The sequence below is a fragment of the Kribbella kalugense genome, from assembly GCF_004365875.1.
Lineage (GTDB): Bacteria > Actinomycetota > Actinomycetes > Propionibacteriales > Kribbellaceae > Kribbella > Kribbella kalugense.
Map to the genome: position 1 here is coordinate 854,765 of NZ_SODF01000001.1, position 56,245 is coordinate 911,009.

Here is a 56,245-nt window from a genome sequence, read left to right on the forward strand (position 1 = left end):
GAGTCCTACTTCGAGAAGGCGCTGGCCGATCCCGCGGGGGAGCAGTGGCCGTTCGAGCGGGCCCTGTTGCGGCTCGACTACGGCGGCTGGTTGCGCCGGCAGCGACGGATCAACGACGCCAAGCCGATCCTCGCGGCGGCCCTCGACACCTTTCGCCGCCTGGGTACGACGCCGTGGACCAAACGGGCCGAGTCCGAACTGCGGGCCAGCGGCGTACTCGATGCGCCAACGGCACCCAACGCCCTGGCCGAACTCACCGCACAACAACGCGAAATCATCCTCCTCGCCGCCCGCGGCCTGACCAACGCCGAGATCGGCGACCGCCTGTTCCTCTCACCCCGCACGGTCGCCTCTCACCTCTACCGCGCGTACCCCAAACTCGGCATCGCCGGCCGCCACCAACTCCACGACCTTCTCTAGCCCTGCAATGCCGCGAGTACGGCGAGAACGCGGCGGTGATCGTCCTGCGCGCCATGTAGCCCGAGCTTGCTGAAGATGTTCGCGATGTGACTCTCGACCGTCTTGAGGCTGACCGTCAACCGGTTCGCGATCGCCGAGTTGGACCGGCCTTCGGCCATCAGCGCCAGTACGTCGCGTTCCCGTTCCGTCAACGCTGCAAGGGGATCGGTGGCCGAGTCCGCACGCATCAGGTGCCGCACGATCTCCGGGTCAAGCGCCGTACCGCCGGCCGCAATCGTGCGCAGTGCGCCCATCAGCGTCTCGACGTCGACGACCCGGTCCTTGAGCAGGTAGCCGAACCGCGCGGCGTGATGCTGAAGCAGCTGGGAGGCGAAGTGGGTCTCGACCGCCTGGGACAGCAGGAGTACGCCGAGACCAGGCATCCGGCCGCGGAGCTCGATCGCCGCTGCCGCGCCTTCGTGCGTGTACGTCGGCGGCATCCGGATGTCGACGATCGCGATGTCGGGCAGGTGCCGATCGACGGCCGCGATCAATCCGGTGCCGTCGGCAACGGTTTCGCAGACCTCGACGCCGGACTCGGCCAACAGCCGAGCCAAACCCTCCCGGAGCAGGGCGGAGTCGTCCGCGATCACTACCCGCATGGCAGCACCGCTTCGACTCGAGTCCCGCCGCCGGGCTGGCTACACGCAGACAGCACTCCGCCGAGGGCCGCGACTCGGTCGGCAAGACCTTGCAGTCCGCGACCGCGGGGATCCACTCCACCCAGCCCTTCATCGAGTACGGCGACGTGCAGCTCGGCCTGGTCAGCTGAGACGCGGATCGTCACCTCGTCCACCCCGGCGTGCTTGACGGCATTCGAGACCGCCTCCGCGATCACGAACCAGGCTGCGCTCTCCACTGATGCCGAGAACCGCTGATCGATCACGTCGAGCTTCATCCGCACCGGGATCCGACTGGCCAACTCATCGGTCGCCGCTCGCAGACCACCTCCGGCTAACGCGGCCGGTTGCAACCCGCTGGCCAGGTCGCGGAGTTCCTGCATCGTCAGAGCGAGATCCGTGATGGCCTGATCGACCTCAGCCCGCAGTACCGCTTCAGCGCCGTTGACCCGAGCCGAACGGAGCTGAAGTGCGATCGCGAGGATCCGCTGCTGCGCGCCGTCGTGGAGGTCGCGCTCCATCCGGCGGCGTTCCTCCAGATGCGCACCGGCGAGCCGGGCCCGCGACTCGGTGATCTGCTCGACCTGCTTGGCGAGTTCCGCCCGCAGACCCAGGTTGTCGATCTCCGCGGCCGCCTCCTGAACAAGGGCTTCCACAACCGTCCGCTCAGAGCGCGCCGGGTCGAACTCGACGAGTGCACTCACCTGCCCCCGGCGTACGACATCAACTACGTCCGAGCTGGGCACTGCGGCGCGCCCGTCCGCGGTGACCCAGCCGCCGTCGGAACGGAAGAGAGCGCGCACCCGCGGATCTCCGGTCGCCTCGATCAGCAATGCCCCGAGCTCGGGCGCCGGCGACTGCGCGAGCCCGGCCCGCACCACCTGAACGGCGTCGAACCGACGGCGGTTGAAGCGCCGGTCGACCACTCGACGCGCCCACAGGTACGCCGGCCGCGCGACCCCGATCGCCGCCAGCGTGGCAAGGATCGTCAGCAGTTGCGAGTCAGCTCGCACGGGCAGGCTCTTGGTGATCACGACGACCACGAGGGCGAAGACAGCGAGGACCGCGCCGGTCGAGATCGCGTACGCCGTGGAGTCGATGACGATCCGCTCCACGTCGTACAAGCGGTACTTCGCCACCGACAAAGCGGCACCAAGCGCAAGGGTGATGACGCAGATACTCAGCACCCAACCGGCCAGGTCGTCGAACCCGGCGTACGACGCAACGAACGACGCGATCACGATCGGCGCGATCGGCGTTGCTCCGGCGACCAGCCAGAGCAACTGCTGGCGAGCCTCACCTCTGGCCCGACGGAAGGCGGCCGCGAGGACGTAGACCGAGGCAAGGAGGCAGAGGCCGAGCACGATCACCGCAATGAACGCGAGCACTTTCATCAGACTGCCTGCGATTGCCCAGGGGCTGACAATGCCGTCGTACGGCGGTTCGAGTGGCGTGGAGCGAAGCAGGGCGGCGATTTGGAAGACCACGCCGGAGACGACCGTGAGGATCGGGAGTGCGCGCGACGAGGGGCGGACGGCGGGGGTGAACTGGAGGCCTAGCGCGAGGAAGACGAACCACCAGACGAAGCTGCTGTCGCTGAAGGTGGCGATCAGCGCGGCGTGGTCCGGTCCGGGCGTGGAGGCCACGTACACGTCGGTGAACCCGCTCCAGGTCAGGGCCGTGCCGAGCCCGAGGAACGCCCAGCCGGCGGGCTGGTCGACGACGCTCCAGGTGAGGAAGACGCCGACCGCCCAGCAGACCAGCATGGCGACGAGGTAGAGGACGTCCGACGGGCCGGCGATGAGGCGGCCGTGGTGGACCGCGAGCTGGGCGACGCAGAGTACGGGTGCGAGCGGCCAGGTGACCGCTCGCACCAGTACCCTCCCGGTCCTCCCCATCTCGTCATAGTGGCAGCAAAATCGCCCGGTGTACTCAGGGACAGCCCTGATCCGAAGACCGGTGCCCACTCCGTCGTACCTGCGGCGCGAAAGTTCGACGCTGGACGGACTCACTCGAACCTAGGAGTCTTGTCATGGCAACCATCACCCGTACCTCAACCGCCAGGACCTCAGCAGCGAAGGTCGCGTCCGCCGCGTCGGTTCTCTTCGCGATCGCCCTCTTCTGGACGGTCGCCAGCGTCGATGTTCCGCACAAGGCGAACGACGCGAAGCTGCTCGATTGGTGGCAGCAGAGCAGCAACCAGCTGTCCGGCATCGTTTCGCAGTACTGCGCGATCGCGGCGGCCCTGTTGTTCGTCGTACTCATCAACTACGTCAGGACGCTCACCGCGAAGACCGACGCCGTGCAGTGGTCGGCGTTCGCGCGCTCGATGGGCCTGATCTTCAGTACGACGCTGCTTGTGTCCGCGGCGCTGCGCGGAGTGATCGGGCACATGATGAAGATCGACGGCGAGCCGTTGCCGGGCCTCGACGTACTGCGGTACTCGACGGCACTCAACTACGACCTGATCGGCAGCGTCACGATGACGGCTCTGGGGCTGACGATTCTCGCCGTGTCTGTTGTCGTCGTACGGACGGTGGTTCTGGCCAAGTGGTTCGGGTACGTCGGGCTGGTGTGCTCGGTGATCATCCTGGTCGCGAGCGCGGCGATGATCGGCCAGTACACGATCATCCTGTCGCTGATCTGGTCCCTCTGCCTCAGCGTCGCGATCTGGCGCCGGCCGGCCACCAGCTGACACCCCGCGTTCTGGCCGCGGCCAGCTGACCCGCGTGTCCTGCAATCTTCTCTGGGTGGGCGAGGCAGGCAGTCCGGCACTGGCAGGCGATCGGCGGTCGCGTGACTGTCCCTGATCGAACTGTCCCGCCGCAAAATCCGCACCATCCGCGACCTACCCCATGCACCGCCGACCTGCCAATGCGCCGCACCCCCACCGACCGTGACAGCAGCCGCCCTCGCCGCTGTCGCGACCCGGCGCCACCGCCCGCTGCAGCCCGCCCCGCTCGCCGTCGCCCTCCCCACCGCGCCACGAGCGGCCCTCCCCGGCGCGACTGCCCGGATCTGGGCCACTTTGTGCACCGGAGCCGTACGCTCAGCGCCCGGCGGTACGGCTCTGGTGCACAAAGTGAGCCCGCGCGGCCGAGTGGCCGGGTTGGAGGCGGTCGTGAGTCACTGACCAAGTGGCCGTTGTGCTGGGTGGGCACGCTCGGGGGCGGGGCGGGGAGGACGTGAGGCCGGGGTTGGTGAGTGACGCAGATCCGCGGCGCTCCATACCGGTCGGCGAAGTCCTGGCGTGGCGCGTCGTACGGTAGCGGCATGGGGCGGCGGAGTTGGGTTGAGCAGGTTATGGGGCTGCCGGTCAGCGTGCTTGCTCGCGGGGAACGGGCCGAGTCTGAGCGGGCGGACGCGGCGGTACGGGCGGTGTTCGCCGAGTTGGTTGAGGTCGATCGGGTGTTTTCGCCGTACAAGCCTGATAGCGCCGTGAGTCGGCTGGCGCGGGGTGAGGTGGGATGGGATGAGGTGGATCCCGTCGTTCGGGAGGTGGCTGAGCGGTGTGTGCGGGCGCGTGATCTGACCGGTGGGCTGTTCGACGCGCAGCTGCCCGATGCTCAGCTGCCTGACGGCGGCTGGGATCCGTCGGGGCTGGTGAAGGGCTGGGCAGTCGAGCGTGCGGGTGCGCAGCTGCGAGCAGTTGCCGACCTCGACTGGTGCCTGAATGCGGGTGGTGATGTCCTCGTGGTCTGCCCGAGCGGTCGCCCGTTCACGGTCGGGATCCAGGACCCGCGCGATCCTGGTCGAGTGCTCGCCAGTGTCGCCCGGACCGAGGGCGCGGTCGCGACGAGCGGTACGGCGGCACGAGGTGCGCACCTGTATGACCCGCGGACCGGCGGTCCGGCCGTGACCCGGTGGGCGTCGGTGTCGGTGAGTGGTCCGTCGCTGGAGTACGCCGACATCCTGGCGACGGCCGCGTTCGTCGCGGGGGAGGACTGGCCGGCGGTACTCGCGGCCCTGCCCGGTTACGAAGGCTTGGGGATCCTTGCTGACGGCAACCTGTTCGCGACGGCGGGCTGGCCCTCAAGCGAAGCGGTGGCAGGATGAAACGGATCCTGCTGATCGAGGACGACGCCGACCTCGCCAGCCTTCTCGACAGAGTGCTCACCGACGAGGGGTACGCCGTGACCCGCGCCGGCGACGGTCATACCGGACTGCACCTCGCGCTGACCCAGCCGGTCGAGGCGATGATCGTCGACCGCGGCCTGCCCGCCGTCGAAGGGCTGGACCTGATCGCGCGATTGCGCAGCCGGGGTGTCAGTACGCCGATCCTGGTGCTCTCAGCTCGCAACAGCACCGAGGACCGAGTCGACGGCCTCGACGCCGGTGCTGAGGACTATCTAGCGAAGCCGTTCGAGCTGACCGAGTTGCTCGCCCGCCTGAGGGCGTTGCTGCGAAGGCACCTCGACCACGCCGGCCATCTGACCGTCCCCGGCGGTTCGCTCGATCTCGCAACGCGCACAGTACGACGTACCGACGGTTCGAGTGTGGAATTGTCCGAGCGCGAGGCCACCTTGCTCGGCCTGCTGGCCGCACGGCCCGGCGCAGTGTTCAGCCGTGGCGATCTTCTGGACCGGGTGTTCGACGAGGCGGAGTCCGAGACCGTCGTCGATACCTACGTGCACTACTGCCGGCGCAAGCTCGGGCGCGGCGTGATCAGTACCGTCCGCGGTCTCGGCTACCGGCTGGGCAGTTCGTGACCGGACGGCCGATCGGTGACGAGGTCCTGGTCCGCCGGGCCGCCCGCGGCGTAGCCGTCCAGGTCGCGGCTCTGGTCGCGGTGGCAATGCTGGTCCTGATCGCTCTGGTCACCATCGTCGTGGTCCGCGGTCAAACCGGCGCCGCCGACGATCTCCTCAGGACCGCGATCGCGACAGCCGACGACGTCGGCGACCCACCGGCCGGCACCTGGCTGGTCATGAACGGCTCAGTGACGCCCGGCCTGCCGAATGACCTCCTCCCGGAGCTGGCCGCGATGCGAAACAGCGCCACCGAACAGGTCCGGCTGACCACGATCGAGAACGACGAAGGCGAGTACCGCATCGCCACCGGGATGCCCAAAGGCAAGCTCGTGCAGGCGGTACTCAATCTGGCGACCGCACACCGAGAGCGCGCCCGCCTGTTCCAGGCCATGGGTTTCGCAGCCGCCCTCGGCCTGTTGTTCGCCGCGCTCCTAGGCATCCTGATCGGACGTCGCGCCGTCCGGCCGTTGGCGCAGGCGCTCACCTTGCAGCGGGCGTTCGTGGCAGATGCCGGCCATGAGCTGCGTACGCCGCTCACCTTGCTGAGCACCCGAGCCCAGGTCCTCGGCCGTGCCCTGCGGCGCAGCGGTTCGACCGACGAGATCCTGCGCGACTCCGACGGCGTCGTACAAGACACGAAGCGCCTCGGCGAGGTGGTTGACGATCTGCTCGCGGCCGCCGCCGACCCGCGTGGCGTCGAGGGTCATGAACCGGTCGATCTCGCCCGGATCGCCGAAGCGGTCGCGGAGAGTGCCGGCGCACACGCGGAACAGGCCGACGTACGGCTGCGCTGGCATGCGGACGGCGACAGCCTGCTCGTGCTCGGTTCGGCGAGTGCGATCCGGCGGGCGACGATCGCGCTGGTCGACAACGCGATCGACCACACGCCGGCGGACGGCGAGGTGCGGATCGCCGTACGGCGGCATCGGAGGGACGTGATCCTCGCCGTCAGCGACACCGGTCCCGGGATCGCGCCGGAGGCCGCGCAGCGAATCCTGCGCCGGTTCGACTCAGCCGGTCATCGCGCCGGCCGCGCGCATTATGGTCTCGGTCTGGCTCTCACCCACGACGTCGCGAACCGGCACGGCGGTCAGCTGCGGTTGGTTCCGGGCGACGTCGGTGCGACCTTCGAGTTGGTCTTACCGGGCATCGAGGATCCTGGTCAAAGGAACAACTAAGAATCCGCGGTCATCGTCGGAGTATGACGGGCGGTGGTGGGGTGACGGCGACGACGCGTCGACAACGGATCGCGCACGCCCGGTCACGCCGTACGCCGGTCTGGTGGCGCGACGCGATCGGCGTTCTGTGCTGGATCAACGTGTTGATCGTGATCGTGCTGTGGGTGTCCGGACGGGGACTGCAGTCACTCGGATCCGGGCCGGCGGATCTGTTCACATCGCTTGGCCGGCTGTCCGGGTTGGTGGCCGCGATCCTGTTGCTGGTGCAGGTGTTCCTGATGGCCCGGGTACCGATGATCGAGCGGACCTTCGGGCAGGACGAGTTAGCGCGTCGGCACCGGTTGGTGGGCTTCTGGTCGTTCAACCTGCTGATGGTCCACATCGGGCTGATCCTCGTCGGCTACACCCTGCGCGATCACAACAACCTGCTCCGCGAGACGTGGAACGTCACCACGACGTACGGCGGAATGCTGCTAGCGGTCGTCGGAAGTCTGGCGCTGACGGTTGTCGCCGTCACGTCGGTCCGGGTCGCCCGCAAGGCGTTGCGGTACGAGTCGTGGCACCTACTCCATCTCTACGCGTACGTCGGTGTTGGACTGTCTGTGCCGCACGAGATCTGGACCGGAGCGGACTTCACGACCTCGCACGTGGCGCGGGTGTATTGGTGGTCGGCGTACGCCGTCGCTCTGGTCGCGATCCTGCTGTACCGGGTCGCTCTGCCGCTGTGGCGGACGCTTCGACATGGGCTCACCGTCCGCGAGGTCGTTCGCGAAGGTCCGGGCGTGGTGACGGTGGTGCTGGCCGGTCGCGGTCTGCATCGGATGGCAGTCCAGGCCGGTCAGTACTTCGTGTTCCGGTTCCTCGACGGTCCGGGCTGGTCACGGGGCAATCCGTACTCGTTGTCTGCCTCGCCCGCGCCCGATCGCCTGCGAGTCACAGCCAAGGCGTCCGGTGACGGCAGTAGGCGGCTGGCCGGGCTGCGGCCCGGTACGAAGGTCGTCATCGAAGGTCCGTACGGTCGGCTGACCGGTGAGGGACGGGTCACCGAGAAGCTCGCGATGTTCGCGTGCGGTATCGGGATCACGCCGCTGCGGGCCTTGCTCGAGGACCTGCCGTACGAGCCGGGCAACGCCGTACTGGTCTATCGAGCTCACGATGCCGACGACCTCGTGTTCCGTGACGAACTCGACCAACTGGCTCGCCTCCGCGGGATCACCGTGCACTACGTCCTCGGCCCGCGGATCCGGAAACGGCAGTCATGGCTGCCGGCGGACGCTGCGACCTGGACCGACGAGGACGCGATGCGCCATCTCGTCCCCGACATCAAGCGGTACGACGTTTACGTGTGCGGACCCGATCAGTGGATGGACGCCGTGTGTGCGGCTGCCACCGGACTCGGGCTGCCGTCGAACCAGCTGCATCAGGAACGGTTCTCGTGGTGAGAGGAGTACGTGCGTGAGGCGCGGGATTAAGTTGGTCATGTCGGTCGCGAGCGTGGTGGTCGTCGGCCTCGGCCTGCGGGCGAGCGTCCAACTGGCAACTCATGCGGTCTCGGCCCAAGCCGGGCAACCGACGAAGCAGCCCGCCCGCACGAGACCGCGGACCCCCAGTCGATCCACAGCCCGGACGACGCCGACTCCATCGGCGCGCCCTTCGAAGTTGGTGACCGTCGCCGGTGACGTGGTGCAGACGCAGTACGGGCCGGTGCAGGTCGAGATCAGCGTGCGGAGCGGGAAGATCACGCAGGTCCACGCACTCCAGCAGCCGAGCGGAGACGGGCAGACCGACTCGATCAACAGTTACGCCGTACCGCAGCTGAATCAGGAAGCCCTCGCCGCCCAAAGCGCACAGATCGACACCGTATCCGGCGCCAGCTTCACCTCCGACGGCTACCAACGATCGCTGCAATCGGCCCTCGACGCAGCCCATCGAGCCGGCGCGCGATGACCAACCACACGGCGCGCCTACGACGCAACGCGGCGGTCATCGGAGCAACCGGAGTACTGCTCGGCCTGCTGTTCATCTACCCGACGAGCACCAACCGGACCGACTCACCGACGACCAGCGCGGCCAAGCCCGGCGTCGTCAGCACCGCACCAGCGAACGGCGGCCTGACGGCGAACGGCACCTCAGCCGACACCCGATTCGGCCCGGTCCAGGTCAGCGTGACGATCCGCGCGAACCGCCTCGTCGCCGTGAACGCTCTCGTCTACCCGGACTCGGGAGGACGCGATCGGGAGATCAGCTCGTTCGCCCTCCCACAGCTGGAACAGGAGGCGATCGCCGCCCAGAGCGCACAGATCGACACCGTCTCAGGCGCAACGTTCACCTCAGACGGCTACCGCCGCTCACTCCAGTCCGCCCTCGACGCAGCCCACCTCAAGGGCTGATCCACTCCAAGAAATCCCCAAGAGCTGTACGCCGACCAAGCGGGCCTGCGAAGGCGAGTTGGAGCGGCTGGGCGCACGGAGAGTGACCGTTGACAAGGGGTGGTCGCGCGAGGATGGTGAGCGGCACAAGGCGCATACGGGTGGAGGTCTCAGGCGTGTACGCCGGAGATGACTAAGAGTGGCCGGGGGGCTGCTGTAAGGGGCCACGTCGTATGGCGAACATGAGTCCTATCAGGCGTCGCGCGATGATCGCGGGCATCTTCTTCCTGGGGACCGAGATCACGTCGATCCCAGCCTTGCTGCTCTACCAACCCGTTCTGCGGGACGGCAACTACCTTGTTGGAGCTGACTCCGACAACCGCGTGCTGCTCGGCGGGCTGCTCGAGTTGTTGCTGGTTGTCACGGTCATCGGGACGGCGGTCACGCTGTATCCGGTGGTGAAGCGGCAGAACCACAGCATCGCGCTCGGGTACGTCTGCGGCCGGCTGCTCGAGGCTGCGATCATCGTCGTCGGTGCCGTCAGCGTCCTCACCGCAGTGACACTCAGGCAGGACCTGACAGGTCTGGCCGGCAGCGACTCCGCCGGCGCCGCTGTCGTGGAGAGGTCACTGGTCGCGATCCACGACTGGACCTTCCTGATCGGCCCGAGCTGGGTGCTGGGCATCAACAGCTTCCTGTTGGCGTACCTGCTGTATCGAGCCGGCCTGGTCCCGCGCGCGATCACGATGCTCGGCATGGTCGGCGGCGGCCTGGCCACGGTCTCCGCAACCGCAATGCTGTTCGGCGCCTACGGCCAGAGCGTTCACACAGTCCTCGCACTGCCGGTCTTCGCGTGGGAGGTCAGCGTCGCGATCTGGATGATCGCCAAGGGCTTCAAGCCCTCCCCGCTCACCACCACACCCTCCCGCGAACTCGGCGGCAACGCACCATTGCCGCTCGGTTGAGAGTCGGACCGCCAGGCATGCAGAACCCGGTTGTGAACGCTCACAAGTACTACGTCGGCGGGGTTGTGCATGCGTGGCGGTCCGCCGGACAGTTCTAGCGGGTGACGTGGGCGACGTTTTGGCGGTCTTCTTCCTCGGGGCTTGGTTCGGTGCTGAACCAGGCTTCGAGGATTTCGGTGAGGAGCGGCTCGGAGGTCAGGCGGAGGCTGAGCGCCAGGACGTTCGCGTCGTTCCAGCGGCGGGCGCCCTCGGCTGTGTAGGCGTCGGTGCAGAGAGCTGCCCGGACACCTGGCACCTTGTTGGCGGCGATGGACGCGCCGGTGCCGGTCCAGCAGCAGACGACGGCTCGGTCCGCAGTACCGGCGGCCACCTCGCTGGCGGCGGCTTGGGAACAGACGGCCCATTGCGGGTCGTCGCCTGGGCTGAGCGCGCCGTACGTGATGACCTCGTGGCCGCGGCCGCGCAGGTTCGCGACGAGTGCGCGCGCCACCGGTTGGTCCATGTCCGACGAGACGGAGATCCGCATACCGCTGAGCCTAGCGTGGACGTTGCGTTGTGCATTGATGCGCGGATCTGCATCATAGGATCCACAATCACGCAGCGAGAAGGAGTGGTCCGGAGTGACTGCGAAGTGGACGTTCGTGCTCTGCGATGCGCTCGCGAAGGTGCACCCGGTGAGGGATCCGCGGCCCTCGGCCGTGACCCGGTTCCAGGCGTTCCTCGGTGAGCCGGCGTCCTTCCAGCTTGCGTACCGCCCTCCGCTCGACCCGACGTTCCGCAACCCGAGCCCACTCCAGGTGCGGGTCGAAGGCGCGGCCGCTGACCTGGTCACGGTGTCGAGTGTCGACCTCGTGCCGTGTACTTTCGTCGCGCTCCCAGGACATGACGACGGCTACGAGTACGACGAACCTGGGTTGTATCCAGACCTGTTGCGACCCATCCCGAACGGCGAGGTTCCCGTACGGTTCGGCAGTTGGGGAGCGCTGTGGTTCGACGTGACAACGTCCGATCCCAAGCAGGCCGGCGTACACGAACTCACGATCGTGATCACCGCGCCCGACGGTTCCGAACTCCATCGAGAGCCGGTCTCCGTCGAGCTCACCGGTATCGAGCTGCCACCACTCGACATCGTGTCGGGTCACTGGATGCACCTCGACTCGTTGGCGGATCACTACCGCGTTGAGGTATTCAGCGAAGAGCATTGGGCGCTGGTCGACCGCTTCATCGCAGCGGCGGCGGAGATGGGTGCGACGTCGCTGCTCGCGCCGGTGTGGACGCCGCCGCTCGACACCGCGGTCGGTTCGTACCGCACCGTCGTACAGCTCATCGAGATCACGGCGACCGGCGACGGGTACCGGTTCGGCTTTGATCGGCTTCGGCGCTGGCTCGACCTGTGCCGGCGCAACGGGATCACCGGGATCGAGGTCGCGCATCTCTTTACCCAGTGGGGCGCAGAGGCCACGCCTGGCATCGTGGTGAGCGAGGAGCGAGCCTTCGGTTGGGACGTCCCCGCGACCGACGCGCGGTACCGGACCTTGATGGAAGCGCTCCTGCCGGCGCTGCAGGCCGTGCTCGACGAAGAGTGGGACCGCGACCACGTGGTCTTCCACATCTCGGACGAGCCTTCAGGTGAGAAGGGGCTCGCGAGCTACCTCGCCGCGAAGGCCGTCGTCGCCGACCTCCTGAAAGGCTGGACAGTCGTCGATGCCCTCAGCGAGCACTCCTTCTACACCTCGGGCGCCGTTGCCGTGCCGGTCGTCGCGACCGATCACGTCGAACCGTTCCTAGCCGAGCGGCCGGAACGGATGTGGGTCTACTACTGCGTCAGCCAGGATCGCGACGTCGCGAACCGCTTCATCGGGATGCCCTCGTCACGCAACCGCGCGATCGGCCACCAACTGTTCGCATCCCGCGTCGACGGCTTCCTGCACTGGGGCTTCAACTTCTGGTACACGTGGCACTCGATCCGGCAGATCGACCCCTTCGCGGACACCTCAGCCGGCGGCGCGTTCCCGTCCGGCGATCCCTTCATCGTCTACCCCGGACCCGACGGAACACCCTGGCTGTCGATCCGGTACCGCGTCTTTGCCCAGGCAATGTGGGACTACCGCGCGCTGCAGGCCGTACGCACGGCTCACGGGGAGGCCGCGGCCCTGGACATCATCGATCCCGACCGGACTCTGCGCTTCAACCGACCCGTGCTCGAGCCGGAGCACTACTACCAGGCCCGCCGGCGCATGACCGCAGCGTTAACCACCGTGTGAGAGTGCGGCCATGATCGTGTCGATGTTCTTCATCAGCGACAAATGGCCTTCGCCGGGCACCAAGTCGAGGGCTGCCCCGGCGACGTGTTCGCCGAGCCAGCGGCCGTGGTCTCGGGGGACCATCCGGTCCTGATCGCCCTGCCAGATCGAGACCGGAACCTGGATGCCGGCCAGATCGATACCCCAGTCGGTCAGGAACGCGAGATCGTCGTCGCGCCAACCGTCGTACCCGCTCGAGACCGCAGCACGGCACGACGCGGCCAGGTAGTCGGCCATCCCATCGCGAAGAGCCTGCTGATCAACCGCCGACAGCAGACCGCCGAACGCGGCGATGATTTCGTCAGGCTGGATGTCCTTCAGCTCGGCGCCGGCCTCCGCAAGGAACTTCTCGAGCGCCTCGATGCCGGCCGCCGCCGCTCCGAACTCCTCAACGTTCTCCGGACCCATCCCGGCTAGCCAGTCGAGCCCGTCAGCGTCGTACGGCGCCACGCCCGCGATGATCGCCGCACCGCGGCACCGCTCCGGCAACAGCGCCGCACAGGCGAGTGCGTGAGGCCCGCCACCCGACCAACCGAGGGTCACGAAATCATCGGCCCCCACCGCGTCGAGCAACGCACTCACGTCACCGGCCACATCAGCCACTCGTCGTCCTGGCTGTGGACTGCTGTCCCGATACCCCGGTCGGCTGTGCGTAACGAACCGCATGCCGTACCGAGCAGCCGCCTCGGCCACAGGCTCCAGCGCCATCGCCACGCCAGGCGTGCCGTGATGCATCACCAGCGGCCGCCCGCCGGCCGGCCCCTCAACGAGGTACTCCAGGACCCGCCCGTCAGAAAGCTCAAGTCGCTCCACATCCCAGATCCTAGAAGCCCAGGATGTACCTTCCTAGCCGAAGCCCACGTTCGAGCGCCTGGAGGTCCTGTGTCGACCGAGTCAACGAAACCTCGCCAGCAGCACCACCCGGTGGTACTTGCCCATGAGGCGGCGCGTGCCGCCAGTGTGCAGGTGCGGATCGCCGACGCGATCACGGCCTTCGCCGGCTCGATGGGGTTCGTCTACGCCCACGTCGTGGTGTTCGCGGTCTGGATGTTGTTCATCGAGGGCAGTCCCTGGCCGACGCTGACCCTGATCGTGTCGCTCGAAGCGATCTTCCTGTCCACCTTCGTGATGATCGGCCAGAACCGGCAGGCGGCGTTCCAGCAGGCGAAGGCCGACCACGACTTCAACGAGTCGGAGCTGGAACTGAAGACCAACACCCAGCTGACCCGCGAGATCCACGCCCTCACCACCGAACTCCACCGCCGCCTGGTAGCAGAGAAGACAGACTGACGACAGGCCCGGCGAACTCGGGCCTAATGGCCTGTGGTTCGGGCCTTTCGGTGCGTAGTCGCGGCGGTGCCGCGGGCCAAGAATCGAACCATCACCGTTCAACTCTTGGCAGCCGCGCCTCGCGGCTCGAAAGGAACCGATCATGCGCCGCAAGACGTTCGACGCGCTGCTCACCTCCGCCGGGCTTGTCCTCGCGATCGTCCTGGTCGCGGCGGGTGGCCTGTTGCTGTGGGCACACAACTTCGTCGACAACCAGGTTCAGAGTCAGCTCGCCGCCCAGAAGATCTTCTTCCCCAAAGCGGGCAGTGACTCGCTCAACGACCCGGCGGTCAAGCCGTACCTTTCCCAGTACGCCGGCCAGCAACTGGTGACCGGCGCTCAGGCCGAGGCCTACGCCAACCACTTCATCGCCGTCCACATCAACGAGCTGGCCGGTGGCAAGACCTACTCGCAACTGTCCGCGGAGGCGCAGGCCAACCCCAACGACACCAAGCTCGCCGGCCAGGTCCAGACCGTGTTCCGCGGTGAGACGCTGCGCGGCCTGCTGCTCAACGCCTACGCCTTCGGGAAGATGGGGCAGATCGCCCTGATCGCCGCCATCACCGCGTTCGCGGCGGCCGGACTCCTGCTGGCGCTGTCGCTCCTCGGCTATGCCCACCTCCGCCGGGTTCCGGTCGAGGCCGAGGTCATGCCGAGGCTGACCGGAGCGGTTCCCCACACCGCCTAACCGGGCAGAAACGAACCGCCGGCCCATCCCGGGCCGGCGTTTCGTCGTTCCAACTCAGGCCGCTCCAGCAGTCCGCCTTGCGCCTTGCGCTCGAAGGCTCAGGTAGCAGAGCCCGGCCAGCGGCACAGGCGCCCAGAACTGCAGCAGGCGCCAGGACAGAACGGCGAGTACGGCGGTCTCGGTCGGGACGCCGAAGCCGAAGAGGCTCGAGACGGCGATGCCCTCGACCACTCCGATGCCACCAGGAGTCAGCGGCAGTACGGCGGCCAGGTTCGCAGCGCAGTACGCGAGCAGCAACGGGATGGGGTGGATCGGCTCGCCGTAGGCGGCGAGGAAGGTCCAGAGGACGGCGGCATCGAGAAGCCAGTTCAGCGTCGCCCAGACGAGGAACGCTTTGAGGACGTGCTGGTCGGACAGGACGTCACGCAGCCGGAGCGCGACCGTTGCGATCCACGGCCGGACACGGTGGGGGAGTCGTTGCAGGATCGCGCGGAGGAGACGTCCGGCGTACCGCTCGAGGTTGGATCGCTCGCGGATGGCGAGTACGCCGCAGGCCAAGGCGACCAGGCCGATCAGGAACATGACCAGGTACGCCGTAGTTGCCTCACGCAAGAACACCGCAGGGATCGACGTCAACCAGGCGAGCAGCACCAGCGCGAGCGGCGAACCGATCGCCTCGGCCGTGACGGTCGCCGTCACGTTCGTCGGCTGCGCACCGCCCATGACGAGCAACCGGAAGCGGAGAGCAGTCGCCGTTGCGGCACCACCGGGTACGACGTGACTCACGCCGTACCCAGTCAGATCGGAGCGCAGGATCCAGTTGAAGTGGACGTGCTGTTTACCCAGCAGGGCACGGCTGAAGAGCGAGTAGCAGACCAGACTTCCCGCTTCGAGCACGACGGCGGTGACCACCCAGGCCGGATTGAGCTCCGAGACACGGTGGAGGGACTCCCGGGCCAGGGCGAGCTTCGGCAGGACGATGTACTCGACCACCGCGAACAGGATCACCAACGACACAGCCGTCCAGACCCGCCGGTACCAGGCCGGCCGAGCTCGGATCGCAGTATCCATCGGTCGCACTCCCTCCCGACACCAGTTTGCACTGCACCGTTTGGTCCCTGGGGAGCAGGACCTTGGACTCTGACCGCGGCGTCGCGGGCGGGCGATGCTGGAGTCACTGGGGGGATGTCGGTTCGCCGGGCGGATTCAGGAGGGGTGGTCACGGCTCGATCGTGGTCGCGGCGGCTCTGGTCCGGCGAGCCGGTGCATCCCACCGAACACAGCTGTCGGAAGGATCTGAGCAGAGATGAACAGCGAGTACGTCGTCCGGCTGGACGGCATTGTCGATCCAGGACAGGTGGGTGTCAGGGCGGCCCGTCTGGCCGAGCTGGCCCGCGAGGGAGTCCGGGTTCCGAGGGGTTTCGCGGTCACCGCGGAGGCTTACGGTGAGTTCGTCCGGGACGCCAGGCTGGCGCCCGAGATCGCGCTGATGGTTCGGCGGGTCCGGGCCGGTCGCGACCTGGTGATCGCCGCGGCAGAGATCCGGTCCGCCTTCTGCGAGGCTCCGATGCCCTCGACGGTGGTCGAAGAGATCCTCGAGGCCTATCGGGAGCTTGGTGGCGACGGCACGGAGGTCGCCGTACGGTGCAGCCCGGTGACTTCTGACGATGCTGTCCGGGACGACGTCTTCCTGCACCTCAGCACGGGAGCCGAGGTCGTGGCCGCCTGCCGGCGATGCTTCGCAGCGCTGTACAGCGCCGTTGCCCTCAGCAACCGGGAGGCCGCGGGAGCCGACCAGCACCGGGCCGTGATGCCGGTGACCGTACAACGGATGCCCCAGGTCGGCAGCTACGCAATCCACGCCGAAGGTCCTGCGCTGGTCGGGACCGTGGTCCCTGGCGGATAGCGTGGTGGAGCGGGATGCTGGGGAGCGCCGGTCCGGGTGGGGTACGGCGTGGAGCCGAAGGAGATGGCGATGACGATCAAGGTGTTCCTGCTCGACGATCACGAGGTGGTGCGGCTGGGGCTGCACCAGCTGCTCGACGCGGAGCCGGACATCGAGGTCGTCGGTGACGCCTCGACCGCGGCGGAGGCGATCGCGCGGATACCCGCCGTACGCCCGGACGTCGCGGTTCTGGACGTCCGGCTGCCTGACGGTGACGGGATCACGGTGTGCCGGGAGATTCGCTCCTTGATGGATGAACCGCCGGCCTGCCTGATGCTGACCTCGTTCTCCGACGACGAGGCGTTGTTCACCGCGATCATGGCCGGCGCCGCCGGGTACCTGCTGAAGCAGATCCACGGTCAGGCGCTGGTCGAGGCGGTACGCCGTCTTGCCGCCGGCGAGTCGCTGCTGGACCCGAGCATGACCGTCAAGGTCCTGGAACGCCTTCGGCACCCTACTCAGGCCGAGGATCCGCGGTATGCCTCATTGACCGAGCAGGAACGCCGCATCCTCGCCGAGATCGCCGAGGGAAAGACGAACCGGCAGATTGCCCAGTCCCTCTTCCTCGCCGAGAAGACGGTCAAGAACTACGTCTCGTCCCTGCTCCGCAAACTCAACCTGGAACGCCGCACCGAGGCCGCCGTCTTCGCCATCGAACACACGAAGAAGCAACCTCGGGCGTAGTGCGGCAGGTCAGCCGAGGTAGTAGTCGGCCGGCTGGTTGGGGCGGTGCCAGGTGCTGCGTTGGGTGGCCTGGATGGCGGCGCCGATGTCGGCGGCCCACGCGCGGACCTTGGCCCAGTCACGGAAGTCGCCGGACAGGCTGCCGGTAGCGAGTCGGCGGGCCAGGAAACCGGTGGCCGTTTCTGGTTCGAGGCGACCTGCGAAGGTGACCGCGGGTGTCGCACCGATCTCGTGAGCGAGGCGGCGGACGGCCGCCGGCATGGCCTGGTCCTGGTCCACGTCGGGGCCGACCGGGCCGCTGTGGAACAGCCAGACCTGGCGTTTGCGGAGCTCGTCGACGTTGTGGCTGAGGAACCGGACCGCCTCTCGTCGCCACCGGCGCAGGTAGAGCGCGCTGCCGAGCACAACAGCGTCGTACGACGTGATGTCGTTGACCCGCGCGACGTCGAGGACGTCGACCGTCTGCCCGTGGGAACGGAGCTCGTCGCCGATTGCCTCGGCGATGCCGGCAGTCGCGCCGGCCTTGGTGGCGTAGGCGACCAGCACCTTCTTGGACATCATGACGGATCCCTCGGGAGGAAGTCGGCGAGCGGCCGGCGGGCGGTGCCGTCGTGCGGGTGATTGTGGCCGAAACGGATGACCATGTGGGCGTGCCCCTGCTGCTGGGTGAGGCTCTGCACCTCGCGGCGCAGGTCGTCGAACTCGAGCGGCTGGTTGAGGAACGACGCGCTCAGACCGGCCCGGGTGGCGGTCAGCAGGACTCGCTCGAGCGCGGCACCGGCCGCGACCTGGTCGGCCGGCTTGTCCGAGGACGTGGAGAGTACGGCGAGCGCCGGGTGCGGCTCGAACTTGCCGATCGGACGCAGGTGATCGTCCGGCCGAGTAGCCAGGTCGCGGACGGGCGAGGGGTAGCTGGCAGCTCGCGGTCCGAGGGCCGAGCTGGGGATGCCGTCGGTTGCCCGCTCGCCGCCGACCCACCGGGCCCGTTCCGTCCGGCGGTGCCAGTCGCCGATCTCGCGCAGGTCGGTGTCGAGCACCAGGTCGAGGACCGCGCGGACGTCGTCCTGCTCGAGCCAGTTGAGCTCGGCGCCCTCGGCGTACGCCGCCTGCATCAACTGCACGCGGAGCTGCTCCGACACCGACGTCGCATCGGTCGGATTCCGGTCGGTGTGGCGGTGCGGGATCTCTTCGGCGAGATCGCACAGGCTCTCGTTCCGGGCTCCGGCGGGTTCGAGGACGACGCGGGCGAGCAGATCGGGTTCCTCCGGGTACGGCGCGAGTCCGAACCAGGTGCCGTACCCGAGGCTCTCGGCCGCGCACCGCAGGTTGAAGGTCGCGGCGCCGGCCGCGATCCGCATCGCGCGGCCGGTCGGGTCCTCGGCGGGCAGCGTGCGTGATCCGTCCAGATAGACGTCGATCACCTGACCGTCGACCTCGAACCGCCAAGGCTGGGTGTTGTGCATGCTCGGCGCGGCGACCGCCGCCGCGAGCAGGATGTCGAGGTCCCTGATCGGGAGTTTCTCGGACACGGGGTGCTCCTCCCACTGGTTTCCTTCAGCTTCGCCGGAAGGAGGTGGGTGGCGCTGCGGGCAAGAGTCCCGACCTGGCAGGCCCTTCGGCTGTTTAGCTGTCGGCGAGTGGTGCGCGAAGCTCGACGATCGTGCCGTGCGGTGCGTTGTCGCTGACCTTTACCGCGCCACCGAGGGCCTGGGCGCGCTCGGTCAGGTTGCGCAGGCCGCTGCTGCGGTGCTGCTCGCCGATCCCGACACCGTTGTCGGTAACCCGTGCGACAACCTGGTCACCGTCGATGACGACCTCGACCTTCACGCTGGATGCCTGCGCATGGCGGACGACGTTGGACAGTGACTCCCGGACGGTGGCGAGGATCTGCGGTCGTACGGCGCCCGGCACCAGAGTGTCGATCGGTCCGGTGCAGACCAGCTGCGGCCGGAAGCCGAGCGCCTCGGCGTACTCCGTGACGAGCGCCTGCACGTCACCGCGGAGTGAACTCGAGTCGGGTGGCTGCTGGAGCTCGAAGATCGCCGCCCGGAGGTCGTGGATGGTGCTGTCGATGTCCTCGACCGCGCGACCGAGGCGTTCCCGGTGCTCGGGCTGCACCAGCCTGTGCATGCCCTGAAGCTGCAGGCCGGTCGCGAACAGCCGCTGGATGACGAGGTCGTGCAGGTCGCGGGCGATCCGGTCGCGGTCCTCGAGGACGACGAGCAGGTCGCGATCCCGTTGCGCCTGGGCACGCTCCATCGCCAGGGTGGCCTGGCCGGCGAACATCCGGACCAGGTCCGCACCTTCGGCGACCCGGGTGTCCGCGCCCTGTTCCATCGCTACGGCCAGGAGGCCGCCGGTACCGCTCGTACCGGCCGGCAGCGGAGCGATCGTCGCCCGGGCGAGATTCGTACTCTCCGGGAATTCGGTCAGCCCACCGGCGTCCTTGACGAGCTGCGCGAGATCCTCGATGACGATCTGATCGCCGCTGCTGGAGTGGAGCAGCTGAAGGACCGGGAGATCGGCCGGCATCCGATGGCCGACGTACTGCGTGAATTCCGCCGGCCCGTCGACCGCGCGGACGACCAACTCGTTGCCGTCAGCAAGGAGTACGGCGGCGACCTGGGCGCCCGCGACCTCGCGGGAGCGCTGCACGATCAGCTGGAGCGCCTGATCGGCGTCGTACTCGCCGAGCATCAGTTGGGTGATCTCGGCGGTCACCTCGTGCCAGCGCCGGCGTTGCTCGCTGTCGGCGTACAGCCTGGCGTTGTCGATCACGACGCCGGCCGCGGCGGCGAGGGCGGTGACGGTGCGTTCGTCGTCCTCGGTGAAGTCGGCGCCGCCGGTCTTCTCGGTCAGGTACAGGTTGCCGTAGGCGTGCTCACGGGTCCCGATCGGGACGCCGAGGAAGCTCTTCATCGGCGGGTGGTTCGTCGGGAAACCGTAGGACTTCGTGTGCTCGGCGAGGTCGTGCAGGCGGATCGGTTCGGGGTGCTCGATCAGCAGACCGAGGATGCCGTGGCCCTCGGGGTAGGGGCCGATGGCGGCGATCTCCTCGTCGGTCACGCCACGGGTGATGAAGCGGACCAGCCGCTTGCCGTCCGCGCCGACGACGCCGAGAGCGCCGTACCGGGCACCGGCGAGCTCGCAGGCCGCGGTCACGATCCGGTCCAGGGTGCTGTTCAAGTCGAGATCCGCACCGATGCCGACAACAGCGTCGAGGAGTGCCCGCAGCCGCTCCTGGGTGTCCATGATCTCGTCGACCCGGCCGAGCACCTCCTGTAGGAGGGCATCGAGACGCACCCGGGACAATCCTGCATACTCCAGCGCGCCTTCGTCCCAACCCCCACGCGCCGACCGCGAGTCTCCGGCCACAGCCCCACCGTACGCACCGTCACCGGGGTTGGGAACTCCCGGACCGGGGCCGCTGCGCCCACGGGACCAGGCGCCGGCCGTGGACAGACTCGATTCCGAGCCGGACCAGGTGCGGATCGTCGATCGACACCCACGAGTGCAGCGGCAGCGTACGGCACAACTCGCGCGCCTCGTCGCCGGTGACGACGGACAGGTGCCCGATCGCCGTGACGGTCCAGCCGACATGACGCTCGGAGTCCACGTCATCGGCCTCGAACGCGACCACGTCGCCCCGCTCGGCAGCCTGGAACTTGTCACCCCGTCCGGTGCTGAACACGATCGTGTCGTCGTCGAGGACGAAGTTGACCAGCCGGATGGCCGGCAGGCCGCCGTACGTGTAGACCAGCCGGCCGAGCGGAACCGTCCGGAGCCTGCTGAGGCACTCGGCCGGACCGAGGATCTGGAGCCTGGAGTGGTCGAACTGTTGAGTCGTGGTCATCGGATGTTCCTTATGGACGCAGTGGTCCGTGGCGACCACCCTTCGACGATCGCTCGGCGAACTGGTCCGGGACCAGGGTCAAAGGTCCCGGACCAGCTCGGCGTCTGTCAGGTCAGAGGGTTGCGCACTGCCCTGACTTCGGGCCGGAGACCGAGTTGGGCCGGCCGGCGTTGGTCGGTGCGGGGGAGTTGCCCGTGCAGGACAGCGGCCCGCTGATGTGGTTGCCGGAGACAACCGTCGGGCCGGTGTTGTTCTGTACGGCGAGTGGTCCGCCGATCGTGGCTCCGTCGATCGTCACCTGGCCCACCGAACCGCTGACCCTCACCGGACCCTTGACCGTCGTGGGCGCGCACTCACCGTTGCCGATCCAGACCCGAGTGCGACCGGTCACGCTGACCGGTCCGGCCACGGTGGTGCCACAGAGCAGAACGTTGCCTGCACCGGACGCGGTGACCGGTCCGCGGAGGTCAGATCCGGATGCGTAGAGTCCGGCACCGGCAGCCACGGTGATCGGTCCCGAGACAGTCGCGCCGTCGAAGCACGCGACGCCCGAGGACACGGTCAACGGGCCATTGTGCGTTCCGCTGAGCATCGTCGTACAGGCCGGAACGCCGGTCGCGACGAACGGTACGACCCAGGTCTGGGCCTGACGGGTGTAGGTGACGGTCCCGTGATAGGTCCCGTCCGCCGGGTAGGTGTGGCTGCCGCTGACGGTCATCAGGCTTCTGCCCTGACGTTGGCTCGCCACGTAATCGCGTCCGGCGACAACGCCTGCCTCGGTCGGGGATCCGTCGCCCCAATCGATCGCGGCAGTGAACTCACCAGGCGGAAGCGAGCCGGCGGCCAGACGTCCAAGAGGTGCGTTGCTGACGATCCTGTCGACGCCGAAGCGGGCGACCGTGCCCATTGCCTCCGGAGCCCACGGGACCTGGGCGATCGAGCCGTAGTTCACATTTGCGAACGCCCAGCGAGGTCCGGCGACGCTGAGCCGTTGGACGTAGGAGTCGTAGTCCTGGGTCAGCACCTTCGGGGACCAAGCCTTCTCCAGGATGCCGGCCAGCCGCGGAAAGACCATGTACTCATTGGTGGCCAGTCCACGCATCTGCTCGCCCCAGATCGGCGCCTCGATACCGATGATGTCCGCGGCCTTCGGTCCGCCGTATGCCGGTTGCGCCCAGACGGAACGGTACTTCTCGTAGACCCACTCCGGGTCCCATGAGTACGCCTTGTCGAGCTCCGTCCGCGGGGTCCGGCCCGGCGAACCGTCGTACCCGAAGTCGAGGTACGCGTTCCACTCGGGGGTCGTGATGACTTTGCGGCCCTGGTTGAACCACTCGGGCTTGATCAGCGGGGGACCGCCGCCGGTGTAGTCCGACCAGTAGTGGTTGATGGAGGTCGAGCCTGGTGCGTAGCCCTCGATGGCGGGGTTCCAGCCCATCAGTCGCTTGCCGGCGGCGTTGACGATCGTCTCCATCTGACCGATCCACCACTTGTAGTCCTCGTGCGGCATGCCGATGGCCTCGTCGCCGCCGATATGGATGATCGGTCCGGGCGAGATCGCGGCCAGCTGTGCGATCGCGTCCCGCCAGAACGCGAGCGCGCGCTGACTCGCCGGGTCGTTCGGGTTGGTACAGAACCGGTCGGTCTGGGTCTGGCCCTGGCAGCCCATGTTCGCGACGCCGCCCAGGGCGGTGATCGCCGCGTTGGCGTGGGCCGGGCCCTCGAGCTCGGGGACGATCTCGATGAACCGGTCGGCGGCGTACTTGACCAGGCCCTTGAAGTCCTCTTGCGTGTAGAAGCCCGCGATACAAGCCGCTCCGTTGCATCCGGTGCCGTCGAGCGTCGGGTAGCCCTTGATCTCCAGGCGCCAGGACTGGCCGTCGCTCAGGTGCAGGTGCAGCTGGTTGCCCTTCAGCGCCGCCAGTTGGTCGATCATGGAGCGGATCTCGGTCACTGACAGGAAGTTGCGGGCGGGGTCGAGCTGCAGCCCGCGATGTTCGTAGCGCGGGTAGTCCAGGACCGTGAGGGGCTGTGCGGTCCACGGCCCGGCGCCGGTGGTCGGGGAATTGATTGCTGCTGGCAACAGTTGCCGGAGGCTCTCGAATCCGTTGAACAAGCCGTGTGCTTGCGGCGCGACGATCTTCGCGCCGGCACTCGACACGGTGAGGGAGTAGCCCTCGGCTGTCTTGTCGGCCGGGAGGCCGGACACCGACCCGAGACTCAGCGCGATGTCGGATGCCGTCGCGGATCCTGTCGCCACGGGAAGTACGAATCCAGTCGCCGGACGCAGGTAGCCGGCGAGGACGTCAGCTGTGGCGGCGAGGGAGCTGCTGGAGACGACGATCCGGGACTTGTCCGTGAGTACCCACGGCTCGCCGCTCCCGGTCGTCTGCTTCACCGGGACGGGAATGATCTGCCCGACGACCGGCGCCGGCTTCGGGCCGGACCAGATCTCGAACTCGTTGATCGTGTACCCAACGGTCGACGTCGTGGCCAGGGCCTGCATCCGCACGCACGAGACCGGATCCTTGTGATCGATCACCTGCGAATCCTTGTCGCTCGGATTCGCCACATGGGTGACCGTCGACCAGGTCTGGCAGTCGGCGTCGGTCGACACCTGCAGGTCGTACTGCGTCGGCTTGGCCGGCGAAGTCCAGCGGGTGAACACCTCGTACACCGGAGCAGGTGTGGCCAGCTTGACCTGGAACCAGTCCTGCGTCGGGTCGTACCCCGAGCCGACCGACGCGTAGTTCGAGGTCCAGCCGTTGTGGACGAACACGTCGGTCGCGTTGGCGGGCGCGTACGTCAGTGCCGGTGCAGTCGTGCGTTGGGACTTGGCGGAGGCCACCGCGCCCGGCAGGAGAGCGAGGTTGACGCTCTCGGCAGGGGCGTCGGCGGAGGCGTGTCCCGTTGCCAGTGGGACCAGAGCTGTGGCCAGCAGCGCGCCGGTGATCAGGGCAGGGACGGACCTCAAGGACGAGAATTTCACGTCACTCCTTACCGTGCTGGGCGGTATCACGCGGACGTGGAGGGCGACCGTACGGCGATCCTCTCGCCCAACTCGCCGTACAGCAACGTCACCCGCGCGCCGTCACCGCCAGGCATCTCCCGGTGTCCGGACGTAGCGCGTCCAGACGTGCCGCCAGGGGATGACGGCGACGATGACGACGACGAAGGAACAGCTGAACAGCACGTCGCCGGTCTCGGAGTCGAGGTCGTTGGAGATCAGGTGCGGGACCGCGACCGCACTGACCCAGATGACCTTCCAGATCACCTCGAACAACAGGATCGGCAGCATCCGGCCGGGGTATCTGAGTCCGAGGAAGGCCAGCAGCGACATCGCCGTCAGCATGCAGGCGACGGCTCCTGTCATCACGGGGAGGTCCTGGGCGTTGTTGAGGAGTAGCGGCCACTTGACGATGGCCAGACCCACTCCCCAGAACGCGTAGCCGAAACGCAGGACGTTCATGCGGCGAATAGACAGTTCGTTGTCGACGGTGGCCTTGTCTCGTACGTCGTAGTGGCTCATGGCCCAAGGCTGGGGCTGCGCCGGCTGCTGACCTACGAAGGTTGCTGTTTGTGGGAAAGGGGCGTCAGATGGGCCGCGTGGAGGACACCTCAGCGGCGGACAGCGCCGTCGTGCTCGATCGGGTCGGTGCCCGGCTCAAGCGACTCCGCACCCAGCGCCGGATGACCCTCACCGATGTCGCGGACGCGACCGGCATCTCGAAGAGCACGATGTCGCGGCTCGAGACCGGACAGCGGCGGCCCACGCTGGAACTGCTGCTCGGGTTGTCGCATGCCTATCGGGTCCCGCTGGACGATCTCGTCGCGGCGCCGGAGGAGGGCGATCCACGGATCAGGCTGAGGCCCGGCCGGGTCAAGGGCCGGACGGTGATCCCACTGACTCGGGAGCCGGCCGGCATGCAGGCCTGGAAGATCGTCATACCCGCCGGCAAGGTTGATCCAGAGCTGCGGGCCCATGACGGCGACGAGTGGATCTACGTGTTGTCCGGCCGCCTGCGTCTCGTCCTCGGCGACGAGGACTGGGTGCTCGGACCAGGCGAGATCGCAGAGTTCAGCACCGAGGTCCCGCACTGGTTCGGTAGCTGCGGCGATGGGCCCGCGGAGATCCTGAGCATCTTCAGCCGCCCTGGTGAATCGATGAAGGTCAGAGTCTCCGACTAGCGGCTGTCCGACGCGCAGACAGGTTGGCAAGCGTTTGCCGAACTGGCATAGGGTGAGTTGCAGTCGAAGCGTTGCCGAGTCTGGAGGAATTCGAGTGACTTCCACGCACGCCGTCAGGTTCGCCGCCGTCGGGCTTGATCACGCGCATATCTTCGGTCAGGTCGCGGGGTTGATCGAGGCCGGTGCGGAGTTCGTCGGGATGGCGACCGATGACCCGTCCGTCGCGATTGCGACCCGGCTCCGGGAGCGGTACCCGGACGTTCCGCTGGTCGAGAGTCCCGACGAGCTGATCAACTCCGACGGGATCGATCTGATCGTGACCGCCGCCGTACCGGATCGACGCGGTGAGATCGCCGTCGCCGCGCTGCGAGCCGGCAAGGACGTCGTGACCGACAAGCCCGGCTGCGTCAGCCTCGAGGAGCTGGATGAGATCGAGAAGGCGGTCAGCCAGAGCGGGCGGTTCTGGTCGGTGACGTTCTCCGAGCGGTTCGAAGTACCGAGCGTGATCAAGGCCGGTGAGCTGGTCCGCGAGGGCAAGATCGGGACCGTCGTACAGACTCTCGGCATCGGGCCGCACCGCGTCGGGGACCGCGACCATCTCGGTGGTGGCGCCGGCCGGCCCGACTGGTTCTACGACAAGAACCGGTACGGCGGGATTCTGACCGATATCGCGTCGCACCAGATCGACCAGTTCCTCTGGTTCACCGGCGCGCGGACCGCGGAGGTCGTTGCCAGTACGGTCGGGAACTTCGCCAACCCGGACGAGCCGGGTCTGCAGGACTTCGGTGAGATCCTGCTGCGCAGCGAGAACGCGCAGGGCTACATCCGGGTCGACTGGTACACGCCGAAGGGGTTGCCGACCTGGGGTGACGGGCGGCTGATGATCCTCGGTACCGACGGGTTCATCGAGTTGCGCAAGTACGTCGACATCGCGGGCCGCGACGGTGGCGACCACCTGTTCCTGGTCAACCAGGAAGGTACGCAGTACATCGACTGCTCGGACGTCAAGACCACCTACTACACCGACCTGGTTCGCGACGTACAGGAACGGACCACGTCGGCCGCGCCGCAGGAGCACACCTTCGAAACCATGCGCCTGGCGTTGACGGCCCAGCAGCAGGCGGCCGTCCGTGGAGCGGCTCGTTGAGCTAGTGCCTCGTCCAGAACGGTTGGGGTCGTAACGCCAGCGGGTCGGCCCGACCCGCCGTCGCCTCACTCCGACCGACGGTCACGACCGAGGTGGGGAGGGTTGTGCACCCAGAACGGCACGAAATCCTCCCCGAGTTGGCTCTGGTGCCGTGTGTGTGGGCGGTGCCGGAGGGTGTCGAGGGTCGTCCGTGACCGGGCAGGTGGACAGGTAGTGTCGGGCAGCCGGTAGTACACCTGAGTGTGAAGGTGGCCGCGCGTACGGTGTATCGGAGGTGTACTACCTGTCGGGCTGCAGATTTACCTCCTGAGCCCTTCCCGCCCGGCGCTAGACGTTCATGGGGCGCGTCTCGGTCCAGTCGACGAGCAGCTTGCGCTCGGCGAAGTACCACGTGCCGTCCTGCTTGACGTACTGGTCCAGGTAGCGGATCGAGGCGACCATCAGGGTCCGTGAGCCGTCGTCGCCGATGGTGACGTGGTGGGCGATCGTGTAGCACTCGCCGGACGCGTTGTTGCCGTCGACAACGACTGTGCTCTGGCCGTTGAAGTGCGTGGTCGCGGCGTACTGGTTGAGGTCGTCGAAGACCGGCGCCAGTGCGTCGCGGCCGCGCAACTCCTGCGTGGGTACGTCGGACTTCGCGTCCATGTAGACGACGAAGCGGGTGTCCTCGGTGAACAGAGCCTGCTGGCCCTTGGCGTCGCGGCGGTCCGCGCAGTGCGCGTAGGCGTCGAACAGCTCGCGCAGAGCGAGACGGTCGGCGGCTTCTTCGGGGGAGATGGTGGTGTGCGACCTCATTCTGCTAATTTACACCTGTAAAATAGCGACCGCCAGAGGAGTGCGATGAGGGATCCGCGGATGGCACGGACCGATCGCGCCCTGGCAGACGCCGTACTGCGCCTTGCCGCCGAGCGCCCGGTGTCCCGGATCAGCGTCGCCGAGCTGACCGAGGCGGCCGGCGTCACGCGGCCGACGTTCTACAACCGGTACCGCAGTCCGCTGGAGCTCCTGCTCACGGTCCTGGACGCCGACCTGGCGACTGTCTACCAACGTGAGGCCGAGTGGCGGGCGGCCGAACGACCGTCCAGCAACGAGGCACTCCGCCGTGCGACCGCGGAGGTGGTCGACCATGTCGCCCGCTTCGCCGGCGTCTACCGCCACACCCTCGACGATCCAGCGGACCGCGGGGTCTACGAGGCGCTGGTGCGCCACTTCACCGACTACAGCCTGACCTTCATGGCCAGCGCGGATCTCCCACCCGGCAATCGCGCTCTGATGGCCCAATTCGTCTCCCACGGCTTCGCCGGCGCGATCAAGGCCTGGCTGACCGACGGCACCCTCACCACCGACGACCTGGTAACCGCTGTGACCGCCTGCGCGCCGACCTGGTGGCAGGTGGTTTGACCCGTGGGGTACACGGGTTCGATGGAGGTCGGGCGCGCGGAGCATCGGTGGCATGACCACTTCAACTGTTCACCGTCTGAGCCGGACCGCCGGCTTCTGGGCCGTGGCCGCGAGCATGTCGGTGCTGACTGCGTTCTCCACCGCCCCGAGCGCGCTGTACGGCATCTACCGACGCCAGGACCATCTGTCGTCCATCACCGTCACCATCGTCTACGCCGTCTTTGCCGCCGGCATCGTGACCAGCCTGCTGCTGGTAGGTCACCTATCTGACTGGTACGGACGACGCACGCTGCTCATGCCCGCTCTGCTGACCGGACTAGTGGCTGCGGTGGTCCTCGCCAACTCCACGTCGCTTCCGGCGCTATTCGTGGGCCGGGTGCTCACCGGACTCGCTCTGGGTGCGGCCACCGCGACCGCCACCGCCTACCTAACCGATCTGGATGCAGGTCCGAACGGAGTACCGACGCGGCGGGCGCAGATAACGTCCACTGTCGCGAACGTCGGCGGGCTGGCGGTCGGCCCACTGGCGGCCGGGTTGCTGGCGACGTACGTGCCCAGCTTTCCCCGACTGATCTACGTCGTACTCGCGGTGCTGTTGGCGCTCGCGCTGATAGCCGTGTGGGCCGCACCTGAGGTCAGGCCGCTGCCAAATCCCCGACCGCGCTACCGCCCGCAACGGCTCGCGATTCCCGGAGCTGCCCGGACGCAGTTCGGTGCGGCGCTCACCGGCGACTTCCTGGTGTTCACTGTGTACGGCGTGTTCGCCGGCCTGGCTTCCGCGTTCTTGGCCGGGCCGCTGCATCGCTCCTCGCCCGTCCTGGCCGGCCTGACCGTGTTCATCGCCTTCGGAGTCGGTGCGCTCACTCAGATCATCACGAGGACCTGGCCGCTGCGCCGCCTGCTCGCCCTCGGTATCCCTGTGCTGCTTATCGGACTGGCTGTGATTGTGACTGCGGCCTGGTTGCGTCCACCGAGCCTCACGTTCTTCCTGATCGGAGCGGCGCTGGTGGGCGTCGGGACCGGCAGCATCTTCCGGAGCGCCTTGACCGTGGTCATCACGACCGCGCCGCCCAACGATCGCGCCGCCGCGTTGGCCCTGTTCTTCGTTGTCGGTTATCTGGGCCTCTCGCTGCCTGTCGTAGGTGCCGGAATCGCCTTGCAGTACGTGACTTTCAAGGTCATCCTCCTCACTTTTGCCGTCATCGTGTCCACCGGAATTCTCGTCGCTTCACCACTGCTGATCCGCAGCCTCACCGAGAAGAAGGCACCCGTTGGTGCACCAGGGGAATCCACTGGTGTGACGGGGTCCGAGCGGACGAACAGTGGAGTTAGTGGATCCCACCAGGGCATCCCTCAAGGAAACGGAAGGCACATGGCCACCATTCACTTCACCGAGATCACCACCTCGACGCCCGAGCAGTTCGTTGCCGGGCTCACCGACTTCGGGCCGGGCCGGGCGAAGCTGTTCGCGAACAGCTCGGACGACCACCTGAAGGTCCACGACCTGGGCGCCACGTACGCCGACGTCACCGAAGGCAACGACAGCGTGTGGGAGCGGCTGCACTACGACTGGTCCGACCCGACCCACATCGTCCTCACGACCACCGACTCCAACCTCTGGGGCGGCGCGTCCGGCCACACCTACACCCTGCACCGCCGGGCCGACGGCGCGACCACGATCGACGTCACGATCGTCCGCCAGGGCAAGAACCTCAAGGGCCGGCTGCTCGGGATCGTCCTCGGCCTGTTCGGCAAGAGCGTCCTCGGCAAGCCGTTCCACAACTCCGTCAAGGCCATCGAGGCCCGCAATCTGCAAACCCTGACCACCAACAACAACGTAAAGGCGTGAACACCATGAAGAACCTGATCCGTAGCGCACGAAACCTGAGCCGCAACCTCGTCCTGGCCGCACTCGGCGGCGCGCTGCTGCTGGCCGGTACGACCACCGCACAAGCCACGATGGGAAGCCAGACCAAGGAGAAACCGACCATCGTCCTGCTCCACGGAGCGTTTGCCGACGGCAACAGTTGGTCCGAGGTCACCGGCCGGCTGCAGAAGGACGGCTACCAGGTCGTCGCCCCTGCCGTCCCACTGCGCGGAATCGCATCCGACACGTCGTACCTGAGCGGCGTACTCGCGACCATCCCCGGTCCGAAGGTGCTCGTCGGGCACTCGTACGCCGGTGCCCTGGTCAGCGAGCTCGCGGACACCTCCGGAGTGAAGTCGCTGGTCTACGTCGCGGCGTTCATCCCGCAGGCAGGCGAGACCCTCGGCACGCTGAACTCGCAGTTCCCGGGCAGCGAACTCGGCTCGGTCACCACCACGATCAGCTACCCCGGTGGCCTCGACCTCGCAGTCGACCCGGCCGGTGCCGGTCCGGTCCTGGCTGCTGATGTCCCGGCCCGCCAGGCTGCCGTGTTCGTAGCCGCCCAGCGCCCGATCGCAGCGTCGGCATTCGGCGAACCGGTCGAGGAGACTGCCCCGGCCGCGCTGCCGAAGTACGCCGTCATTCCGACCGGCGACCACGCGATCGCCCCGGCCGCCGAGCGCTTCATGGCCAACCGCGCCGGCGCGAAGATCACCGAGGTCCAGGGTGCATCCCACCTGGTCGCGGTGTCGCAGCCGTCGACCGTGACCAAGGTCATCGAACAAGCCGCTCGCTGAAGTCACGCACCAACCAAGCAGGCCGGAGCCGAACGCTCCGGTCTGCTGGTGTGTCAGGCCGACCGGGCCAAGGCCGTGCGGAGTTGGCGGCGTGAGGTGATGCCGAGCTTGGAGAAGGTCTTGCGGAGGTGCCACTCGACCGTCCGCGGGCTGATGAAGAGCTGGGCGGCGATCTCAGGGTTGGTGAGGCCGTCGCGGGCCAGTCCGGCGATCTGCGCTTCTTGTGCGGTGAGGTCGTTGTGCGTGTCGGGCCTGCGTTTACGGACGGTTTCGCCGGTGGCGAGCAGTTCGTGGCGGGCTCGGTCGGCGAAGGCGTCGAGTCCCATTGCGGTCAGTTGCTCGTGAGCGGTCCGGAGCTGTTCCCGGGCGTCGACACGTCGTCCCTCGCGGCGCAGCCACTCGCCGTACAGGAGATGTGCGCGGGCGCTCTCGACCCGGAGCACGGTCCGGTCGAAGTGGTCGATGGACGCTCGGTAGGCGTTCTCGTCGCCGTTGAGCAGGGCCTGGGCCCGGGTCCGTTGGCCGTGACCCCAGTCGGTGGGCGTGGCGGTGGTGCGTTCGGTCAGCCAGTTGAGTGCGGACTCGACGTGATCGGTGTCGCCGGTGCGGGAGGCTGCTTCGGCGAGTTCGCCGACGGCGAGTACGCCGTACCCGATGACGTCCTGGTCGAAGACGCGGAGGGCGGCCTCGCGGGCCGCGTCGTACTGGCCGAGGCCGTTGTGCAGGACGGCGCTCGCCAGGGTCGCGAACATGCCCATCCGGCCCTGCTCCTGCGCGGCGGCCTGCTGGATGGTTGCCTCGATGAGTTTGGTTGCCGTTGCCTCGTCGCCGCGGAAGGCCGCGAGCATCATCCCGGCATAGCCGAGGCGTGGATTGCCGGTGGCGACCGCGATCTGGCGGTCGGCCTCGACCCGGCTGGCGACAGCGGTCAGATCGCCGGTCAGGCATTCGAGATTCGCATGGAAATTGAGGGAGTACTGCAGCTGGACCAGCGCGCCGGTCTCGCGGGCCATCCGGTCCTGGCGGGCGGCGAGTTCTAGACCGGCCTCCAGATCCCAAACCTCGATCGCGACGATCCCGGCGGCGCGGCTTCCGGCCAGCCAGAGCCAGCTGTCGACGTCGTCGGCGCCGATGGTTTCGTGCCGTGCCCGTTCCAGCGCCTTGGTCAACTGCGCGGCTGCGGCTGGGTAGCCGCTCCTGATCCGCAGGGCGAGTGCCTGCAGCAGGAGGTCGGCCGGCGGATCCGAGTCGACCGGTGCGGGAGCGGCGTCCGCAGCGAGGGCGAGGATGCCTGGCACCTCCGGTCCGCTGGCCCAGATGGCCGCAGACATCGCCTCGAGGAAGGTCAGTCGGGCCTGCTCTGGCTCGTGCGGTTCGAGCTGGCGGGCGGCGCCGAGGAGGGTACGGGCGGCGTCGCGGGCGCGGCCCTGGTCGAAGGCGATCTGCCCGCGCAACCGTTCGATGTCGGCGGCCCGAACCGGGTCGGGTGGGCCGGCCTCGGATGCGCTGAGCAGTCGCAGCGCCTCGTCCATGGCTCCGGCGCTGCGCTTGGCGGCGGCGGCAGCCAGGGATCGCTCGGCACGTCGGGCCGGGTCGGGCGTGAGCTCCGCGGAGCGCTCGAGGAACTCGGCGGCGGCGGTGAGACCGCCGCGATTCTGGGCGCGGAGCGCCGAGCTCTCGAGCTCGGCGGCCACGTCCTCATCCGGGCGCGCTGTGGCCTGGGCCCGATGCCAGGCCCGTCGCTCTGGCGAGAGTTCGGGATCGGTGACGTCCGCCAGTGCTTGATGCACGGCGAGCCGGTCCGGCAGCGAGGCCATCCGGTACGCCGCGGATCGCACCAGCGGATGCCGGAACCGCACGTGCTGCCCGAACGTGATCAGTCCCGACTGGATCGCTCCGGCGGCCGGGTCCGCGCCCAACCCGAGTTGCTCGGCGGCTCGCCACAGCAGCGTCGCATCACCGAGCGGCTCGGCGGCCGCGATCAGCAGCAGCATCCGGGTATCCGCGGGCAGCTCTTCAATTCGCCGTACGAAGCCTTCTTCGATCCTGTTGGTCAACGGTCCGTGGCTGAATCCGTCCACCAGGTCAGTGGGGGACCAGGCCCGGGGCAGCTCGAGGAGTGCCAGTGGATTGCCGTACGTCTCGGCCACGATCCGGTCCCGGATCCGCGGGTCGATCGGACCTGGCAAGACCGACTCCAGCAGCGCGCGGGCATCGTCCTCGCCCAGGCCGCGGACCTCCAGCTCGCTGAGCCCGGTGAACTCGTGGTCGACGCCGTTCCGCACGCTGAAGATCATCACCACCGACTCGGCGGCCAGGCGCCGGGCCACGAACGCGAGTACCTGCGCGGAGACGTGATCCAGCCAATGGGCGTCGTCGACGATGCAGATCACCGGTCGCTTGGCCGCGGCGTCAGACAGCAGACTGAGTACGGCGAGGCCGACGAGGAACCGGTCCGGCGCAGGCCCGGCGAGCATGCCGAACGCCGTACTGAGTGCGTCGTGCTGCGGCCGGGGGAGACGTTCGACCCCGTCGAGGAACGGGAGGCACAGTTGGTGCAGGCCCGCGTAGGCGAGCTCCATCTCGGACTCGATCCCGACGGTCCGCGTCACCGCGCAGGAGTCGCTGTCGGCGGCCAGCTCGTCGAGCAGCGCCGATTTGCCGACGCCGGGCTCGCCGCGGAGGACCAGGACCTCACTGCGCCCGGTGCGGGCAGAGATGACCAGCGCCGCCAGTACGGCGGTCTCCTGCTGCCGGCCACGCAGTCCGCGAGCTGCCATGCCCGTCAGGCTCGCACCTGCCACCACGTCGCCGCAACGGGCTCACCCCGCGACGGCCTTCAAACTGGCGAGATCCGGTCGTACTGTCGAGAGATCGTCGCGGGCTGGGAGGGATGAACGATGGTTGACTCGGTCGCACCGCACGGGCTCCACCACGTCACTGCGATCGCGGAGGATCCGCAGCGCAACGTGGACTTCTACACCACGGTGCTGGGGTTGCGCCTGGTCAAGCGGACCGTCAACTTCGACGCTCCGGACACCTATCACCTGTACTACGGCGACGCCTCGGGCCGGCCGTCGACGCTGTTGACGTTCTTCCCGTGGCCGGGGGCGCCGAACGGCGTACAGGGGACCGGGCTCACCACGGCGACCGCTTTCAGCGTTCCGCCGGAGTCCCTCGGCTGGTGGCAGCAGCGGCTGCAGAGCCTCGACGTCGACGCGGACGCGCCGGTCGCGAGCTCGGACCAGGAGGTACTGCGGCTGCGTGATCCCGACGGCTTGGTGATCGAGTTAGTCGCGTCCGACGGTGACACCCGATCCGGCTGGGACGGCGTGGCCGCCATACCGTTCGACAACGCGATCCGCGGTCTGTTCTCCGTCACGATGACCGAGCAGCAGCTCGACCCGACGGCCGAGATGCTCGCCGGGATGCTGGGGATGCGGCACGGCCGGGACACTGCCGACGGGTCTCGGTTCGTCATGTCCGGAGCAGCCGAGGGTACGGCGGTTGACGTCCAGCCCAGCAAGGCGTCCCGCGGAGTGCAGGCGGCCGGGACGGTTCACCACATCGCTTTCCGGGCGCCTGATCACGAGACTCAGGCGAAATGGCGGCTCGAGCTGATCGAGGCCGGCGTACAGGTCACCGAGATCCTCGACCGGCAGTACTTCACGTCGATCTACTTCCGTGAGCCTGGCGGGGTCCTGCTGGAGATCGCGACCGACCAGCCGGGCTTCACCGTCGACGAACCGCTGCTGGAGCTCGGCCAGCACCTGAAGCTCCCGCCGTGGCTCGAGCCGAGCCGCGAGGAGATCCAGGCTTCGTTGCCGGCGCTGCGCGTACCACCCCAGCCGGACGAAGCGGACTGATGAGCGAGGACCCGCTCCGGCGGCCGCACGTCTGGCTGCCGGGCTCGTCCGCGCCGCCCCTCCTGTTGCTGCACGGCACCGGTGGCGACGAGCACGACCTCCTGGTACTGCGAGCACACCTGGCGCCGGACGCACCCGTGCTGTCGCCGCGTGGAACCGTGTTGGAGCAGGGGATGGCGCGGTTCTTCCGCAGACTCCGGGAAGGCGTTTTCGACGAGGACGACCTGAGGCTGAGGGTCGACGAGCTCGCCGCATTCCTCACCGCCGCCGAGGAGAAGTACGGCGTGACCGCCGGTGCCTGGCTGGCCGTCGGGTTCTCCAACGGAGCCAACATTGCATCCGCGTTGCTTCTACGCCATCCCGAATCGCTCGCCGGCGCCGTACTGCTGGCCGCGATGGTGCCCTTCGCAGCGGACGAGCCGACGGACCACGCGCTAGCCGGCAAGCGGGTGCTCATTGTCAACGGTGACAGCGATCCGATGGCGACCCCTGCGCAGACGAGCAGACTGGCCGAGCAACTCCGGCGTCGAGACGCCGATGTGGAACTCCTGTCGTTTGACGGCGGCCACACCATCGACCCCGGCGTACTGCCCGAGATCAGGAAGTTCGTCGAGGCGGGTCGCGCGAAGTGAGCAGTGCACATCCGCCGATCGCGGACTACGCCTTCCTCTCGGATTGCGAGTCGAACTGCCTGATCGCACCGAGCGGGGCGGTGGAGTGGATGTGCTTGCCGCGCCACGATTCGCCGAGTGTGTTCGGTGCGATTCTCGATCGTGCCGCGGGGAGCTTCCGGCTCGGACCGTACGGCGTACAAGTGCCTGCTGCCCGTCGGTACTTGCCAGGCAGTCTGATGCTTGAAACGACGTGGAAGTCAGCGACGGGCTGGCTGATCGTCCGTGATGCGCTGCTGACCGGACCGTGGCACAGCATCTCCGAGCGGTCTACGACACATCGCCGTACGCCGACCGACTACGACGCCGAACACTGCTTGCTGCGGACCGTGAAGTGCGTCAGCGGCGCGGTGGATCTCGCGATGGTGTGCGAACCGATGTTCGGGTACGGCCGGCGGGAAGCGAGCTGGCGGTATGACGGTCCTGGCTATGGGCAGGCCGATTGCGCGGATCCTGTTCACGATGTCGCGCTGACGCTGACGACCGACCTGCGGCTCGGTCTGGAGGGCCGGACGGCCCAGGCGCGGACTCGGATGTCGCAGGGCGACACGGCGTTTGTGGCGGTCTCGTGGTCGGCGATGTCGCCGCCGCGGACGTGGGCGGAGGCGCTTGAGCGGATGGGGCGAACGGCGGAGTACTGGCGGCAATGGATGAATGTCGGCGAGTTTCCGGATCACCGGTGGAGCCACTATCTGGCCCGCAGCGCGCTCACCTTGAAAGGACTCACCTTCGCTCCCACCGGCGCACTCCTCGCGGCCGCGACGACCTCGCTGCCGGAGACGCCGTACGGCGAGCGGAACTGGGACTACCGCTATTCCTGGGTCCGGGACTCCACGTTCGCGCTGTGGGGGCTGTACACGATCGGGCTCGATCGTGAGGCGAACGACTTCTTCTCGTTCCTGACCGAGATCTGCGACGGCGATCAGGGCATCCAGATCATGTACGGCATCGGCGGCGAACGCGAGCTGCCCGAACAGACGCTGGACCACCTGACCGGCTACGAAGGTGCGAGACCGGTCCGGGTCGGCAACGCCGCCTATCTCCAGGGCCAGCACGACGTGTGGGGAGCGATCCTCGACTCGGTCTATCTGCATGCGAAATCGCGCGACCAGGTGACCGAAAGTTTGTGGCCATTCTTGAAGCGGCAGGCGGAAGCGGCGGCGAAGCACTGGCGCGAACCCGACCAGGGGATCTGGGAATCGCGCGGCGATCCGCAGCACTTCACCTCGTCCAAGCTGATGTGCTGGGTGGCGATGGATCGCGGCGCCAAGCTGGCCCTGCTGCACGACGAGCCCGGATTCGCCGATGACTGGCAGGCGGTCGCCGACGAGATCCGCGAGGACATCTGTGCCAACGGTGTGGACGACAGGGGAGTCTTCGTGCGGCGGTACGGCGCTCGCACTCTCGACGCATCCCTGTTGCTGCTGCCGTTGCTCGGGTTCTTGCCGGCTGGCGATCCGCGCGTTCGTGCCACGGTACGGGCGATTGCCGACGAGCTGACCGAAGACGGGATGGTGCTGCGCTACCGCGTCGCGGAGACCGACGACGGGATGCACGGTGCCGAGGGGACGTTCACGATCTGCTCGTTCTGGCTGGTGTCGGCGCTGGTCGAGATCGGGGAGCTGGACGAGGCCACCGCGTTGTGCGAGAAGCTGCTGTCGTACGCGAGCCCGCTCGGCCTGTATGCCGAGGAGATCGACCCGGTGAGCGGACGTCACCTTGGCAACTTCCCGCAGGCGTTCACCCACCTGGCCTTGATCAACGCGATCATGCACATCATTCGCGCCGAGGAGGCGTTCATCAGGCCGCTTGGTTGAGGAGGGCCCAGCGGGGGTCTTCGTCGTACCAGTGGTTGACCAGGGCGTCGACGGCGAGCTGGTGGGTCGCTGGATCGAGTACGCCGTGCTCGGTGGCTGCCGCGAGTACCTCGAGATAGGAGGCGACGGCCTCGATCGGGAGGGTCTTGGCGATCGGGGCCACCGACGTCGCGACGTCGCGCATGTCGACGAGGGTGAACACGCCGACCAGGATCGCGCCTTCACTCTGTAGCTCCTGGGCGAAAGCCTCTAGGGCCGTACCTGAGGAGACGGCGTCATCGACCAGCAGCACTCGCCGGCCGGCTACGGAGGCTCCGCGGACGCGTGGTTCGTGGTCCTCGTGACCGACGTACCCGGGCTTGCGGACGAATGCGAACGGAAACTGTCCGGTCAGCGCGACCGCGGTGGCGAGCGGGATGCCACCGGTCTCGGCTCCGACGATGACGTCCGCGCCGAGGCAACGGGCGAAGTTCACACCCGGTACGGCGAGGTCGTGCAGCAACTGTGGGTCGCCGTACGCGTTCTCGTTGGAGAGCGGCTGGAGGGGGAGCCGGGTCTTCATGTCCCAGTGCGCGATGCCTGGCCGGACCAGTCCTGGCACGGTGGCGAGCCTGGCGACGAGATCGGTCTGCGACGGCGGTACTGCGGTGAGCCGGGCAACGTCGGCGTAGTCGGAAACCCTTGTCCGCTTGGCGTTCGCCAAGGTTTTCTGGTTGAGGTTCATACCATCGACTCTCGCGCGATGTCGGGTTGATCGCGTCCGTTGAATGCCCTGGTCAGCGCGCGGGGGCCACGACGACCGGCCCGCGGGCCAGGCGCAGGACGTCGTACAGCGTGTGGCGGCGATTCGCACCGAGCACCGTGAGCGCCGCTGCTGTGGACTCGGCCAGCACTGCACTGCCGACGGCGCCTGCAGCGAAGACCCAGCGGACGTCGACCTCGGGGTACGCCGTCTGCCGGATGTGTGCTGCTTCGTCGAGGCTGGGGTGCACGATCGTGAGACCGATCCCGCGGCGCCGGGCCGAACGGAAGCCGAACTCGATCGCGGCCGACGTCTCACCGGCGACGACCACTCGTCCCGCCGACGGTCCGATCGATGCTCTCGGCGACAGACCGATCACTGCCAGCGATGCCGTCGTACGGCGGACCAACCGCCGGGCCAGCGTGCGCTCGAATTTGCTGTTGTGGCTCAGCACGACCAGTGCGAGTTCGCTCCTTCGGGCCTCGGCGACCAACGCCGGGACGGGGCGAGCCGGGTGAACCGCGGTCGTGATCCGCAGCGATGGTGCGATCCTTCGGGCGCGACGTACGGCCTCTGCGACGATTGCCTCGGCACCTTCACGAGCCCGCAGATCGATGGTCGAGTTGCCGAGCGGATCGGACACCCGAGGCCAGCGGAACGCGTGCACGATCCGCAACTCGGATCCCCGCTCGGCAGCCTCGGCCGCGGCCCAATCGAGCGCATCCGGCTCGGCACCACGCTCGTCGACCAGCACGATCACTGGCCCGCCATCAACCTCGGCCGGCCGTGAGTCCGACCGGGCATCGGGCAGTGCCCCTTGCCAGCTTCGAAACAACTTCATGAGTCGCCTCCTGTATCCACCTCCCCACAATCCGGTCCGTTGCCCCGGTTCACACCAGTGAGAGACCCGTGTCCGCCCCCTGGTCCACGGTTTGGGCCCACGGTTTGAGCGGGGGATAGCCTGTCTCTTTGGTGTTGAGATCGATGGATTGCGGAGAAGTGGCGTGGGTACGGGGGACGGATGTTGATCGCGGAGCGGTATCGGTTGGGCGCGCCCTTGGGGCGGGGCGGCATGGGGGTGGTGCACCGCGCAACGGACGAAGTGCTCGGCCGCGAGGTCGCGGTGAAGGTGATGCTGAAGGGCGAGGGGGACGGCTCGGCGACCGAGCGGTTTCAGCGGGAGGCCCGGGCTGCGGCCCGGTTGAGCGACCGGCACATCGTCGCTGTCTACGACTTCGGGCAGTACGACGACAACTTCTACCTCGTGATGGAGATCGTCGAAGGCGGTTCGGTTGCCGCTGAGTTGGCCGAGCACGGTCCGCTGTCATGGGATCGCTCGGTCGCCATCATCGAGCAGGCCGCGGCGGGGCTGGCGGCCGCTCACGCGCAGAACGTCGTACATCGCGATATCAAGCCGAGCAACCTGCTGATCGCGGGGGACGGGACCATCAAGGTCGCCGACTTCGGGATCGCGGCGCTGCCGGGGTCCGAGACGAGCGATCTGACCGCGACCGGCCAGATCATGGGCAGTCCGCACTACCTGTCACCCGAGCGGGCGCGAGGGCTGCAGGCCGGCCCGGAGTCCGACGTCTACGCGCTCGGCTGCGTGCTGTATCAACTGGTCACCGGACGGCCGCCGTTCACCGGAGACCATCCGACTGCGGTCCTGTACCAGCACGTCGACGCGACCCCGGTCCCGCCGAGCCGACTGCGTCCGGAGCTCGCCGGTCCGTTCGAGCCGCTGCTGCTGCGGATGCTCGCCAAGGATCCGGCAGAGCGGCCCACGGCTGAGCAGCTCGTCTCCTTGCCTGCGGCAGCCGCGTGGTTCCCGACAACGCCATTGCCCCCTGACCCGACGCCTCGCTCGACTGAGCCAGTCGCTCCTGCCGCGCCGCCCGTCACACGTTCGAGGAAGCCGCTTCTGATCGCAGGCCTCGCCGTACTGGCCGTGGCAGGCGCCGTCGCGGCAGGCCTCGTACTGCGGAACGCCGGTGACGACCTCCCGCCGACCGTGGACGTAGGCCCGCACCCAAGCCGAAGCGCCGGTACGCCGACAACGTCCACCACCTCGACCGACCCGACGACCCAGCCGTCGACCGCACCGACCCGGGGCCGCACCACCGAGCCGACCCGAACCACCGAGACGCCCTCCAGCACCCCCACAACCTCCACCACTCCGACCACAACCCCGTCCGCGCCGACAACCACGGCCCCCTCTACCACCCCGCCGTCCACTCGCCCGACGCCAACCCCAACCAAGTCCTCCTCGTCGCCCCCTTCACCTACGCCTACCCCTACCGCCTCAGACACCCCCACCGCCTCCGACACCCCACTCCCGCAGTAAGTCCAGGATCCCCGCACTCGCAGGGGCCAAGATGACCGACATGGGTGATGAAGCGACGGGGCAGGCACATCCGGGTGAGCCGCGGTTGCCGGCTGCGGTGGGCGTGGTGGTGGCGATCGTGCTGTACGCCGTACTGCCGAGCTCACTGCAGGTCGGACCGCGGTATGTGATTCCAGGGCTGGAATTGCTGCTGTTCATACCGTTGATGCTGGCCAACCCGCGGCGGATGAGCAGGGAGAACCGCCTCCTGCGACGCCTGTCGATCGGCCTGGCCGTCTTGATCGCGTTGTCGAACACGACAGCGCTCGTGCTGCTGATCCGGTCGCTCGTCCTCCGGGAGGCGACGGCGGGTGGCCAGTTGCTGGCGGCGGCCGGACAGGTGTGGCTCACGAACGTTCTGGTGTTCGCCCTGGCGTACTGGGAACTTGATCGCGGCGGTCCGGTGGCGCGTTTCCGAGTGGCCAGGCCGGGGCTGCCCGACGCCGACTTCCGCTTTCCGCAGGACGAGGACCACGATGCGATCAGTGAGGTCGCGAGCCGTTCGTCGGCCAAGTCCGGTTGGGCTCCTGGCTTCATCGACTACCTCTATGTGTCCGTCACCAACTCGTCGGCCTTCAGCCCCACCGACACGATGCCGCTGACCGTCAGGGCGAAGGCGTTGATGGCGGTCGAATCGGTCGCGGCTCTGATGCTCTCGGTCCTGGTCGTGTCCTTTGCGGTCGGCCTGCTCGGCTCGTGAGGTTCCGCCTGGGTACTGGGGTGGCATGAGTCAGAGTGAACGACTGGTGCACGCCACTCCTGCGGACGTGTCCGCAGTACTGGCCGATGGTTGGTCGTACGCCGGTTGGGTGGTCGGCGCGGCACGCATCCGGTCGGTCGATGACGGCTTCCCGGCGCCGGGCACGAGCATCCATCACTCGGTGGGGGTTTGGCCGCTGCTCGTGAACGACGTGACCACGGTCGAGGAGTTCGAGTTCGGCGAGCGGCTCGTGATCAAGGTCCGGGTCTGGCCGGCCGGTGCGGGCCGGGTGGAATTCGTCATGACGACCCATCCGGACGGGTGCCTGTTGGTCATGCGCGAAGAGGCCATCGAAGGCCCCGCCGGCCTACTCCCGGCCGCAGCCCTCGACCCCGTCCTGCACTGGCGCAACAACGAAACCCTCCGCCGCCTCGCCTACCTAGCCGAATCCCGCGTCCCCTCAAACCGGTGAACTGACTCCTGCGGTAGGAGGCTGGGGCTATCAGCAGGGAGGCGATCGGTCGTGGCCGCCGGCGTGGTGACCGACTCAGACTGATCAGGTGGATTATCTGGTCACGATGACGACGCAGGTTCCGGACGGTACTGCGGACGAGGTGGTTGAGGAGATCCGTGGCCGTGAGGCCGCGCGGTCCAGGGAGCTCGCCGATCAGGGGCATCTGCTGCGCCTGTGGCGTCCTCCGCTGCAGCCGGGGGAGTGGCGCACTCTCGGCCTGTTCACGGCGGCCGACGAGGTAGAGCTCGAGGCCGTCCTCGCCTCGATGCCGCTACGCATCTGGCGTTCCGATCAGGTGACCCCGCTGTCCGCCCACCCGAACGACCCGGCCAACTCCCGGGCCGGGAGCCACAGCAGCCCGAATGAGAAAGAGAGCGACATGAGTTCCAGCAGTAATGACGCAGGCATCGGTGAGGGCGAGCTGCATCTCGAGAACGACGTTATCGCGGTCTCCGACGTCGATCGGGCGAAGGAGTTCTACCTGCGGCTGGGATGGCGGCTCGACGAGGACGCCGCGCCGATGGACGGGCTCCGGATCGTCCAGTTCACGCCGCCGGGCTCGGGCTGCTCGATCACGTTCGGCCTTGGTCTGACCAACGCCGCGCCCGGATCGGCGCTGGCAGCGTTGGTCGTGTCCGACATCGAGGCCGCCCACAAGGACCTCGTCGGTCGAGGCATCGAGGTCGTCGACGTATGGCACGGCCCGCCGTTCCCCGTCGAAGCGCGACAGCCCGGCCGCGACCCCGAGGGCGCCAGCTACGGATCCTTCTGCTCGTTCTCCGACCCCGACGGCAACACCTGGCTGGTCCAAGAGGTCACAACCCGCCTCCCCGGCCGCGTCTGAAGCCGCCGACCCGCTCGAGCGCAGCCCGCTTGACGATCAGGCGCTATCAGGTTTGATGCGCCCTCGGCTGTGTCTGAACGTGCTCACCGGCCCGCTGACCGGTGGACACGTTCAGGCAGCTGTGTCGGTCACTCCGAGGCGTTGCGCGGCGTCTTCGAGCTGGCTGACCGCCCGGAGATGCAGCTCGCCGGTGCTGTAGTCGGTGACTTGGTGCCAGTCTTCGTTTGTCACGTAATAAACATGTGGACTGACTGATCCTGGCCGAGTGCTGAACATGTTCGTCGCGGTCGTGATCAGCAGGTACAGGGCCTTCAGCATCGTCTGATCTCGAAGCACGTGCACCAACAACACGTCGCGGGCCGGCATCGCGACAAGGCAGCCGAACGGCGGGTTCTCGACGTGCAACGACTCGCGCAGCACAGTGTTGAACACCAACGCGCGGGACGCAGTGAACATACCGCCAGTGAGAACGGCGACCTCGGCGCCGTCGAAGTGCATGGTTTCGACCTCGTCCCGGAGGTTGCGTAGGTTCGCCAACCCCATTCTGCTGGCTTCCTCCCATGACACGCCGAGGCTGTCGATGTCGAAATGCATGGCGACCCCGCGCCCGACGTACGTGGCCGGCACCATGAGAACGTCCGGCGCGAACTCTGGCACGTGTTTGCCCATCTCGGGGTCGATCGTCGCCGCGCGCACCAGCCGGAGGTAGAGCTCTTTCTCGAGATCGTCCGGGACTGGTGGGGGCCCGCCAGGAGAGGGCAGTTGGTCGAAATGCACCGCCACCGCAGAGCGCCACTGCTGCCGGGGTAGGTCGCAACGGTGCGTGCGAGGTTCGTGAGACCTGCCGACACGCCGTTCCGCACCGCAGAGCCGTCGGCTCCGACCCGTAACAACGCCCCCGCGCCGTCGTACCGCATCGTGAATCCGCGCTTCGCGACCGCGTCCTCGGACAGCCGCACCAGTCGCTCCGCCTGACTCACCGTCAGGGGCAGCAATACCGGATCTGGATGCCACCTGTCCGTCTGGTTGGGTCGCTGACGGCTGTTCTTGGCTTTGCCAGCACTCATCGAGCACCTCCTTTGCCCAAAGAACATACGGACTTCCAGACCCCCAGAACGGACGACTTCACAACCTGTGGATAACTCGCTCCCCAACGCTTCCGGGGCAAGTTGACTGCGTCCGACTCTGCTCACTTTGTGCACCGGAGCCGTACGGTCAGCGTCCGCTGGTGCGGCAATGGTGCACAAGGTGGCGAAAACGACCGGGCCGCCCGAGTCAAATGACAATCCACACGCTCGAAGGAATCAGCGGGTCACGTGCCTCGGGCGAGTTCGATTGCCGGTCAGCCGCTCGTTCGCGATGCTTGCACCATGTCTCACGGCACCGTGAAGTTTTCAATCCGGAGAAGGGCTGGGGAGCGATTGCGTCTCCAGAACTGCCGGATGGCTTCGACGCGTGGGTTCACTTCAGCGTGATCGAGGCCGAAGGTTTCCGCAGCCTGGAACAAGGAGACGACGTCGAGTTCGACTACGAAGCCGTGCGGCAGGACAGCTTCCGCTACCGCGCCACCCGCGCCCGGAAGGTCTGACGGTCGGCGTGAATGCTGACGGCCGCGACCTTCGGACGCCCAGCGGCTGTAGGACTGCGCGTTGGCAGCCGGGTTGGTGGCATCGCAGGCCCCCGATCTTTGTCAGATCAGGGCAGATGGTTTGTAGCCGTCGCCCAGGCTGGTGCCGAAGATCGGCGGTGGGTAGCTCGGAGCCACGTTTTGCAGCTCTGGCAGCAGGTCGCGGATCTCCTGATCGCTGAGGCTTCCGGCGATCAGCTTCTTCAACGCGTTCACAGCGGCAGTCGTCTGCGCGGGCGTCGGCTTCGGCTTCGGCGGGGGAGTCAGGCCGGTGATCAGGTTCTGCCGGACCGAGGTCGCGGCGTACGCCAAGAGCAGGACACAGCCGATGATCGCTCCGACCGTGACGGCGACCTGTGCTGTGCCTGTCACCAACGACGAGACGCTGCGCGCGATGGCGATGACCAGTCCGCCGGACGCTCCGACAGCGATCGCTGCTGAGATGAGCAGTCCGCCGACGAGTACCTGGCTCTCGCCATTGCGAAGGGTTTGCAGCACGATCGGCGCGACCCCGATCAGGGCAAGCCCGATCGCACTGGCCAGGGTAATGACGGCGAAGGCGGATGGCGCCTCGCCGCCGGTGATGGACTTCAGCAGGTCCGATGTACCGAAGATTCCGGTGAATACAGCGGACACCAAAGTCACGTTGGATGCCCAACTGTCTTTGAGGCTCCAGTTCGCACCCAGCTGGGGTAGGGGTGCCGTGAACAAGACCTTCGACTTGGCCTTGGGAACTGGACCTGGCCACCCTCGGAACCAGAGGAGCCCAGCGACCACGGCGGCCAATCCGACCAGCGGTGTCCACATGAAGACCTGAAGAATGCCCCAGACGGGATGCGGCGCGGTTTCGGGCTTGGCCGTGACCGGGAACGCAGTGTCGCCGGCTTTGAGGCTGATTCCAACGGTCTTGCCAGCTGCCAGGTCGCAGTTGTGCAGGGTGAGGACCACTTGCTGCTGCTGGTGTGCGGGCAATACCTGTGGATCGGGTGTGATCTGGCAGTGCTGACCCGCTTCAGAGGTCGTGCTCGTCAGGATCGCCGGCTGGTCGGTCAAGTTGATGAGCGTGTACGAGGTCGTGGGGCTGGCACCCTCGGTCAGCGTTGCCTCGGGGGAGAGGAGCACGTAGTCGGCGGGCGTCGCAGCCGCGGACACGGCTGTCCCTCCGAGCAGCGCGAGACCGGCAACGACAACGGCGCGTGCGAATGCGATGACCATGGTTCCCCCCACGGTTCATGCCAGTCACCCCCGTGCCGGCGTTCACTCAACGTAACGGCCAGCCGAATCGCCGTCCACAGCTGATCACCAGTAGTGATCCAACCGTGTCTCAGGCGTTGGCCAGGAGCTGGATGATGCGCTGCTGTTCGTGCTTGGCCGCCTCGGAGCCCACGCCGCCGCGGCCGGTGGTGTGGTGTGCGAGGTGGGCCGGAGTCGAGCCATGGTCGTTCTCGAGGCGAGGATTCGCGCCGAGACGTAGGAGTGTCTCGACAGCCGCCGAGCATCGGTTTCGGACGGCTCGATGCAGAGGTGTGACTCCGCCCAGCGCGGCAGCGTTCGGGTCCGCGCCGGCGCCGACGAGGTACTCGATGATCGCCTGCTGACGGCCCGGGTTCCACGTCGTTGCGCCGGGGCCGCCGCTGACGGCCGCATGCAGAGGTTCGGCGCCGCGGCGGTTGCGGGCGCGGACGTCAGCGCCTCGCGCCACCAGGTCTTCGGCGAGCTCAACGTCGTACATGAATGCCGCGGCGTGCAGCGCCGTGTCTCCTTCATAGACCTGAGACACGGCGATGAAGCTTTCCTCGCCTCGCGCCAACCGCGCCGTCGCCAACTGTGGCACGGCGTCGAGCGATGCTGTGACGGTTGCGCGATCGCCCGCAGCGATGGCCACCAACAGCCTGGCGAGGTCCATGCGACTCAGCTTGATTGCGAGTAGCGGGCGATCAGGGTGTTCATTGCGTCGTCGATGCTCTGGTCGATGTGATGCCGGGTCGGGTCTTCGTCGTACCAGGCAACGATCTCGCGGGCGCCCACCTCGAAGGGGATGGTGGCAACGAAGTCGGGGACCACTTGGCGGAGTTTGGTGTTGTCGAACACGGCCGAATGAGTCTTGTCGCCGAGCAGCCCGGCGCCCCATCCGCTGTGTACGGCGGCGATGGCGTCGGACGGGACGTGGACGATCTGTGCCGTCGTACCGGCTGCGGCGGCGAGGGTGTTCGCGATCTGGTCCCAGGTCAGGACGTCGTCAGAGGTGATCTGGAAGGTGTCGCCGAGGGTGCGCGGGTGGCCGAGCAGCGGGACCAGCCCACGAGCGAAGTCGCGGTGGTGGGTGAGGGTCCACAGCGAGGTCCCGTCACCGTGTACGACGATGGGCTGGCCGCGGCGCATCCGTTCGACGATCGTCCACCCGCCGTCGAACGGGACCAGCGTGCGGTCGTACGTGTGCGACGGCCGGACGATCGTGACCGGGAAACCCTCGTTGCGGTAGAGCGTCGTCAGGAGGTCCTCGCAGGCGATCTTGTCGCGCGAGTACTGCCAGAACGGATTCCGCAGCGGCGTCGATTCGGTGATCGGCAGCCGTTCCGGCGGCGTCTGGTACGCGGACGCCGAGCTGATGAACACGTACTGGCCAACGTGTCCGCGAAGAGCGTCGGTCCGAGCGCGCACCTGATCAGGCGTGAACGCCCGCCAGTCGACAACCACATCGAAGTCCAGCCTGGCAACCTCCGCCAAGGCCGCCGGGTCGTCGACATCCCCGGTGATCTGCCGCACTTCTGAGGGCAGCGGACGCGTCGACGTCTTCCCACGATTCAAGACCGTCAGCTCCAGCCCCGACTCAACCGCCCGCCACGAACTCGCCGAACTAATGATCCCGGTCCCACCAAGAAACAGAACCCGCAGACCAACCATCCGAACCACTCCTCAAAGTCGCCGTCCCACCGAGCCCCACCTTCTCCACCCCCCACCATCCCAAACGACCAACGTCAGGCGAGATCCGGCCCATCCGCGGTGTTCTGGGCGACGAAGTCCAGGTGACTGCCGGTGTTTGCCGGTGGTTCGGGCGAAGGGGAAGGAAGAGTCATGAGTGACGCCACACGGCGCGGATTTCTGGTGTTCGCGGGGGCGGGGACGGCGGCTGCGGTCGGGGCCGTTGCGGCACCGAAGATCTTCGACCGGAACGACGGGGAGCCGGCCGGGGTCGAGCAGATGGATCTGGCGAACGCGGAGTCGTTCGTCGTACACGTCAAAGACGTGCGCAGGGGGGAGCTGGCGATCATGGTCGGCCAGCGCGAAGTCCTGGTCGTCGACCGGGAGCTCGCCGCGCGGCTGGCCGGAGTGACCGCCACCGCCTGACCTCGGGCCGTCTCCACCGGCGCCGCACCCCGCGGTCCCGGCACCAGCTTGCTGCACCTTCAGTGGGAGGAACCTGTCATGTCTTCGCATCGCGAAGCACCGGAGATCTCGAAGGACCCGGTTGCGGACAACACCGATGTGTACGCCTTCGTGTCCCCGGACAAGCCGGACACGGTCACGATCATCGCCAACTTCATCCCGTTCCAGAACCCGTACGGCGGACCGAACTTCTACGAGTTCGGTGACGACGTGCTGTACCAGATCCACATCTCCAACAGCGGCACCGGCCGCGCGGACATCAGCTACCAGTTCCGCTTCCACGCCGAGATCCGGAACAAGAAGACGTTCCTGTACAACACCGGCCCGATCGCCTCGATCAAGGACCCGAACTGGAACCGGCCGCAGTTCTACTCGGTCACCCGCGTCGAGAACGGCCGGTCGCGGATCCTGGCCCGCGACCTGGCGGCACCGCCGGTCAACGTCGGCATTCGCAGTACGCCGAACTACGCCAAGCTCGCCGGCCAGGCGATCCACACCATCGGAACGAACCGCAAGGTGTTCGCCGGTCAACGGGCCGACGGATTCTTCGCCGACCTCGGGAGCATCTTCGACCTGGGCACGCTGCGGCCGTTCCAGATGGCACACCTGATCCCATCCGCCGCGGCGATGGGCGTCAACGGCCTCCAAGGTTCGAACGTGCACACGATCGCGATCCAGGTCCCGATCACCGATCTGACCCGGGACGGACGGCGGCCGAGCGACATACTCGATGCCAAGTCCGTCATCGGTGTGTATGCGACCGCGAGCCGGCAGCAGTCGAAGATCCTCGATGACGTCCTGGGGATCCCGGTCTGGCACGGCCCGTTCAAGCAGGTCTCGCGGCTGGGAAACCCGCTGTTCAATGAGGTCATCGTGCCGATGGCCGAGAAGGACAAGTGGAACAGCCGGTCTCCGCACGACGACAAGGCCTTTGCCGGGTACGTCACCAAGCCGGAGCTCGCAGGTCTCCTGCCGGTGCTGTACCCCGGCGTGTTCCCGAACCTGGCCGCGTACAAGAAGCCTCGGGCGGACCTGGCGGCGATCCTGCTGACCGGTATCCCGAAGGGCGTCGTACCGGGATTCCAGAACTACACCGGTTCGGTGCAGGCGGACATGCTGCGGCTGAACGTCGCCGTGCCGCCGGCCAAGTCGCCGAACCCGCTCGGTCTGGTCGCGGGCGATGCGGCCGGCTTCCCGAACGGACGCCGCGTGTTCGACGATGTCGTCACGGTCGAGCTGCGTGCGGTGGCCGGGCTGACGATCCCGCTGGTCGATCCGGCGTACAAGCCCGACGGGGCGGCTGCGGCGATCAAGGACGGTACGTCGAACACGAACTCCGACTACCTGAAGGTGTTCCCGTACCTCGGTACGCCGGCCGGCGGGTACTCCTCCAAGCCGGGCATGCCGGCCGTGTCATGACCGGGCCGCTCACCAACGCCGAGGAGAATCCGCACGCGGGGAAAGGCTCCTCGGTCCTGCTCGACATCGGCGACGGGGTCGGCGCGATCGTCATCACCACGCCGGCCCAGCTGGACGACGCCGAGATCGAGCTCCGCAGTACCGAACCAGCGCACGGACATGAGCACGACGAGCCCAGCCATGGTCATGGGCATGGACACGGCCACGGCCACGGGGGCCGTCGTTATCCGCACGTCGCAGTGGTTCCACGGCCCTCTCCTGAGGGTCACATGATCCACTCGGCGGTCTTCTTCGACGTACCCGAGGGCCGCTACCACCTCGCCGTTCTCCCGGACGGCCCCGTCCAGCTGACCGTCGAGGTCCGGAGCGGCCAAGTCACCGAAGCAACTTGGCCGGCCGAAAACTGAGCATTCCCGCAGCGGGGGCGCCGGCCTGGATCGGCCGGCGCCCCCTGGTCGGAGTTCAGCAGCTGCCCAGGCGGGCGACTCGGGTTCGCCACGTGCCGTCCGGGCCGAAGTACTGCTGGGCCGAGATGGCGCAGTTGCCGTTGGTGATGCCGGCGTCGATGGACGCCGACGAGTACTCGCCGTACAGAGCAGTGCTGTTGTCGCTGACCGAACCGATGAAGTACAGGAGGTCGCTACCGGACAGCGTGGTGATGGACTGGCCGGCCTGCAGTTGGTTCACGGTCAGGGAGACTCCCTGGCCCGCGTCGGCGTCGGTGAAGACCCAGCTCAGGTAGACGATCGGACCGGCCGGGGAGATCCCGACGGCGATGGACGGGTTGAAGTCGTCGGTGGTGTTGCCGTGGAACGCGTCCGCGGTGACGGCCGTGTTGTTGGCGATGTTCACAGCGCCGTACCGAACGGTCGGGAAGCCGCCGAAGTCCCGTACGTGGGTGAACCAGATCTTGCTGCCGTCGAAGTACGGAGTCGAGCGGATGTCACCGTCAGAGGTGTCCAGGCTGATCGCGTTCGGCTGCCGGGCGGGCCGGGTCGGTGCGGTGAAGGGTGCGGAGATGTCCGCCTGCAGGGTCAGGGTCGCGCCCGCACCGCCGGAGTTGCTCAGCCGGTAGAGCCGGTAGCCGAAGCCGGGTAGCGAGCCGAGGAAGTAGGTGGACAGGCTCGTCACCATCGGATTGCCGGCGGTCGTGACCGGAGCGACCGCGGACGCGGTGCTGAACGTGTTGAAGCTGAGCGCGCTGTTGTTGTACAGAACGGACTTGGGCAAACCGAAGAGGGTGAAGGTGACGCCGTTGTTGACGTTGCGGGTGGAAACCAGGAGAGCTTTCGCGTCCTGTCCGAGGGTCGGCAGATCCATCTGCATGTTGACCGGGAACGGGCTGCCCCTCATGGTGATCCGGTAGACGTTCCAGGTCCCGCAGGCATCGGCGGTGCGGGTCGCTGCGGCGTACATGGCGGGTACGGCGTTGCCCGGCTGGATGATCATCGTGATCAGGCTGAACCGCTTGTTGACCATGTCGTACTGCAGCCGCGGCTTGATCAGCTGGTCGCTGCTTTTGAACAGCTGGTTCAGGGTGATGCCGCCGCCGCACTGCACGACCCCGGTCCGGTTGGTGACCTGGATGAACCGGTTGGCGAGTTCGACGATCTGGCCGGGGCTGGACGCCGCGGACGGGTCGGGCACCGTGCAGACGCTGCACCCCTGGCTCCGGCTGATGCCGTCGAACTGGCTGGAGATGTGTGGCGCCACATTGGGCGCGAGCTTGCGGGTGGTGCGAGGCGCCGCTTGATGGGGCGTCTGAACGTGCGCCGCCTTGACCGCTGCCCGGAAGTCCGACGCCTGGGGCGTGGCGCTACCGCCGCCGGTGGGTTGGGCCGCGGCCGCTGAAGGAAGGGCCGCAGCGGGCTGGGCGGCGCCGACGGCTCCTCCGACGAGTGTCATTGCCCCGATCGCCGCCAGGGCTATCGGGCGGGCTAGCCGGCGGATGTAAGGGATCGAATACTTGCGCTGCATTGCTGTGCCTCTCTGACCGTGCGACGGCCCCCTGCCGTCGTCTGGATCAGAGTGGTGAGACAGCCTGGAACGGCGCTGAAGCAATGCTGGAACCGCGGGTCGGGAATTCGCTGCGTGCACGAGCGGGGTCCGTTAGTCTGAACTCGGGGGAGGGGGCAGCGATGCGGATTCGTCTGCTCGGGACTATCGACGTCGTACTGGACGGTGCGGTTCTGCCGGTGCCAGGACTGCGGCGGCGCGCGCTGTTGGCGGCCTTGGCCTTGCAGCGAGGTGCGGTGGTCGACAAAGACCGGCTCGTGGGCATCGTCTGGAACGACGACCCGCCCTCGACGGCCGCGAACACCCTGCAGAGTCACGTGTCCTATCTACGCGACCTGCTGGGCGACAAGGGAGTCATCCAATACCGCCGCCCTGGCTACATTCTCGACGCGGACGGCGCCGAGACCGACGTAGAGGTCGCCCAGCAACTCTTCGACCGGGCCGTCCGCACCTCGCAGCTCACCGATCGTGCCCGGGATCTGCGCGCCGTCGTCGACCTGTGGCGTGGCCCGGCGCTGGCGGACGTCGCCGGGTTGCCCTGGCTCGAGGAGCAGGCCGAACGACTCGAAGACCTGCATGCTCGCGCCGGGCACGCCTTGCTGGAGACGCGTTTCGCGCTGGGGGAGCACGCGCAGCTGATGCCCGAGCTCGAACAGCATCTGCGTGACAACCCCTTCGACGAGCAGATGCACGGACAGCTGATTCTCGCGCTGTATCGAGCCGGCCGTCAGGCCGACGCCCTGGACGCGTACCAGCGACTGCGCACGACCCTGGCCGAAGAATTGGGCATCCAGCCCAGCCCGGACCTCCGCGAGTTGGCGACCGCCATCCTTCGTCAGGACCCCGCCCTGCTACAGCTGCCAGAATCCGTGGAGCTTTCAGGACCGCCGGTCCCTGCCCAGCTACCCGCTCCGGGCGCCACCTTCACCGGCCGGCAGGCCGACCTCGATCGACTGGACACCCTGCTTGCCTCGGAGCGCGGCGGTCTGGCGATCGGCACCATCGCTGGTACGGCGGGAGTCGGCAAAACCACCCTGGCCCTGCAATGGGCGTACCGGGTCCGCGACCGGTTTCCCGATGGCCAGCTCTTCGCGGACCTGCGCGGTTACGATGCCGGACCGGTCGTGCGGCCTATCGACGCATTGACCGGGTTCCTGGCAGCGCTCGGGGTATCGGGCGACCAGATCCCCGTACAAGTCGACCAGGCCGCTGCCCTCTACCGCACGTTGATGACCGGGCGCCGGATGCTGATTCTGCTGGACAACGCTCGCACCGCGGACCAGATCCGCCCACTGCTGCCAGGCGAGCCGGGGAGTCTGGTTCTGATCACCAGCCGGGATCGGCTGAGTGGACTAGCCGCTCACGAAGGAGCGCTGCCCGTACCTCTGAGCGCGCTCACCGAGGCGGAGGCGCATGAGTTGCTGACCAGCGTGCTCGGCGACGCCAGGGTGATCGCTGAGCCAGACGCCGCAGCCGAGCTTGCCCGGGCTTGTGCGTACCTCCCGCTAGCCTTGCGCATCGCGGCCGCGAACCTGTCCTGGCAACCGCATCGACGGATCGCCGACTACCTGGCCGAGTTGCGTGGCGACAGTCTGGGCACGCTCACCATCGACGGCGATCCGCAGCAAGGAGTGGCAGCTGCCTTCGATGCGTCGTACCAGGCCTTGACCTTCCCGGCCCGCCGCCTTTTCCGGCTTCTCAGCCTGGTCCCCGGCCTCGATCTCAGCGTCTCGGCAGCTGCGGCCGTGAGCGATATCAACGCCGCGGATGCACGTGTACTGGTTGGCCGCCTGGCCTCGGCACACCTGCTTGACCAGCCGAGATCTGGCCACTACGCCTGGCACGATCTGCTGCGCGCCTATGCGGCCGACCGTTCGGCCGCCGAGGACTCGGATGAGGACCGCGCCGCAGCCAGCCGGCGTCTTTACGACTGGTACGTCGAGGCTGTGGTTGCTGCAGCCGACCTGCTGTACCCGCACATGCTCCGACTGTCCCAGACCGCGACTGCTCCCATGTTCGCGGACCACGCGGCCGCGCTGACCTGGCTCGACTCGGAACGCGCGAACCTCGTGGCCGCCGTACGGCAAGCCGCCGTACCCGAGACTGCCTGTCTGCTTGCGGATGCGTTGCGGGGCTACTTCCACCTTCGGCGGCACTCGTCGGACTGGCTCGTCGTCGGCGAGTCCGCGCTGAACACGGCGACAGCACTTGGCGACATTCGCGCCCAGGCCGCAGCGCGGCACAGTCTCGGGACGGCGTACCGCTGCATGGGAGATTCGCCGAGCGCCCTGCAGCACTATGACGAGGCGCTGCGACTGACGCGGCTGTGCGGCTGGCAGGAGGCCGAGGCGACAGCGCTCGGGAACCTGGGCATCGTGTACCAGGCGCAGGGGCGTTTGAAGGCGGCGGTGGGCCGGCTCACTACGGCGATAGCGCTCGATCGCCGCATCGGCCGGACCGCGGGCCTGGCCAACAACCTCGGCAACCTGGCCGCCGTCTACCTGGATCAGGGGAATGTGAACGCTGCCGCCGATTGCTTCGGCGAAGCGCTCGAGTTGAATCGCCGCTCGGGCAGCCGGCACGGGCAGGCTCTCGCCCTGACAGGTCTCGCGCAGGCATACCGGGAAGTGGGCCGGACTGACGACGCGATTTGGCGGTTCACCGAGGCTCTGCAGCGCTGCACCGAGATCGGTGATCGCGACGGTCAGGCAATTGTCCACATCGGACTTGGCGAGGTGGCCCGGGACCAAGGTCGGACAACGGACGCGTACGAGCGCGCTCAGGCAGCGTTGACGCTGGCACGCGACGGCGGCGATCCGCGGACCGAGGCGCTCGCCCTCAACCTCCTGGCCTCAGCTGCGAGGGACCCGCACGAGGCACTCCGGCACAACACCCGCGCTCGCGAACTCGCCGAGCAGACCACCGTGCCTCGGACCCAGATCCAGGCCCTGCTCGGGCTGGCGACCGCAAACCTCGGGCTCGACGACCTCGACCAAGCCAGGCACCACGCCGAACGCGCCACCAACCTCGCCGCCCGCTGCGGCTACCAGTTGCTGGAAGACGAGGCCCTAGCCATCTCAGCCACGATCCACCTACGCCGCGCCGGAGCCCGCCAGGCAACCGGCTAGGTGCAGTTACTGGAGGCCGGTGCGGACGGAGGTTATGCGGTGGGTGTTGAAGCCTAGCCAGTGCATGCGGCCGATGTAGCGGGCGTGCTCGACCTTGAGGCAGCGGTCCATGATGACGGTGACGCCGCCGTCGGTGGCGATGTGGGCGCCTTCTTCGTTGATTACGCCGAACTGGCACCACAGGGCGCCGGCGTGGATGGCGACCGTGTCGCGGGCGATGTCCGGTAGTGCGTCCGGGGCGCGGAAGACGTTGACCAGGTCCACGGGTACGGGGATGTCGAGGAGGCTTGGGTACGACTTTTCACCGAGGATCTCTGATTCGCGAGGGTTCACCGGGATGACGGTGTAGCCGTGTCGTTTGAGGTAGTAGCCGACGAAGTAGCTCGCCCGGAGCTCGTTGTTGGACAGACCCACGATCGCGATCGTCTTGGCGCTGTGTAGCACCCGCTGGATCGCCAGGGCATCCTGGTACTGCGCGAGATCGATCATGCCGTGACCGCCTTTCCGTTGGCAGCCGCGGCGACCCTGGCCAGGCCGTTCTCCAAGTCCCAGATCAGATCGTCGACGGACTCCGTGCCGACCGACAGCCGCACGGTCCCCGGACCGACGCCGGCCGCGCGCAATTCGTCGTCGCTCAGTTGACGGTGCGTCGTACTCGCGGGATGGATGACGAGACTCTTGGCATCGCCGACGTTCGCCAGATGTGACCACAACGTCAGCCCGCCGATCAGGCCCTGCCCGCCGGCCCGGCCGCCCACACAGTCGAACGAGAACACGGCACCCGCCCCACCCGGTAGGTACTTGGCCACCGCATCAGCGTATTTGCTGCCGGGCAGGCCGGGATAAGTCACGTTCGACGCCAACTCGTGCGACTCGAGGAACGCGGCGACCTTCTGAGCGTTCTCGACATGGCGGTCCATCCGCAGCGACAGCGTCTCCAGACCCTGCAGGAACAGGAAGGCGTTGAACGGCGACAGAGCCGCCCCGAGATCGCGCAGCGTCTCGGCCCGCAGCTTCATGAGGTACCCGTACGTGCCGAACGTCTCGTGGAACCGCAGCCCGTGGTACGCCGGAGACGGATCGGCCACCACCGGGAACCGACCGTTGGACCAGTCGAACGTACCCGCCTCGACCACGACCCCACCGATGCTCGTCCCATGGCCGCCGATGAACTTGGTCGCGGAATGAACGACGATGTCCGCGCCCCACTCGATCGGCCGGCATAGGTACGGCGTCGCGAAGGTGTTGTCCACGATCAGCGGCAACCCGTTCTCGTGCGCGATCGCGGCCACAGTCTCGATGTCGAGCACGTTGCCGGCGGGGTTACCGATCGTCTCGCCGAAGAACGCCTTCGTGTTCGGGCGGACCGCTTCCCGCCACGCGTCCGGATCGTCCGGGTCGACCCAGGTCAGCTCGACGCTCAGCTTCCGCAGCAGGTGCTTGAGCTGATTCACGGTCCCGCCGTACAACGCTGTGGACGAGACGACGTGGTCGCCCGGCTCGAGCAGCGTGAACAGAGCGGCCGCCTGTGCCGCTATCCCGCTCGCGAACGCGACCGCGCCGCTGCCGCCCTCCAGGTTGGCCACCCGCTCCTCAAAGACGGCCACGGTCGGGTTCATGATCCGCGAGTACGTGTTCCCGTACTCCTGCAGGTTGAAGTACGCCGCGGCCGACTCCGGATCCTCGAACACATAACTGGTGGTCTGGAAGATCGGCACCGCCCGCGCGCCCGTATTCGGGTCGGGGCGTTGTCCGGCGTGCAACTGCCGCGTCTCGAATCCGAACGCGCGGTCTTCTTCGGGATTCATGAAGTCCTTTCTACGCCAGGAACCGGCGGATGACGGGCGTTTGCCGCGCTTCCTCGAGCAGGAAGCAGTCGTGTCCGTACGGCGCTTCGATCACCTCGAACTCGACCGGCTTACCGAGCGCCCGCAGTACCTGCTCGATCTCTTCCGACCCAGCCGGCGGGTACAGCCAGTCGGAGCTGAAAGCGATCAGCAATGTCCGCGCCGTGACGCCCTGCAACGCTCGTACGAGCGACCCCTCGCCGTACTGTCGGGCGAGATCGAAGTACGTCAGGGCGCGCGAGGCATAAAGATAAGTGTTCGCGTCGAAACGCTTCACGAACGAGTCCGCCTGGTGGCGCAAGTAGCTCTCGACCTCGAACTCAGGCTCGGTGAGCGTGTACCGAATGTCGTCGGCGGACTGCAGGCGTCGGTCGAACTTGTCGGCCAGCGCCGGCGCAGACAGGTAGGTGATGTGCCCGACCATCCGGGCCACTCCCATCCCGGCGTCGGGTGCGCGGCCGGTGCCGTAGTACCTGCCGCCCTGCCAGTCGGGGTCACCGGTGATCGCGTTGCGCGCGATCGCGTTCCAGGCCACGCCCTGTGGCTGGAGGGCGTGCGTGCTGGCGATCACCACGATGGAGTCGACCTGGTCGGGGAACTGCACCGCCCACTCAAGCGCCTGCATCCCGCCGAGCGAGCCACCGGCGACTGCCGCCAGCCGCTCGATGCCGAGGGTCTGCAGGAACGCGCGCTCGGTCCGCACCATGTCCGCGACGGTGATCACCGGGAAGTCCGGGCCG

General features: G+C 67.6%; 55 protein-coding genes (2 of these 55 cut by a window edge). 32 read left to right on the top strand and 23 right to left on the bottom strand.

Annotated elements, in window-relative coordinates; genetic code table 11:
* Positions 1–420 carry the 3' portion of an AAA family ATPase gene (locus EV650_RS03935; RefSeq protein WP_166678014.1) on the top strand. 2,280 nt of this gene lie to the left of the window's left edge, so 420 of the gene's 2,700 nt are visible here — the last part of the coding sequence; the start codon falls outside the window, past its left edge; its stop codon occupies positions 418–420.
* Here the strand turns inward: EV650_RS03935 and EV650_RS03940 are convergent.
* Together EV650_RS03940 and EV650_RS03945 are read right to left on the bottom strand one after the other, a co-directional pair.
* Positions 417–1,061, bottom strand: a complete 645-nt coding sequence (locus EV650_RS03940; RefSeq protein ID WP_134115397.1) for a LuxR C-terminal-related transcriptional regulator — start codon at positions 1,059–1,061, stop codon at positions 417–419. The genes EV650_RS03935 and EV650_RS03940 overlap by 4 nt on opposite strands.
* Entirely contained in the window at positions 1,052–2,977 is a 1,926-nt protein-coding gene (locus EV650_RS03945) for a sensor histidine kinase (protein ID WP_134115399.1), read from the bottom strand. The genes EV650_RS03940 and EV650_RS03945 overlap by 10 nt, the downstream gene beginning before the upstream one ends.
* A 134-nt stretch (positions 2,978–3,111) precedes the next feature.
* On the opposite strand from EV650_RS03945, the gene EV650_RS03950 reads away from it, so the two are divergent.
* The 9 genes from EV650_RS03950 to EV650_RS03990 all read left to right on the top strand — a co-directional run bounded on the left by EV650_RS03950 (position 3,112) and on the right by EV650_RS03990 (position 10,342).
* Entirely contained in the window at positions 3,112–3,774 is a 663-nt protein-coding gene (locus EV650_RS03950) for a hypothetical protein (RefSeq protein ID WP_134115401.1), read from the top strand.
* A gap of 201 nt (positions 3,775–3,975) precedes the next feature.
* Positions 3,976–4,212, top strand: coding sequence for a hypothetical protein (locus EV650_RS03955; protein ID WP_134115403.1), 237 nt, complete (start codon positions 3,976–3,978; stop codon positions 4,210–4,212).
* A gap of 71 nt (positions 4,213–4,283) precedes the next feature.
* Positions 4,284–5,135, top strand: a complete 852-nt coding sequence (locus EV650_RS03960; protein ID WP_202874379.1) for an FAD:protein FMN transferase — start codon at positions 4,284–4,286, stop codon at positions 5,133–5,135.
* Positions 5,132–5,788 (top strand): response regulator transcription factor, encoded by a 657-nt coding sequence (locus EV650_RS03965; RefSeq protein WP_134115405.1) that lies wholly within the window; start codon positions 5,132–5,134, stop codon positions 5,786–5,788. The genes EV650_RS03960 and EV650_RS03965 overlap by 4 nt, the downstream gene beginning before the upstream one ends.
* Positions 5,785–7,008 carry a sensor histidine kinase gene (locus EV650_RS03970; RefSeq protein WP_134115407.1) on the top strand — a complete coding sequence of 408 codons (1,224 nt, stop codon included), beginning with the start codon at positions 5,785–5,787 and terminating at the stop codon, positions 7,006–7,008. Before EV650_RS03965 ends, EV650_RS03970 begins: the two co-directional genes overlap by 4 nt.
* 23 nt (positions 7,009–7,031) lie before the next feature.
* Positions 7,032–8,450, top strand: coding sequence for a ferredoxin reductase family protein (locus EV650_RS03975; RefSeq protein ID WP_134115409.1), 1,419 nt, complete (start codon positions 7,032–7,034; stop codon positions 8,448–8,450).
* Positions 8,451–8,463: 13 nt separating this feature from the next.
* Positions 8,464–8,955, top strand: a complete 492-nt coding sequence (locus EV650_RS03980; protein ID WP_238174009.1) for an FMN-binding protein — start codon at positions 8,464–8,466, stop codon at positions 8,953–8,955.
* A complete protein-coding gene (locus tag EV650_RS03985; protein ID WP_134115411.1) occupies positions 8,952–9,398 on the top strand; it encodes an FMN-binding protein in 447 nt (148 codons plus the stop codon). The genes EV650_RS03980 and EV650_RS03985 overlap by 4 nt, the downstream gene beginning before the upstream one ends.
* Positions 9,399–9,619: 221 nt before the next feature.
* Positions 9,620–10,342: a DUF4386 domain-containing protein gene (locus EV650_RS03990; protein WP_134115413.1), complete on the top strand. Its 723-nt coding sequence runs from the start codon at positions 9,620–9,622 to the stop codon at positions 10,340–10,342.
* 94 nt (positions 10,343–10,436) lie between these two features.
* On the opposite strand, the gene EV650_RS03995 is transcribed toward EV650_RS03990, so the two are convergent.
* Complete coding sequence (locus EV650_RS03995; protein ID WP_134115415.1) at positions 10,437–10,868, bottom strand: RpiB/LacA/LacB family sugar-phosphate isomerase; 432 nt, start codon at positions 10,866–10,868, stop codon at positions 10,437–10,439.
* 94 nt (positions 10,869–10,962) lie between these two features.
* Here EV650_RS03995 and EV650_RS04000 point away from each other — a divergent pair, with 94 nt between their 5' ends.
* Positions 10,963–12,606: a DUF4091 domain-containing protein gene (locus EV650_RS04000; protein WP_134115417.1), complete on the top strand. Its 1,644-nt coding sequence runs from the start codon at positions 10,963–10,965 to the stop codon at positions 12,604–12,606.
* Here EV650_RS04000 and EV650_RS04005 read toward each other — a convergent pair.
* Entirely contained in the window at positions 12,592–13,458 is an 867-nt protein-coding gene (locus EV650_RS04005) for an alpha/beta fold hydrolase (protein WP_134115419.1), read from the bottom strand. The two genes, EV650_RS04000 and EV650_RS04005, sit on opposite strands and share 15 nt — an antisense overlap.
* Positions 13,459–13,569: 111 nt before the next feature.
* Between EV650_RS04005 and EV650_RS04010 the strand changes: the two genes are divergently transcribed.
* Positions 13,570–13,935 (top strand): DUF1003 domain-containing protein, encoded by a 366-nt coding sequence (locus tag EV650_RS04010; protein ID WP_202874383.1) that lies wholly within the window; start codon positions 13,570–13,572, stop codon positions 13,933–13,935.
* A gap of 142 nt (positions 13,936–14,077) precedes the next feature.
* Positions 14,078–14,662, top strand: coding sequence for a hypothetical protein (locus EV650_RS04015; protein ID WP_134115423.1), 585 nt, complete (start codon positions 14,078–14,080; stop codon positions 14,660–14,662).
* A gap of 54 nt (positions 14,663–14,716) precedes the next feature.
* Here EV650_RS04015 and EV650_RS04020 read toward each other — a convergent pair whose 3' ends face one another.
* Positions 14,717–15,733 (bottom strand): lysylphosphatidylglycerol synthase transmembrane domain-containing protein, encoded by a 1,017-nt coding sequence (locus tag EV650_RS04020; protein WP_134115425.1) that lies wholly within the window; start codon positions 15,731–15,733, stop codon positions 14,717–14,719.
* A 235-nt stretch (positions 15,734–15,968) separates the two neighbouring features.
* Between EV650_RS04020 and EV650_RS04025 the strand changes: the two genes are divergently transcribed.
* Positions 15,969–16,568 (top strand): PEP/pyruvate-binding domain-containing protein, encoded by a 600-nt coding sequence (locus EV650_RS04025; protein WP_134115427.1) that lies wholly within the window; start codon positions 15,969–15,971, stop codon positions 16,566–16,568.
* Between the two features lie 69 nt (positions 16,569–16,637).
* A complete protein-coding gene (locus tag EV650_RS04030; RefSeq protein ID WP_134115429.1) occupies positions 16,638–17,291 on the top strand; it encodes a response regulator in 654 nt (217 codons plus the stop codon).
* A gap of 9 nt (positions 17,292–17,300) precedes the next feature.
* Here EV650_RS04030 and EV650_RS04035 read toward each other — a convergent pair whose 3' ends face one another.
* From EV650_RS04035 to EV650_RS04060, 6 genes are all read right to left on the bottom strand, one after another.
* Positions 17,301–17,852, bottom strand: coding sequence for a flavodoxin domain-containing protein (locus EV650_RS04035; RefSeq protein ID WP_238174010.1), 552 nt, complete (start codon positions 17,850–17,852; stop codon positions 17,301–17,303).
* Entirely contained in the window at positions 17,849–18,820 is a 972-nt protein-coding gene (locus EV650_RS04040) for an Acg family FMN-binding oxidoreductase (protein ID WP_134115431.1), read from the bottom strand. The genes EV650_RS04035 and EV650_RS04040 overlap by 4 nt, the downstream gene beginning before the upstream one ends.
* A 94-nt stretch (positions 18,821–18,914) precedes the next feature.
* Entirely contained in the window at positions 18,915–20,666 is a 1,752-nt protein-coding gene (locus EV650_RS04045; RefSeq protein WP_202874385.1) for a GAF domain-containing sensor histidine kinase, read from the bottom strand.
* A 19-nt stretch (positions 20,667–20,685) separates the two neighbouring features.
* Positions 20,686–21,144, bottom strand: a complete 459-nt coding sequence (locus EV650_RS04050) for a pyridoxamine 5'-phosphate oxidase family protein (RefSeq protein ID WP_134115433.1) — start codon at positions 21,142–21,144, stop codon at positions 20,686–20,688.
* Between the two features lie 112 nt (positions 21,145–21,256).
* Positions 21,257–24,133: a beta-N-acetylhexosaminidase gene (locus tag EV650_RS04055; RefSeq protein ID WP_166678015.1), complete on the bottom strand. Its 2,877-nt coding sequence runs from the start codon at positions 24,131–24,133 to the stop codon at positions 21,257–21,259.
* 102 nt (positions 24,134–24,235) lie between these two features.
* Positions 24,236–24,673 carry a hypothetical protein gene (locus tag EV650_RS04060; RefSeq protein WP_134115437.1) on the bottom strand — a complete coding sequence of 146 codons (438 nt, stop codon included), beginning with the start codon at positions 24,671–24,673 and terminating at the stop codon, positions 24,236–24,238.
* Positions 24,674–24,741: 68 nt separating this feature from the next.
* On the opposite strand from EV650_RS04060, the gene EV650_RS04065 reads away from it, so the two are divergent.
* The gene (locus EV650_RS04065) at positions 24,742–25,332 is read left to right on the top strand and encodes a helix-turn-helix domain-containing protein (RefSeq protein WP_134115439.1); all 591 of its coding nucleotides are present in this window, start codon (positions 24,742–24,744) and stop codon (positions 25,330–25,332) included.
* Between the two features lie 94 nt (positions 25,333–25,426).
* Positions 25,427–26,479 carry a Gfo/Idh/MocA family protein gene (locus EV650_RS04070; RefSeq protein WP_134115441.1) on the top strand — a complete coding sequence of 351 codons (1,053 nt, stop codon included), beginning with the start codon at positions 25,427–25,429 and terminating at the stop codon, positions 26,477–26,479.
* 327 nt (positions 26,480–26,806) lie between these two features.
* Here the strand turns inward: EV650_RS04070 and EV650_RS04075 are convergent, their stop codons facing one another.
* Complete coding sequence (locus EV650_RS04075) at positions 26,807–27,274, bottom strand: nuclear transport factor 2 family protein (protein ID WP_134115443.1); 468 nt, start codon at positions 27,272–27,274, stop codon at positions 26,807–26,809.
* A gap of 60 nt (positions 27,275–27,334) precedes the next feature.
* Here EV650_RS04075 and EV650_RS04080 point away from each other — a divergent pair, with 60 nt between their 5' ends.
* From EV650_RS04080 to EV650_RS04090, 3 genes are read left to right on the top strand one after another with little or no spacing between them, the layout of a single operon-like run.
* Positions 27,335–27,880 carry a TetR/AcrR family transcriptional regulator gene (locus tag EV650_RS04080; RefSeq protein ID WP_202874386.1) on the top strand — a complete coding sequence of 182 codons (546 nt, stop codon included), beginning with the start codon at positions 27,335–27,337 and terminating at the stop codon, positions 27,878–27,880.
* Between the two features lie 52 nt (positions 27,881–27,932).
* Entirely contained in the window at positions 27,933–29,729 is a 1,797-nt protein-coding gene (locus EV650_RS04085) for an MFS transporter (RefSeq protein ID WP_134115447.1), read from the top strand.
* A 5-nt stretch (positions 29,730–29,734) separates the two neighbouring features.
* Positions 29,735–30,544, top strand: a complete 810-nt coding sequence (locus EV650_RS04090) for an alpha/beta hydrolase (RefSeq protein WP_238174257.1) — start codon at positions 29,735–29,737, stop codon at positions 30,542–30,544.
* Between the two features lie 53 nt (positions 30,545–30,597).
* On the opposite strand, the gene EV650_RS04095 is transcribed toward EV650_RS04090, so the two are convergent.
* Positions 30,598–33,324, bottom strand: a complete 2,727-nt coding sequence (locus EV650_RS04095) for an ATP-binding protein (RefSeq protein WP_134115449.1) — start codon at positions 33,322–33,324, stop codon at positions 30,598–30,600.
* A gap of 120 nt (positions 33,325–33,444) precedes the next feature.
* Here EV650_RS04095 and EV650_RS04100 point away from each other — a divergent pair, with 120 nt between their 5' ends.
* From EV650_RS04100 to EV650_RS04110, 3 genes are read left to right on the top strand one after another with little or no spacing between them, the layout of a single operon-like run.
* On the top strand, positions 33,445–34,410 hold the full coding sequence (locus EV650_RS04100) for a ring-cleaving dioxygenase (RefSeq protein WP_134115450.1): 966 nt from the start codon (positions 33,445–33,447) through the stop codon (positions 34,408–34,410).
* Complete coding sequence (locus EV650_RS04105; RefSeq protein WP_134115452.1) at positions 34,410–35,042, top strand: alpha/beta hydrolase; 633 nt, start codon at positions 34,410–34,412, stop codon at positions 35,040–35,042. Before EV650_RS04100 ends, EV650_RS04105 begins: the two co-directional genes overlap by 1 nt.
* Positions 35,039–36,898: a glycoside hydrolase family 15 protein gene (locus tag EV650_RS04110; protein WP_134115454.1), complete on the top strand. Its 1,860-nt coding sequence runs from the start codon at positions 35,039–35,041 to the stop codon at positions 36,896–36,898. The genes EV650_RS04105 and EV650_RS04110 overlap by 4 nt, the downstream gene beginning before the upstream one ends.
* On the opposite strand, the gene EV650_RS04115 is transcribed toward EV650_RS04110, so the two are convergent.
* Together EV650_RS04115 and EV650_RS04120 are read right to left on the bottom strand one after the other, a co-directional pair.
* Positions 36,882–37,622, bottom strand: coding sequence for an orotate phosphoribosyltransferase (locus tag EV650_RS04115; RefSeq protein WP_134115456.1), 741 nt, complete (start codon positions 37,620–37,622; stop codon positions 36,882–36,884). The genes EV650_RS04110 and EV650_RS04115 overlap by 17 nt on opposite strands.
* 52 nt (positions 37,623–37,674) lie before the next feature.
* Complete coding sequence (locus EV650_RS04120) at positions 37,675–38,481, bottom strand: universal stress protein (protein ID WP_134115458.1); 807 nt, start codon at positions 38,479–38,481, stop codon at positions 37,675–37,677.
* A 180-nt stretch (positions 38,482–38,661) separates the two neighbouring features.
* Between EV650_RS04120 and EV650_RS04125 the strand changes: the two genes are divergently transcribed.
* The 4 genes from EV650_RS04125 to EV650_RS40890 all read left to right on the top strand — a co-directional run bounded on the left by EV650_RS04125 (position 38,662) and on the right by EV650_RS40890 (position 42,081).
* Positions 38,662–39,984 (top strand): serine/threonine-protein kinase, encoded by a 1,323-nt coding sequence (locus tag EV650_RS04125; RefSeq protein ID WP_134115460.1) that lies wholly within the window; start codon positions 38,662–38,664, stop codon positions 39,982–39,984.
* 40 nt (positions 39,985–40,024) lie between these two features.
* A complete protein-coding gene (locus EV650_RS04130) occupies positions 40,025–40,723 on the top strand; it encodes a hypothetical protein (RefSeq protein WP_134115462.1) in 699 nt (232 codons plus the stop codon).
* A gap of 25 nt (positions 40,724–40,748) precedes the next feature.
* Positions 40,749–41,195 carry an SRPBCC family protein gene (locus tag EV650_RS04135; protein ID WP_134115464.1) on the top strand — a complete coding sequence of 149 codons (447 nt, stop codon included), beginning with the start codon at positions 40,749–40,751 and terminating at the stop codon, positions 41,193–41,195.
* An 88-nt stretch (positions 41,196–41,283) separates the two neighbouring features.
* Entirely contained in the window at positions 41,284–42,081 is a 798-nt protein-coding gene (locus EV650_RS40890; RefSeq protein WP_238174011.1) for a muconolactone Delta-isomerase family protein, read from the top strand.
* Positions 42,082–42,192: 111 nt separating this feature from the next.
* Here the strand turns inward: EV650_RS40890 and EV650_RS04150 are convergent, their stop codons facing one another.
* On the bottom strand, positions 42,193–42,864 hold the full coding sequence (locus EV650_RS04150; protein WP_134115466.1) for a DUF1444 domain-containing protein: 672 nt from the start codon (positions 42,862–42,864) through the stop codon (positions 42,193–42,195).
* Between the two features lie 496 nt (positions 42,865–43,360).
* On the opposite strand from EV650_RS04150, the gene EV650_RS04155 reads away from it, so the two are divergent.
* Entirely contained in the window at positions 43,361–43,669 is a 309-nt protein-coding gene (locus tag EV650_RS04155) for a cold-shock protein (RefSeq protein WP_134115468.1), read from the top strand.
* Between the two features lie 102 nt (positions 43,670–43,771).
* Here the strand turns inward: EV650_RS04155 and EV650_RS04160 are convergent, their stop codons facing one another.
* The 3 genes from EV650_RS04160 to EV650_RS04170 all read right to left on the bottom strand — a co-directional run bounded on the left by EV650_RS04160 (position 43,772) and on the right by EV650_RS04170 (position 46,612).
* The gene (locus tag EV650_RS04160; RefSeq protein WP_134115470.1) at positions 43,772–44,923 is read right to left on the bottom strand and encodes a hypothetical protein; all 1,152 of its coding nucleotides are present in this window, start codon (positions 44,921–44,923) and stop codon (positions 43,772–43,774) included.
* A gap of 109 nt (positions 44,924–45,032) precedes the next feature.
* Positions 45,033–45,614 carry an ankyrin repeat domain-containing protein gene (locus tag EV650_RS04165; protein ID WP_134115472.1) on the bottom strand — a complete coding sequence of 194 codons (582 nt, stop codon included), beginning with the start codon at positions 45,612–45,614 and terminating at the stop codon, positions 45,033–45,035.
* Between the two features lie 5 nt (positions 45,615–45,619).
* A complete protein-coding gene (locus EV650_RS04170) occupies positions 45,620–46,612 on the bottom strand; it encodes an NAD-dependent epimerase/dehydratase family protein (protein ID WP_134115474.1) in 993 nt (330 codons plus the stop codon).
* 171 nt (positions 46,613–46,783) lie between these two features.
* On the opposite strand from EV650_RS04170, the gene EV650_RS04175 reads away from it, so the two are divergent.
* From EV650_RS04175 to EV650_RS04185, 3 genes are all read left to right on the top strand, one after another.
* Positions 46,784–47,056, top strand: coding sequence for a twin-arginine translocation signal domain-containing protein (locus tag EV650_RS04175; RefSeq protein ID WP_134115476.1), 273 nt, complete (start codon positions 46,784–46,786; stop codon positions 47,054–47,056).
* A 78-nt stretch (positions 47,057–47,134) separates the two neighbouring features.
* Positions 47,135–48,514, top strand: coding sequence for a DUF4331 domain-containing protein (locus EV650_RS04180; protein WP_134115478.1), 1,380 nt, complete (start codon positions 47,135–47,137; stop codon positions 48,512–48,514).
* Positions 48,511–48,921 carry a hypothetical protein gene (locus EV650_RS04185; protein WP_134115480.1) on the top strand — a complete coding sequence of 137 codons (411 nt, stop codon included), beginning with the start codon at positions 48,511–48,513 and terminating at the stop codon, positions 48,919–48,921. The genes EV650_RS04180 and EV650_RS04185 overlap by 4 nt, the downstream gene beginning before the upstream one ends.
* Positions 48,922–48,976: 55 nt before the next feature.
* Here the strand turns inward: EV650_RS04185 and EV650_RS04190 are convergent, their stop codons facing one another.
* Complete coding sequence (locus EV650_RS04190; protein WP_134115483.1) at positions 48,977–50,491, bottom strand: hypothetical protein; 1,515 nt, start codon at positions 50,489–50,491, stop codon at positions 48,977–48,979.
* A 161-nt stretch (positions 50,492–50,652) separates the two neighbouring features.
* Here EV650_RS04190 and EV650_RS04195 point away from each other — a divergent pair, with 161 nt between their 5' ends.
* Entirely contained in the window at positions 50,653–53,658 is a 3,006-nt protein-coding gene (locus EV650_RS04195) for an AfsR/SARP family transcriptional regulator (RefSeq protein WP_166678016.1), read from the top strand.
* A 6-nt stretch (positions 53,659–53,664) separates the two neighbouring features.
* Here the strand turns inward: EV650_RS04195 and EV650_RS04200 are convergent, their stop codons facing one another.
* The 3 genes in view from EV650_RS04200 to metX are tightly spaced (at most 10 nt apart) and all read right to left on the bottom strand, a layout consistent with a single transcriptional unit that may run on beyond the window.
* Positions 53,665–54,147: a CoA-binding protein gene (locus tag EV650_RS04200; RefSeq protein ID WP_134115488.1), complete on the bottom strand. Its 483-nt coding sequence runs from the start codon at positions 54,145–54,147 to the stop codon at positions 53,665–53,667.
* Positions 54,144–55,466 (bottom strand): O-acetylhomoserine aminocarboxypropyltransferase/cysteine synthase family protein, encoded by a 1,323-nt coding sequence (locus EV650_RS04205; RefSeq protein WP_134115490.1) that lies wholly within the window; start codon positions 55,464–55,466, stop codon positions 54,144–54,146. Before EV650_RS04205 ends, EV650_RS04200 begins: the two co-directional genes overlap by 4 nt.
* A 10-nt stretch (positions 55,467–55,476) precedes the next feature.
* Positions 55,477–56,245, bottom strand: partial view of a homoserine O-acetyltransferase MetX gene (metX, locus tag EV650_RS04210; protein ID WP_134115493.1) — the 3' portion only. The gene runs 428 nt beyond the window's last position; 769 of the gene's 1,197 nt are visible here — the last part of the coding sequence; its start codon lies off the right edge, out of view — the gene reads right to left on this strand; the stop codon is at positions 55,477–55,479.

Excerpts from the sequence above, each read along its gene's own strand:
- EV650_RS03940 (WP_134115397.1), bottom strand. The coding sequence starts at position 1,061 with ATGCGGGTAGTGATCGCGGACGACTCCGCCCTGCTCCGGGAGGGTTTG.
- EV650_RS03945 (WP_134115399.1), bottom strand. The coding sequence starts at position 2,977 with ATGGGGAGGACCGGGAGGGTACTGGTGCGAGCGGTCACCTGGCCGCTC.
- EV650_RS03950 (WP_134115401.1), top strand. The coding sequence starts at position 3,112 with ATGGCAACCATCACCCGTACCTCAACCGCCAGGACCTCAGCAGCGAAG.
- EV650_RS03965 (WP_134115405.1), top strand. The coding sequence starts at position 5,132 with ATGAAACGGATCCTGCTGATCGAGGACGACGCCGACCTCGCCAGCCTT.
- EV650_RS03975 (WP_134115409.1), top strand. The coding sequence starts at position 7,032 with ATGACGGGCGGTGGTGGGGTGACGGCGACGACGCGTCGACAACGGATC.
- EV650_RS03985 (WP_134115411.1), top strand. The coding sequence starts at position 8,952 with ATGACCAACCACACGGCGCGCCTACGACGCAACGCGGCGGTCATCGGA.
- EV650_RS03990 (WP_134115413.1), top strand. The coding sequence starts at position 9,620 with ATGAGTCCTATCAGGCGTCGCGCGATGATCGCGGGCATCTTCTTCCTG.
- EV650_RS03995 (WP_134115415.1), bottom strand. The coding sequence starts at position 10,868 with ATGCGGATCTCCGTCTCGTCGGACATGGACCAACCGGTGGCGCGCGCA.
- EV650_RS04015 (WP_134115423.1), top strand. The coding sequence starts at position 14,078 with ATGCGCCGCAAGACGTTCGACGCGCTGCTCACCTCCGCCGGGCTTGTC.
- EV650_RS04020 (WP_134115425.1), bottom strand. The coding sequence starts at position 15,733 with ATGGATACTGCGATCCGAGCTCGGCCGGCCTGGTACCGGCGGGTCTGG.
- EV650_RS04025 (WP_134115427.1), top strand. The coding sequence starts at position 15,969 with ATGAACAGCGAGTACGTCGTCCGGCTGGACGGCATTGTCGATCCAGGA.
- EV650_RS04030 (WP_134115429.1), top strand. The coding sequence starts at position 16,638 with ATGACGATCAAGGTGTTCCTGCTCGACGATCACGAGGTGGTGCGGCTG.
- EV650_RS04035 (WP_238174010.1), bottom strand. The coding sequence starts at position 17,852 with ATGATGTCCAAGAAGGTGCTGGTCGCCTACGCCACCAAGGCCGGCGCG.
- EV650_RS04050 (WP_134115433.1), bottom strand. The coding sequence starts at position 21,144 with ATGACCACGACTCAACAGTTCGACCACTCCAGGCTCCAGATCCTCGGT.
- EV650_RS04060 (WP_134115437.1), bottom strand. The coding sequence starts at position 24,673 with ATGAGCCACTACGACGTACGAGACAAGGCCACCGTCGACAACGAACTG.
- EV650_RS04065 (WP_134115439.1), top strand. The coding sequence starts at position 24,742 with ATGGGCCGCGTGGAGGACACCTCAGCGGCGGACAGCGCCGTCGTGCTC.
- EV650_RS04075 (WP_134115443.1), bottom strand. The coding sequence starts at position 27,274 with ATGAGGTCGCACACCACCATCTCCCCCGAAGAAGCCGCCGACCGTCTC.
- EV650_RS04080 (WP_202874386.1), top strand. The coding sequence starts at position 27,335 with ATGGCACGGACCGATCGCGCCCTGGCAGACGCCGTACTGCGCCTTGCC.
- EV650_RS04085 (WP_134115447.1), top strand. The coding sequence starts at position 27,933 with ATGACCACTTCAACTGTTCACCGTCTGAGCCGGACCGCCGGCTTCTGG.
- EV650_RS04090 (WP_238174257.1), top strand. The coding sequence starts at position 29,735 with ATGAAGAACCTGATCCGTAGCGCACGAAACCTGAGCCGCAACCTCGTC.
- EV650_RS04095 (WP_134115449.1), bottom strand. The coding sequence starts at position 33,324 with ATGGCAGCTCGCGGACTGCGTGGCCGGCAGCAGGAGACCGCCGTACTG.
- EV650_RS04100 (WP_134115450.1), top strand. The coding sequence starts at position 33,445 with ATGGTTGACTCGGTCGCACCGCACGGGCTCCACCACGTCACTGCGATC.
- EV650_RS04105 (WP_134115452.1), top strand. The coding sequence starts at position 34,410 with ATGAGCGAGGACCCGCTCCGGCGGCCGCACGTCTGGCTGCCGGGCTCG.
- EV650_RS04115 (WP_134115456.1), bottom strand. The coding sequence starts at position 37,622 with ATGAACCTCAACCAGAAAACCTTGGCGAACGCCAAGCGGACAAGGGTT.
- EV650_RS04120 (WP_134115458.1), bottom strand. The coding sequence starts at position 38,481 with ATGAAGTTGTTTCGAAGCTGGCAAGGGGCACTGCCCGATGCCCGGTCG.
- EV650_RS04125 (WP_134115460.1), top strand. The coding sequence starts at position 38,662 with ATGTTGATCGCGGAGCGGTATCGGTTGGGCGCGCCCTTGGGGCGGGGC.
- EV650_RS04130 (WP_134115462.1), top strand. The coding sequence starts at position 40,025 with ATGGGTGATGAAGCGACGGGGCAGGCACATCCGGGTGAGCCGCGGTTG.
- EV650_RS04135 (WP_134115464.1), top strand. The coding sequence starts at position 40,749 with ATGAGTCAGAGTGAACGACTGGTGCACGCCACTCCTGCGGACGTGTCC.
- EV650_RS04155 (WP_134115468.1), top strand. The coding sequence starts at position 43,361 with ATGACAATCCACACGCTCGAAGGAATCAGCGGGTCACGTGCCTCGGGC.
- EV650_RS04160 (WP_134115470.1), bottom strand. The coding sequence starts at position 44,923 with ATGGTCATCGCATTCGCACGCGCCGTTGTCGTTGCCGGTCTCGCGCTG.
- EV650_RS04165 (WP_134115472.1), bottom strand. The coding sequence starts at position 45,614 with ATGGACCTCGCCAGGCTGTTGGTGGCCATCGCTGCGGGCGATCGCGCA.
- EV650_RS04170 (WP_134115474.1), bottom strand. The coding sequence starts at position 46,612 with ATGGTTGGTCTGCGGGTTCTGTTTCTTGGTGGGACCGGGATCATTAGT.
- EV650_RS04175 (WP_134115476.1), top strand. The coding sequence starts at position 46,784 with ATGAGTGACGCCACACGGCGCGGATTTCTGGTGTTCGCGGGGGCGGGG.
- EV650_RS04180 (WP_134115478.1), top strand. The coding sequence starts at position 47,135 with ATGTCTTCGCATCGCGAAGCACCGGAGATCTCGAAGGACCCGGTTGCG.
- EV650_RS04185 (WP_134115480.1), top strand. The coding sequence starts at position 48,511 with ATGACCGGGCCGCTCACCAACGCCGAGGAGAATCCGCACGCGGGGAAA.
- EV650_RS04190 (WP_134115483.1), bottom strand. The coding sequence starts at position 50,491 with ATGCAGCGCAAGTATTCGATCCCTTACATCCGCCGGCTAGCCCGCCCG.
- EV650_RS04195 (WP_166678016.1), top strand. The coding sequence starts at position 50,653 with ATGCGGATTCGTCTGCTCGGGACTATCGACGTCGTACTGGACGGTGCG.
- EV650_RS04200 (WP_134115488.1), bottom strand. The coding sequence starts at position 54,147 with ATGATCGATCTCGCGCAGTACCAGGATGCCCTGGCGATCCAGCGGGTG.
- EV650_RS04205 (WP_134115490.1), bottom strand. The coding sequence starts at position 55,466 with ATGAATCCCGAAGAAGACCGCGCGTTCGGATTCGAGACGCGGCAGTTG.